The organism is Streptomyces justiciae, assembly GCF_015163075.1.
In the GTDB taxonomy this organism is placed as follows: domain Bacteria; phylum Actinomycetota; class Actinomycetes; order Streptomycetales; family Streptomycetaceae; genus Streptomyces; species Streptomyces justiciae.
In genome coordinates this window covers 54,642-110,279 of the sequence record NZ_JADDXU010000014.1, presented here as the reverse complement: position 1 = coordinate 110,279, position 55,638 = coordinate 54,642, and the positions used below count along the sequence as shown (strand labels likewise).

The window sequence follows — 55,638 nt, the reverse complement described above, 5'->3', positions numbered from 1 at the left end:
TCGACTCCACCGTCATCGGCCGGCTGATGGGCCACGACGCCTTCGCCTACCGCAGTCTCGGCAGCGCCGCACTGGTGATCATCGGTGCACTGCATGCCCGTGCGGCGCAGACGGCCGCCGAGCTTGTCGGCTCGTCCTCCGTCTCCCGCGCCACCCTCTACCGCACCTTGCGGCGCCTGGCCGACCACGGCCTCGTCCACCACAGCGGTGAGACCTGGACCCTGGCACCTCATGCTCTGGAGGGCTTCGGCGACCGCCCTCCGGAGGCTGCGGCCGAAGAGATCGCCGAGCTGGCCCGCGGCTGGGATGCAGTCGCGACGCGGCACGGGACCGCGGGCGTCGCATCCCGGCGCAAGGCGGTACACGCCGCCGAGCGCGCGGCGTACCAACGGGCGCTGGAGCGGCTGTCGGAACACCGCAGCAAGGCCGTGGTGATCGTCCGCGACGGGCGCCAGGTCGTGGTTCCCACGCCACGCCCCGACGAGGCTCCCACCGCGTGGCACGCCCCGGACGGCTGCGTCCTCGATCCGGTCACCGGCCGCGCCGCTCCCGACTGGCGGATCGCCACCGATGGACGACTGATCCTCATCACCCCCGCCGACCAGCGCAGTTACGACGAGCTGGCCGCCGCCCATGCCGAAGCCCGCAGCGAATGGGAGTCCGCAGCGTGAACCCACCCCCTCCACCCACGGCCGATCACGACGATGAGGTCACCGCGCAAGCACTGCGGGAGCAGTACGAGTCCGGTTCCACCGTGGACCAACTTGCGGCGAGCAGTGGCCTGTCGTACGGCACGGTCCTCAACCGGCTGCGCAAAGCGGGGACCGTGATGCGCACGTCGTGGCAGACGCGCGGGATGCGCGAGGAGCAAGCCCGCCGCAATCTCGCGGCCCGTCTGCGTCGCCTCTACGACGAACAGGGCGCCACGCTCGCGGAGTTGGCCGTAGCCGGGTCCGTGACACGACGTGTGGCTCGGCGCCTGCTGATCGAGGCCGGGGGCACGCCGCGGACCACACAGCAGACGCTGCGTATCCGCTCCGCAGCCAGTAGAGCACGGCGCATGAAGCTCGCGTCGTCCCTGCGGGCGCGGTACGAGGCCGGAGCCACGGTGCCGGACCTGGCTGCGGAGTACAGCTACTCCGTCGGCACCGTCTACCGGCTCCTGCACCAAGCGGGCACCCGCATGCGCCCCAAGCACCACCACGGCCCGGCCCGCACCCCGAGGAAGCGGTCATGAACACCCCCGCACGGGTTCCCGGCCCGGTCTGGAAGATCACGGGACCGATGACGGGCCATCCCGAATACAGCGCTGCTCGGGGTCCTCCTTCGCCCGCGCTCAGCAGCCACCGAACGTCGGCCTTCTCGCCGACGCACGCACGTCAACGCGCCTTTCCCGATTCAGGAGATCAAGCACTCGTGAGTGAGAACACCCGTACCAAGACCCTGGCCGCTGCCGCGGCCAGCGCCTGGGACGCCTTCGTCATCGTGGTCGGCATGCTCAAGGGCGGCACCGGCAAGACCACCTCCGCCTGGTTCATCGCCCTCTACTACGCCGTCGTCCTCAACATGCCCACCCTTTTGCTAGACGCGGACGCCACCAGCCAGTCCGCCTACGACTGGTTCAAGGTCGCCCAGGCCGCCGGCTTCGAGATCCCGGCCAACCTGGTCGTCGAGCGATACCCCTTCGACGACATCGCCGAGTACATCCGCACCAAGCGTGCCGAGTTCGGCGCGATCGTGGTCGACGCCGGCGGCGGCAGCGCCCGCATCTTCCACGAGGCTGTTACCGAGGCGAACCTGCTGCTCGTGCCGGTCGCTCCTACCAAGATCGAGCGCCGCAAGCTCGTGGCCACCTTCGACGAGGCCGAGCGCGCCGCCGCCCGTAACGACCACGGCGTCACCGCCCACGTCGTGATGGTCAAGGCAGATGACCGCACCAGCCTGCCCAGCCGGGCGAAGCAGCAGCTGCTGGAGCCCGCCGAGGGCGAGGGCATCGGCCCGGACCGCGACGAGCCGTTCCCGCTCGCCGAGACCGCCATCCACTCATGGGTGCACTACATGGAGGCCTTCGGCGAGGTCCCGACCGAACTGAGCGAGTACGCCAACCTGATGAAGGAGCTGACCGAGGCATGAGCGAGAAGAACGACAGGCCAAAGCCGCCGACTCGCCGCACCGGCGGGCGTGCCCTGGGCGGGGCCAAGAAGACGACCCCGCCGCCCCCTCCCCCGGCCGCCGAGCTCACGCCCGAGCAGTTCGCCGCCGAACAGGCCACCGCGCAGGACGACGTGGTTGGTGCTGGTACACCGCGGGTTCAGCACGCTCTTGTGGCCGCTGCCTTCGAGGCACCGGCTCAGGATCTGACAGAAAACGTCGAGACCGCCGAGCCGGGGACGGAACGCGCCGACCGGCTGGCCCAGCGGCAGCCGCCACCAGTGGCCGCGGCTCCCCAGTCTGGAGCGCTTGGGAGCCAGCCCAACCAGACAGCCGAAACCGACGGTCAGGGCAGCCCGTCCCACGCCGCACCCGCAGCTTCTGGCACGGCACCGACTGCCGAGGTGGCCATCCGCCCGGCGGTCACTCCGGCGGCAGCCGGTACGGCGTTCCCGTTCAGACCCGACAGTCCTGCACCCCACCAGGCCCAGGACACTCGGGCGCAGGAGTCGCCCAGTGAGGGAGCACCAAACGCCTACGGTCCCGGTCGTCCCGAGAACATTCCCGAGGCCGCCGCTGTCCTCAATCAGCGCATCATCATGCGCGAGAGTCTCGACTCGTCGGTCCCCGCCGCGTTGAAGCTGAAGAAGCGGATCAAACGGTTCGCGCTGGACAACGAACTCGACCACCTGCCCATCGGCGACATCGTCTCCGTCGCGCTGGACGAGTGGCTCACCGCCCGCGGATTTTGAGCCGACCGCAGTTCGCGAGGCGGCCGCCCTCATGTCGGGGTGCGGCCGCCCCTGCCGACTATTCCAATAGCCCAATAGGCGGATACCTATCCGCCTAGCCAGACCGACCCGAAGAGCTCTCGTGCCTGATCGCTCCCCCTATGCCGCCCGACTACGTGAGATCGCCGACGCCCTGGACGCCGAGTTCCAGCCGTCCGACGACGTCCTCACGCCGCACGCCGACACCATGGCCGTGATCAGTAACCGGCAGACAAAACGCGGGCAGCTCAACTACGCCGTCCCCGAGGTCCTCCAGTTCCAGCGCCGCATCCGCCGCTGCAACGCCGACACCGACATCCCTCACGGCGACATCGTCGCGCTCGCCCTCGACAGCTGGCTGCGTGCCAAGGGCTATCCGCCCGATTCGAAGGACGGGCGACGAAAGGGGCTGGACGTCAGCGGAACCTGACGATCCGTTGCTCCAACTGCGTTCCCCATGAGGACCGTTGTGACTTTTGCGCGGTTTGGGGAATCTAGGGCCGTCGTCTGCGTTCCAGCAGGGAGACCACTCGCCCGCTCACCTGCTGACGGCTGTCTGGCGACGGCGCCGGGGTAGGCGATTCGCTGTCCGGCGTCCGGGCCGTCACGGTGCGGAACAGTTCCGTCGGCATGCGGCACTGCGTCACCAGTTGAGATTCGTCGATGCCTTCTTGCGTCAGCAACTCCACAGCTCTTGGCAAGAGGGACGGCTGCTCGATAGCGCTGATCAGGCCCGGTTCGTTCCGGCGCCAACCACGGGCTGAAATGGTCGTCATGGCGTTGCGGTAGGACGTGTCGCTGAGTCTGCCGAGCCATCGCGCACGGTACAGAAGTGCCTGGATGCTGACGCCCCACTGCTCTTTGAGCCGGGCCAGTGTCTGCCAGGCGGCGCCGCCCATGGTGGCGGGAAGCAGGTCTCGGATCTGGTCGGCCGGCATGAGCAACTCGGCGGCGAAGCGATGGGCTTGGGCCTCAACGATGCGGCCGCCGGGCTCTGCGTCGCTGTGCATCATCAGGTGTCCCAGTTCATGCGCGACGTCGAAGCGCTGCCGGTAGTAGTCCCGCTTGATTGGGTTGAGGACGATCACAGGACGCAGTTTGCTGTCGAACGAGTAGGCGTCGACCGACGCTGTCTGCGGGGGGCTGAAGACCACGAGCACGCCGTGGTTCTCCAGCATCCTGACAATGTGTCCGGCAGGGCCGTCCCCCATCGCCCAGTCCTGGCGGAGGAGTTGAGCGGCACGTTCCGGGCCGTCGCCGTCTGGGTCGTCCACTGGCACGGGATGGCTGGGAACGGCAGGATCCGGGAACTCGACGTGCCGTTCAAGGCTGTTCGTGATGTCCACGGCGAGCTGGCCGTAGGCGTAGGCCTGGTCTCGGGCCAGCTGGCTGGTGGAACGGAGCGAGCGGAAGTGCGGTGTCGTGCAGAGGGCAGCGACGTCCTCTGCACGGATCGCGAAGAACCCCGGGTCGACTGACAGACTCAGTGCCAGCTGCGCCACTGTGGCGGCTGTCGGCCGCTTGGCTCCGGACTCCCAGGCCGCCACCGCGGTTGGGCTCTTGTCGACCAGAGCGGCCAGGTCGCTTTTGCGCAGGCCCGCCAGGTGCCTCGCCATTTTGAGGCGGGCACTGTCGAAGAGCGCGGCGACTTCCGCCGCTCGGTCGAGCGTAGACGTACGAGAACTCACCCTTCATCACTAGCACGGTTGCCTGGGCGTTCTTCCATGGGCCGGCGCAGGCGAACGGGTGCGTCCGGCACGGTGCTCGGCCCGGTCGGCAGCGGCGTGTCATCCGTGCGGCGTCCGCCGTCGGACGGCGGTGTGCTGAGGATGTCGTGCCGCCAGTGCCATGCCTGTCCCCCGCCGGTATTGAGGCGGGGGCGCCCCAGAACCAGTTCAGTCCGTCCGCTGAGGGGGTCGAGAGTGTGGGCCACGACGTACGTTTCGAGGTCCAGTTCCGCCTCTGCCGCCAGCATCTCCAGACCGCCGAACTCCTCTGCCTCCAAGCCTTCGAACAGTGAGGGCTGCGCTGGCTCGGAGGTGCGCTGCCTGGCTACCTGCTGCTTGGTCGGGCTCTTGCGGGGCCACGGCAGCCGGTCAAGTTCTCCGAAGTCACATGAGGCGAGCAGGAATCGACGCTCACCGTGCGCCCAACCGGGGCTGCCGTTGAGGTCGGCTCGTCGCACCAGCCCCGCATCCAGCTGCGGCATGGTGTCGATGTCCCGTTCGGACAGCTGGTCGTACAGCAGGTCGAGGTCGGCGTCGTCGTTGCCGGAACGCACCGCGTAACGCTCACAAGCGAACACACGGTCGAGGCGATCACGGAACAACGTGTACCTGAGGCTGCCGAGCAAGGCCGCGTCGTGACCGTCGGCCTCGGAGTACGTCTCCAGAGCCCGAGCGGTAGCCGCCAGATACGCCCAGCGCAAGCCAGCCAGGAGACCGGCGTCGCCGAACTCCGCGATGACATCCTGGTGTTCGCTCACGATGAGGAAGTTACACCATAGCCAGTATTTTGCGTGCCAGAGTGAACCACTCCGGCGTGTCGAGGGTCGCGAAGCGCACCGACCTATCCATCCAGCCGGTAATTCATCGACTCCTGGGCCAAGTGACGCTGAGGCCCGAAGCTGCCGGTGCGACGGCCCCGGGCATGACAGAAACCCATCTGTCCGTCTCGCCGAGTCGGGACTGTGACGGCACGCAGTTCTTCCGGTACTCCCTCAAGTACGACGGGCACCCGTCCGAACGATTCCCCGAAGAGCAGTCCGCCCCCGGTGCGCGCGGCGACCCCCACAGACCCCTCCCCCCGGCCGCAACCTTCGCCAGCAGCCCTGTCGCCAGGCCTCCCCCCGGCTCGATACGGCAGGGCACCGACCAACAGCGGCGCGTGCCCCATCGGGTGCCCCATCAACTCCGTCCACCCGAGCGCAACCACACGCCCCCACCGGGTCCACACGGTGACGCGAAGCCAGCCGGCTAGCCGCAATCAATAACAAATCGATAACTAGAGAGAGAACACAAATGCACCTTTCATCCAAATTAGTCCATAAATTGTCGACCGAAATGGTCCTCCCGTGAGCTTCCTGCTGCGTTAACCAGGGTCGAATACCAACCTGGTTTAGTTACCCTCTGCACTGGGAGGTGAGGGCATGCCCGATACAGAGCTGGTAGTTGGCGAGGAACTGACGCGGCGCGAACTGCACCGGCGTTTCGGCGGGACCCCGCAGGGAGGCATCGCTCCCTCCTCTGCGTCGCGGATGGTCATGCTTTTCACCATGGACAGCTCCCCCGCCTCGGACTACACGGGGTGGGGCGACGACGGGACCTTCCACTTCATGGGGCAGGGCGCCCGCGGCAACCAGACGATGACCCAGGGGAACCGCTCCCTCCTACGCCACCAAGAAGACAACCGCACGCTGCACGTGTTCCACCGGCTCCCGAATCGGTCTACTGGTGGGGTTCCGCTGTATCGCCACTTGGGACGCTTCCGTCTGGACGACGAGACGCCGTACTACTCCGCAGATGCCCCGGACGAGGACGGCACCAACCGCAACGTGATCATCTTTCGGCTTCGGCCCATCGGCGCGATCGCCGGTGGAGGCCCACAGCTCCCCAGGACGCCAGCGACAACGGTGCGCATCGTCGAATTGCAGCCGACTTACCAATCCAGGCACACCTCGGAGATACGTCCGTCGCGTGCGCACACCGAAGCACAGCTGGTGGAAAGCTACGCCGCGCATCTGCGGGCATCGGGGCGCAGCCTGACCCAAGCTCAGCTGACACTGGCCGGCGAGACCACGCCCTACCGGGTGGATCTGCTCGACTCCACGGAGAACCGGTTGATCGAGGCGAAGGGGAGCGCAACCCGGACTGCTGTCCGTGAGGCGATCGGGAAGCTGCTGGACTTCCGGCGGTTCTTCAACCCCACGCCTACCCTCGCGGTACTCCTGCCCTCGCAGCCGCGAGAGGACCTGCTCGATCTCTGCGCGTCCCTGTGCATCGAGGTCGTATGGCCACGCGGAGACGGAGGTTTCGTATCGACCCATGACTGACGGTCGGGATGGCACCGCACAGGCATGCGACGCCATCCCGACCGCCCTCCCGGTCTCACAGGGTTCCTAGGCGCTGTGAGTAACCGCACCCATGTCCAGCATTGAACAGGAGCTTCTCCAGTATGTCCGATAGCGGCACCGCTACCGAAGGCAACCACGGAACCGATCCGGCGATCCTCTACATGTACAGCAGCGCGCTGCTGGCCGGAGTCCTACTGATCATCATGGGGCACACCACCCCGCTGGAGGCCTCGGGGTACGTCTCCCCCTTCCTCGTCCTTTTCGAGCAGAGGCGATAGCCATACGCGACGGCCGCTCTCCGCAGAGCGGCCGTCGCACCTGTGCCGGGATCGGCTCGCGAGGAAGTCGGCTTAAGCAGCTGACGAATACCTCAGCATCGGCGGTCAGTTCTCTCACTGTCTGGCCTACTCAGGTCATGAGCGTGACCGCCGACGGCCAGTATGTTCAGACAGGTTCCAGCAGATCGACTACAGAGAGTCTGGTTTCGCCGTTGACAAGCTGGAGTGCGACCTCGGCCCGGGCCGCAAGGTCTAGAGGGGGGAGGTCCTCGGCGTACGCGGCGTGCACGATGCGGTCCAGGCCCGCGCCTACGAGCGGCGCGGCTGTGCGAAGCGACGCCTCTAGCGCCACGCCCTGGGTGGCACCGCCGTGCAGGATGATGTTTCGGGTGCGGTACAAGCGCCGCAGCGCGATCCGAAAGGCTCCCGCGACGTCGTTCAGAACTGGTCGGGGGTCTTGGACCAGGTCGGCCATGCGCTGGGCGGCGGGATTGTCGGAGTATTTGGTGGACGTCCGGGTGAAGTCCAGTGCCCCGGCCCCTTTGGTGCGCAATGCCTCGGCTACCAGCCTGGCGCGTTCCTGATTCGTCGTGCAGGCCGCGATTGAACGGGTAAGGTCATCTACTTCCCGGGGCTTGTGTCGGTGTGCGAGGGCAGTGAGCTCGGCGCGGGGCCAAGAGCAGGCGATGATAGCCGCCATCCGGTCGGCTGCCACCGCTTTGCCCGAGCGCTCGTTCTCTTTGGGATCGTCCGGATGCGAAAGCAGCGATTCCACAGCGGCCCAGGCCCCGGCGACAGCCGGAGCCATCGGACCACGGTTGACCGCGGCCGCGAGCTCCAGCGCATCATCGATCCGGCTGCGCTGGCTTGCGATTCGGTAGAGGTGTCCCTCGTTGACCAAGGTCAGGACATCCGCGCCCCGAGCCGGGGGGTCGAGCGGGACAGGCTTTGCGTGGCCTGCGACCCAGATGTACGGGAGAGGCTCTACACCGCCCCGGTCCCTGCGCAGGAACTGAGCACGTGCGGTCATGCGCTCCACGAGCTGCCGTGCCTGCTCGGCGGCGCTGAAGGGGTCGCGGGCCTGGACCTGGTAGATAAACCCGCCTCCGGGGCGGACACCAGATGTGTCGTGGCCCTGCTCGCGCAACCAGCTCACGACCTTGCCTTTGTCCAGCCAGTTCTCAAGCGGCTCGGCCAGCTCCCGCCGGGGCACCTTCTCCAGCACCACCAGCACCTCGAACATGCTGGCCGGGGTCCTGGCGAGTTCTGCGGCGCTGTCTGCGATGTCTGCCGTGGTCGCGCGAGCCTGATAAAGATCGTTCGCCCATGCCTTCAGGTGGCTGGCGCTGTATCCCAGGTCCAGGAGGTGGGAGGCGACAGTGCGGGAGTAGCGCTCCGGCTTGACGCGCTCCTCGACAGGAACATTTACGGCGGCTGCCCAGCGTTCCAGGTAGCCGGCCCGCACGTGGCCGATGATCTCCTTGAGTCGGCGGCGGGTGGGGCTCGGATCAGGCAGCGGCTTTTTCAGCAGCTCGGTGAGCTCCTTGCGCAGCTCCTTGTCGCCAAGGCCTCGATCGGGACCGATCAAAGCGTTGAGCTCATTACGTTGCCAGTCACAGGCGGTCTGTGACAGCACCCCGTGGGCCTGCCAGTAGCCCGCCTCCCACAGCTCTTCCAGAGCCAGCACGGATCCTATGTCCCACAGCCGACGAGCCCATGGTGTGCCTTCGTCAGTGAAGTAGTCCGCCATCCGGGCTAACACGTGCCGGGCGTAGGGCTCCGAAGCAGGGGGCGATGCCATCGCAGCACCCTAGCCGATCACCACACTGCGCCCTGCTCATCTAGCAAAGTCCGTGCTACATTGGCAGCAGACTTAAAGGGGCACTCGCCGTTCTGCGGCCACTGCCCCTTTCTTCTTTTTCTTCCCAGACGTCTCCTCTGCACTCTCAGGGCATGTCCGGCTGGGACAGCTCTGGAACCGGCAGACACTACACAACACCATCCGAGGCTGGCTACGCGCGGTGACTGAGCACACCACAGTGGTCGTGGCATCCGTGCTTCGTGCTCATCCCGGCACCCATCAGTGACCATTGGAGCACCTCACGCACCAAGGCCCGGTCCGCCCGGCGCACTGTCTGGGAGGTGTCCGTTGGCGGACTGGATCTGCAGCCCGAGGGCATGCAGACGGTCGGCAAGTTCTGGCTGGTCATAGCGGGTGAAGATCTGGGCAAGGCTGTCGACGAGGTTCACGCGGGCGGGCATGTCGAGGTCCTGCACGAAGGTCTGGAGCAGGTGGGCGACTTGGACCCAAGCGGTGTGCGGGGCGTACGTGGTGATTTCTCGCGTCATCTGGCCCAGTGCTTCGATGGTGTCCTGGTCGGCGGCTTGTGGCTGTTGGATGAGCCAGTAGGCGAGTGCCAGTGTGGGCGTCGTGGACAGGGCCCGGTGTAATTCCTCTGCCTGGTACTGGCGTTGTCGGTTGGTCTGCTCGGTGAGGGCGTTGTCGTGCGTCCTGCGCTGGAGGCAGACGACCGCCTCGATGTCTGAACTCTCAGCTGTCAGCTGCACCCGGGCCCACAGGAGGCGGACGGGGGCATCGGCGAGGTCGTGTGAGGCGCCCAGTCGGCTGTTGATGTGGGCTTGAGCCGCTTGGTGTTCCGTCAGGGGGTACAGGCCCGACACGGCGCGGGCCGTTTCGAGAGCGTGGTGGGTGGCAGCTGCACGGGGGTCGTGGTGGTGCCGGGCGGCTGGTGTTTCCTCCCATCGTCCGGTCAGGTGTGCATGGAAGTGGTAGCCGGGGGCGTTGCTGGGGAGCCGGTACGGGTTGTCGTTGTCGGTGAGCTGGCCGGCCCGCGGGGCGGGCCAGCCGGTTCGGTCACGGTTGCGGCGCATGAGGGTCAGGGGGTGCGGCAGGGTCTTCGGCCCTCATGCGGGTCGATAGCTCGTCGCGCAGGCGGGCGGCGTCACTGGGCTGCGGTGAGGGCGGTGCAGGGGTCCAGCTGAAGAGCAGGTTCTGCATGGCGATCATGCGTCGCGCGCTGTAGTGCGGGTCGGTGGGACGGTGTACCGCGCTCAGGAAGATGTGCTGAATGGTCGAACTGAGGTCGGGGGTATCGAGAGCCGTCTGCATCCAGTAGCCGAACGCTTGGGCCACGATCGGAGACCAGTCGGCTATAGGCAAAGCGTTGCGCCACATGTCGCTGAGCCACACGGTCGTGATCTGCTGGTCCCTCAGGAGAGCGGGTCCGTCAGGTGTACGACGGGCGGCGAGATAGGCGAACGTGCTTTGTGCCGCTGCCTGCTGGGGTTCCCGGTGGTCCCCGGCCCACAGGGTGAGCTGCTTGTGGATGGCGGGGCGCTGGTCGTCCTGGTCCCACAGGCTGTTGAGGGCTTTGCTGATAGCGGCGGTGACCTCGTCGCTGTGCACGGCGTTCTGGCCGACGGGGGCGGCCAGCTCAGCGATTCTGCTCAGCATGCTGGTCGGATAGATGGTGGCCAGCCGCTGGAAGGCCCGGATGAGGACGACTTTGAAGTCCGCGCTGAGGGTGTCCGTGTCCCTGACCCATCTGCGGTAGGCGCTGCGGGCCAGAACACCGGCGTGGTCGTCGATTGCGGCAAGCACCAGCAGGTCGCATGCGGCGTCGGCGTGGGACGAGGACCATTGCTCGGCCAGAAAGCGCAGGAGGTTCGTCCTGCGGTGGCGTGCGGTGTAGTGCACGGTCCAGTGGCTGACACGCTGGGCCAGTGGTGCGGTCAGGTCCGCTTCACCGAGCGTGGTGACTTGAGCGGCGGTCCAGCGGGTGAACTCCTCCAGAAGGTGGGGCCGGTCGTCGAGAAAGTAGTCGACGACCGCTTCGGCGTAGTTGTGGTACCGGAAGCGGATGGTGCCGTCGGGCTGCAGTTCGGCGTTGGCCGTGTGGGTCAGCGCCACGACCCCCAGTCCCTGCTGTCCGTTGCGGGGCTCGGGCTTCTCGTTGAGCGCCGTGGCCAGGCTGGCGGATGCCCGGTAGATCTTGTCGGAGCTCGCGCCCTCCAGTACGGCTGCAGCCAGGAGGTAGTTGCGGTAGGCGCTGTCGCTGTGGGTGTTGTGCCAGTTGAGAAGTTCGGTGCGCCAGTCTTCGGCGGCCTTGACTACTTCCTGGACCAAGCCCTTGAAGTAATCGGTGTCAGGTGCCGCGTCGGATCCGAGGCCGCCTTTGCGGCGTTCGATGTCCTCGGTGGTGATGATGGCGTTCGCCCAAGCCGCCATCTTCGCCGGCAGAAGGGGGGTGATGCTCCTGCTGATGGGATCGGACGACAGCCAGTTGTCGATGTTGATCGTGAACGGCGCCTGTAGCAGTTGCTTGCGCAGGATGTGCTCGCGCGGCGGCCCTTCCAGGGGCCTGGCGATTTCGGTTGCTCCCTGACCGCATCGGGCCCAGGCCGTGGTGCTCATGAGGACGACGAGACAGGATCCCTCTGGTAGCCGGTCCGTGTCCTCGACCAGTTCGCGGCCGAAGCCGGCTGGAGGCTGTTCCGCACGCAGGTCCAGGATCCATCCGGTATGAGACTCTTGCAGTCCTGCCATGTCGAACGGCGCATTTGGTTCCCTGCGTACCTGGCGGATGGTGTCGCCAGTGCGACGGCGCAGCCCGTCCAGGGCAGTGCTGAAGCGGCCGCTGCCATCTGCTCCTGTCAGGACGACGACCGGCCATTGGTCCAGGATCTTGCTGATGGCCTGGTCGTCGTCTTCGTCGCGGACGTAGGTCGTCAACTGCGTGGCGACTTCGGTCGGGGGCAGTGCGATGCCCCGCAGTCGGCGGAATCCCTGCTCGATGAGGGTGCCGATGACAGTGCCGCGGTTCGTGCCGATGCGCTGGCTGACCTGCCCGCTCCAGTTGGACTCGGTGAGCTCATCATGGAGATGACTGTCCCCGGAGCTGCCGTCGTCGTCTGGAGTTCCTTGCTCTACAGGAGCGTCGGACTTGTCCGAGGCATCTGGCACCGCGGGCTCAACGGGGAGATCGGGCCCAAGCGGGGCTTCATGCCCGCCAGGGTCGTGCGGGTTGGACAACTCCGTCAGTGTGTCAGGAGCCGGCCCCGCGAGGCCCGCGAGAGGGTGCTGTGCGGGGGGTGGGGCAGCGGTCGGGGGCGCTTCCGGTGTCTGCGGCATTGGGGCGCTGGAGGTCACGGGCAATCCTTTTCGAGACTGTCGGGACAGTGAGGTTCAGCGCTCGGGCCGGCGGGGTGGGCTGCCGATGCTCCGGGCGCGCATGCCGGTGACCGTGGCGCCTTCGGCAACAGTGGTGATGTCCTGGTCTGTCTCCGCGTAGCCGCTGATGGCGTCATCGGCATGCATGCCAGTGACATGGCCCTGCACGGTGTGGATCTTCTGCCGCGAGAAGGGGCCGGAGGGTTGCCGGTCTTCCTCTCCCTGGAACGTCAGCCGTTGTCCGTAGAGGTCCTCCAGCCTGCCGCGCAGCCGCCCGAGCAGCCGCAGCAACTCGGCATTGCCCACCTCGACGGGTGTCGCACCTCGGCGGTACACGCCAAGAGCGTCGCGCAGCAGCTCCAGCTCTCCCTGGTGCACCGCAAGTTGCTCCTCATCGACGGTCAGCGGCAGGGCTAACTCGCCCCGCAGCGGCACGGGTGATGCCAACTCGGACTCAGGTGCGCCCCTCCGGTCCAGCAGGTTCTCAAGCCGCTGGTAGAGGAATGTGAACGTGGCAGGCAGCCCTGCACCGAGCAGTGCGGACAGAGCGCTGAAGTCAGACATGAACTCCCCCTGGCTCGCGTCGATTCGTGTCAGAAATTCTCACTCGTTCACCGACCACGAAATCACCCCTTTGGAAACATGACCGAAAGGCGCCCCACCCCTTCCGTCACACGTGTTTCCTGCACATCAGGAGTCACTTTCCTCACGCACCTATGGTTTCATGTCTCGTATTCGCGGCCTGGCTCTGCGCCCGGATTCTCGGATACAGAGCCCGCCTCCCGTTCGGCTGCCTGGTCACGCGGTGCCATGTGCCCGTGTAGCCGGTAGACCAGCTCATCAGGGTGTCTGGCCAGGCGTTCTCGGCGCCACGCCGCATCGAAGGAGAGCTGGCCACGGCTCCGGGCCACGGCCCAGGCGGCGCGGCTGCTGGTGACAGGAGACAGCAGTAATCGCACGAGAGTCAGACGCATACCGTTCAGCGTGGCTGCTCGAATTCCGGCCGACCGACGCTTTTTCCGCACTCTTGGACTCCATGACGCGCCCGTATCAGAAACAGGACAACACCATATTGGCGAGCAATGTTCTTCCCTGTCAGGGGCTACACCCTCCGCTCCTTACGGTCAGAGTTGTATTCCTCCTCCCATCGCACGGAGAGCGAATACCTGAACGGGTATTCCGATCGGACGCAAGGGCGGCTTCCGGCCTGTGCTGCGGTACCCCGCCCAGGGCACGGGTCAGTTGTCGGTAGGTCGCAGGGCAGTCATGCGATGTCCGGCCGTCTGCGCCGCTCGTCGGAGAACAGCCAGGAGTCGCTCAGTGGGCGACGACGTCGACATCGTGGACAGTCCAGCCGCGAGCCGTCATCGCCTCGACGTACGGTTCGGCTCTCGTGCGGTGCGCGGCGAAGGCAAGCAGATGGGTGGGGCGGGTGGCGCCCACAAAGACGAGCTGCGCCGCACGCTGCACCGTGACCAGGGCCTGCGAGGCATCCTGTTGCTGGCTCAGGAGTGCGAGGACCTCGTGTACGTCGTACTTCTTTCCGCTGCGTTCCAGGCATTCGAGGATGAGCGTCGCCGTGTGGGTCTCGCCCTTGGCGCTTTGGATCGATCCCGCAAGTGACGTCACTACTCCGTGGTCCGCGTCCGCCGGCGCCTCGGGCACGGGGGCTGGCTGGTCAGCGCAGGGGACGTGGGCGAGGGGGTCTGTCAGGTGCGCGACCCCTTTGAGGGGGCTCTGGGTCAGGTCGGGCAGCAGTCGCTGCAGCCGGGCGGTGATCACTGCCCACTCGGCGTGGCTGTCGAGGGGGCTCGTCAGCATGTCGTGCAGGAGCAGGCGTGTCCTGCCTCCGGCGGTGGCCGGGTCTCGGTCCAGGCGTCTCAACGGGGGCAGGCTGCCTGAGGTGGCGAGTCGGGCCACGGCACGGATTGCGTTCCACAGGAGTGTGACGGCTGTGTGGTTGTTGCCGGCCTGCCGGTGTGCCTGGGCGGTGCGTGCCGATGTGATGAGACTGCCGATTACCTGGCTGGGCACGGTGGTGAAGTCGGGCACGTAGCAGGAGACGGACTGGGGAAAGGCCTTCGCGCCGCCGGGGGTGAGGCGGGATCCCAGGACGCGGGGCGGGCTGTCGAGCAGGAGCGGGCGGGGGATGGTGGCTGCTGCCATGCGTTCGAAGGCCGGCACGACCTCGCTGACGGTGTTGTCGTCGAAGAGCAGGAGGGCGATGGTCCCGTCGTGGCCGGCGCCGTCGATGCGCTGGCGGCGGTGGATGGTGAGGTCGCTGGCGAGTGCGGCGACCTTGCTGCCGAACCGGCGGCTGACGGGGAGTTGGGCGGCGTGGGGCAGTGGGAACGACGACGGCTGGGCCACGCTGGGTCCGTCGGTGAAGATGCGCTGGTTGACGTCGCCTACTCGCTGGACGACTGTGCTCTGGAAGCCGAAGACCTTGTCGAGCAGGCGCTGCTGAAGGTCACTGGTGTCCTGCATTTCGTCCAGGAGGACGAAGGGGAAGCGGTGGGCGGCTGCTTCGGCGAGCTGCGGGTGGTGGGTGAGGTGGTGCTCCGCGAGGGCGAACATGTCGTGGTAGCGGAAGATGCCCTGCTCGGTGAGCTTCTCCTTCAGTGCCACGAACTGCCGGCCGCTGGGGGTGTCGGGCTTGAACGGCTGGGTGCCGTCCGGTCCGGTCGTGGTGAGTTTTCCGGCGTCGCACACGTAGCGGGCTTCCGACACGAGTGCGGGACCGTTGCGGCGCTTTCCGAGGAAGGTGTTCAGCGTGCGGAAGGCGGGGTGGCGTTCCAGCAGGCGCAGGGCCGCGGCCGCATAGGTGTCGTCGTCGACGGCCTGGACTTCGATGCCGCGGGCTCGGAGGGCGGGCAGGGCGAAGAAGGTGTTGGTGAAGGCCTGGATCGTGCCGATGAAGTGCGGGTACTGCAGCAGTCGGCGTCCGGCCGGTGTGATGGCGAGGCGGCTGCTGATCTCGTCTTTGGCCGTGTTGGTGTGGGACAGGACGCAGATGCCGCGGGTTGGTGAGTTCCAGCCCTGGCCCAGCAGGGCGAGTTTGAGTCCGACCAGGCTGGTCTTGCCAGATCCGGGGGCTGCTTGCAGGTCCAGGCGCTCAGCGCTTTGGATGAAGTCCCACTGTTCCTGGTGCGGCAGTTCGAGGCCGAGCTGCTGGGCGAGGGCTTCGACTTTGTCCTTGATGAAGACGTCGGGTGCGTAGAGGGGCGTCATCGCTCAGACCTCGCTGCACAGGTAGGTGAAGGCGGCCACGAGGTAGGGCGGCAGATCAGCTTCGGTCACGGAGGTGGTCTGCAGGAGCCGGGCCGCGTGATGGGCGGCGATCGGCTTGCTGCCCCGGCCCTTGCGCAGCGGCTCATAAATGTCCAAGGCCGCCTTTTCCAGGGAAACGTTGCTCTCTCGCCACTTCGTGACCTCGTCCCGCGCGGCACGGTCCAGGTCGGCGAGCTTGTCCGCGGTGGGCCAGGTGGTCTTGGAGGCGACGGCAGCGCGGACGGCCTGGTGCATCAGGGTCGCCATGGTCCAGGAGGCGGCGGCCAGGTCGTACTCCAGCGTCCAGTGGTCGGAGACGAAGGTGCGTACGTGGCCGCTGTCCTCCTCTTTCAACCCTGCGACGTGCTTGTCGATCTCTTGCTGGGTCATCTCCGCCGAGCACTTCAGCTTCTTGCGCATCTCATCGGAGGTGCCGGCGGGAACCAGGTCCCGGTCCCGGATACAGGCCACCGCGACCGGGATCTGCGCGCCGTCGCGCTGGAAGATGCGGCTGTATCGGAAGAGACCGACACCGCCGACGTCGACGACGCTCACGCCGCATTCGCTGAACGACCGGCCGACCGCCTGAGCGAGAGCGGGCAGCAGGATGGCTTCGGCATCGCCCTCGACGATGGCCACGCTGCGGGCGAAGAACAGGTTGGCCTTGGTCACGTCGAGGAAGCGCGTGAGAAAGGCGTAGTCGCCCTCGTCGAGGCGGGTCAGGCCCGGCGCCAGACGGTACGTGGACCCGCGGGCGACGAGGGTTAGGTGCTCGACCGGGATGGCCGAGGCCAGGTTGGGACTGTGGGTGGTGAGGATGACCTGGACCGGGGGCGCCCCCGCCGTCTTGGCAGTCTCGGCGCGGTCCCGCAGAAGGTCCATGATGCGGGTCTGGAGCTGCGGATGGAGGTGGGCTTCGGGTTCCTCGATCAGCAGCAGCGGGGCGAAGGCACTCTTGCCGAGCAGCAGCAGCTCGGCTGCCATGAACAGGGCGTTGTTGTAGCCCAGGCCATGTCGGGTCCACTCCCCCGCACCGGCGAACAGGGTCAACTCCAGGCGTTCCAGCGCGCGGGCGAGGGTGGCATCGCCGGCGACGCCGATCTCGCCGCGCAGGACGTCGGAGCCGATGGAGAATTTCTCCAGGTAGCCGGTGTTGATGTCGTTGCGGGCGGCCTTCACCGCCTCGTTGTCGCTGATGTGCCGTTCTGCCCGCCGCAGGATGCCGACCAGGGTACTGGCGGTGCCCTTCACTTCGTCGAAATCGTCCTCACCCTGTTCTCGCATGGCCGGATAGCCGGCGAGGATCTGTGAGAGCCGGGATCCCCGGCCGGAGCGCAGCTCGGCCTCAGCGTCTCGCAAGGGGCGCAGGTAGGTAGCCTTCAGCAGCTCGCGCGCTGCACCGTCCAGAGCCGGCCCCTGCCCCTCGCGGCCGGTACGCGTGGTCACCGCAACACGGTGGGGTCGCAGCGGATCCATGAGCTCCGCCTTGACGGTGACATAGAGCGCGACATTCCCGTCATCGTCTGTGGTGAGAAGTTCCAGGAAGACCCCTTGTTCTTCCGTCGTCAGATCCTTGAAACCACAGGTGATCTTGAAGGCGTCCGCGCGGCCCTCCACTCCGACATGGAAATCGTCGCGCGTGATCCGGTAGTAGTCAGCCGCTGTAGTCAGCAGGCACAAACGGATCGCGTCAATGATGGCCGTCTTGCCGCTGTCATTCTCGCCGACGAGGACGTTCGTGGCGGGACCGAACTCCAGGCTCAGACTGGCGTCCGTGTCGCCGTTCTTCTGCGGCGTCGAACCGAAGACCCGGAAGTTCTCTGCGTACAGGCACGCAAGGTACAACGACGTCCCCCGAGCAATGAGGCCCGTGCCCTGACTGGCCCAGGCGGCTACAACCGCCTCAAGTGCCCCACCCGTGCGCGGTTCTGACGCATCATACGACTAAACATGACACGCGTGTCTTGTTAGGAGAATCAGCCCCCAAAGCCAGAAATGGACACGTCAGATCCCGCAAAACCCAACGACGAGGCAGAACCGTCATCGCCGCGCGACAGCAGGAGAGGGTGGACCCTCATGGCCGTCATACCTGCCAGCGGGCACCTGCTGCGCACACCGTCTGCGCGGACCCGCGAAGGCAACACGACGATCAACCGCGCCTACGTCCTCACGACATCCCGTGGACGATCACGAGCGCTCGCCAGCCGGTCCGGACTACTGAGGTCCGGGCTCTCCGACACCCTCCCCGGCGATGTGGTTAACACGCTCTCCCGGCTCCACATCGAGCCCAGCGGCAATGTCCAGAAGCGTCAGCACGCTGGGGCTGCGCTGCCCATGCTCGATATAGATGAGTCCGCGGAAACTCAACCCGCTACGCTCCGCGAGCTGTTCCAAACTGTATCCCCGGCCTTCTCTGAGGCGTCGAATCTGCATACCGAGGGACAGGAGTCGGGGATCTGGTGACGGTTCGCGTGGTGGCACACAGCGACACCACCCGTGCGACTTCTCCCGGACCATGAACAGCTGTGCATAATCAAGCTTCGGGCTGGAAATCCTGCACGTAAGCACATACGCGCGGCCGCACAGTTACGGCACCACTCACTCATACACCTCGCTCCGGCGCGAACGGCCAGACCATGTGTGACAGCAAGACCGCTGGCTCACTAGCAATGAACGAGAACATATGGCCAGACCCGTGCTGCCATTCGACCGATGGCACAAGTCGTATCCAAAACCCCACCGAGGCGATGAACCCTGTAGATGCGGGACCAGGAACCGTCCCCTTTACCCGTCAGCGGACCACGGGCGGGGGCTCCGCTGGCAGGCCCGCTACGTCGATCACCTCAGGAAAGAGCACAGAGAGTCGTTCGACACCTGGCAGGAAACCCTCGACCGGCTCGGTGAACTGACGGCCCAAGACGCGACCGTAACGAGTGAGAGCCAGCCGCTACGCGGTGCACGGGTCGCATTCTTCGGCGCGCAGATGATCGAGCGCAAAAGGAAGAAGCAAAAGAGACTCAACACGATCAACACCTACGAGAGTCACCTCCGCAACCACATTCTCCCGTTCGCGGGAAATCGCCTGCCCGCATCGCTGCGGCGCCGTGACTCGATGGCCTTCGTCGATCACTTGCTGGAAAAGCCCAGCCTCAGATCGGCCCGCACAATTGTCCAGATCTTCAAGACGTGGCGCATCCTCATCCATTACATGATGGACGAAGATATTCCACTGCCCGCAAACATCGTGTCCCGCATCGAGCTTCCCGAAATCAACGACAACAGAGTCTCTTTGACTCCGGAGCAGGTGGCCGCAGCGGCCGTTGCGATGCGGGTGATCGAGCCGCGCTACGAAGTCCTGGTCTGGCTCGGCGCATGCGCAGGACTACGCGCCGGGGAAGCCCTGGGCCTGACACGGGCGTGCGTGGGCTGGCAGGAGGACCTCCTCTACGTCCAAGAGCAGCGTCAGCGCGGCAAGGCGGCACCGCTCAAAACGAAGGCCAGCTACGCGACCCTGCCTGTGGACCATTTTCTGGTCGAGCGGCTGGCGACTCATGTGGCTAACTTCAGCGACCCGGAACCGATCACCCAGGACGCTGCGCGCAAGCGTCGAGCTCGGAAGCACGTCGAGCCACCCGCCGAAGGGCTCATCGTGACAAACCGATACGGGAGGCCTGTTCAGAGCAGTGACTTCAACGGGAAGTGGCGACAGGTCGTCGCCCGGGCCGGTCTCCCTGAAGGCTCCCGCTTCCACGATCTCAAGAGCTTCTACACCTCCACACTCGGCGGCCCGGGTCAGCATGATCCGAAGACAGTCCAATCCCTCTCGCGTCACGCCCGGTTCACCGAAACCTGGGACACCTATGCCCGCCCGCCGAAGATTGCGGAAGGTCTGACGGTGACCGCCTTCGGCCAGGCATTCCACCCGATCTTGCAGCGGCCCAACGAATGTTGAGTGCGGCGCGATCATCTCGTTCGACGCGCGCCAGTGACCGAACACTGCGCTCTTGGTCACGGCCGAGCGGGCACACGGCTGGGGAGGGGATATGGCACTTGAGCCGCTCGGTGAACATCACGTCGATACGGATCTGCCCATCCTTGCGGCCGATGTGCGCCGTGAGCCGCCTGGGGGAGCTGTCGTGTCCAACCGTGTTCAGCCGGTGCAGCCCAGCGATCCACGTCGGGTGGGTCCCTACCGTGTCGTGGGGCGGCTTGGATCCGGCGGCATGGGCACGGTGTACGCCGCTGTCACGGCCGCAGGCGAGCGCGTCGCCGTCAAGGTCGTGCATCCGGCACAGGCCGCAGACGATGAGTTCCGTGCTCGCTTCCGGCGGGAAGTGCAACTCTCCCAGCGCGTCACCGGGCCATGCCTGGTTCCGGTCCGCGACGCCGACACCCAAACCGCGACGCCGTGGCTCGTCACGCCCTACATACCCGGCCTCACCCTCGACGGGCACGTGACGGCTAACGGCCCCTTGGCCGGTGGGCGTCTGTATGCGCTGGCTGCTGGCACCGCAGCCGCACTCGCTGCCGTGCACGCCCAGGGCGTCGTCCACCGGGACGTGAAGCCGCAGAACGTCATCCTGGCTCCGTCCGGCCCGCAGGTCCTGGACTTCGGCATTGCCCATGCCCTGGATGGCACTTCGGTCACCCGTACCGGGGTAATGACCGGCACGCCCGGCTGGATCAGTCCCGAGCACTACCGCACCGGCGCCGTCGGCGCTCCGGGCGATGTGTTCGCCTGGGGAGCCCCCTCCTCGCCTACGCGGCCACCGGCCGACTCCCTTTCGGCGGCGGCGCCGCCGATGCAGTGGCCTTCCGCGTCATGCAGGCCGAACCAGACCTGGACGGCGTGCCGGCCAGCCTGCGGCGCCTCGTGGAGCAGGCGTTGTCGAAGGAGCCGTCCGAGCGGCCGAGCGCCGCTGAACTTGCGGATGAGTGCACCGAGTTGCTCGCAGCTCAGGCAACCGCCGTCCTCACGTTCGGCGACCAGCAGCCCACCCTCATATCCGACCTCGTCAGCGCGCACTGGGAACTGACACCTGAAACCGAACCCGCCTGGCCCACCCCACCCAGACGCAACAGCCGTACACGTTTGTATCTGGCGGTCGCCGTAGCCGCTGCTGTTCTCGGCAGTCTCGGTGGTGTCCTCGCGGCCGCCTCCCAATCATCGAACAGCGCCCGCGGCCAAGCTTCCGCACCGAGCAACCACACGAGCGCCGCCGCTGCCACCGCCGCGGCGCAGCAGTCCACCCCTCGGACAACCAGCGCAGCTGCGGCCTCTCCCTCTGCGTCAGCGCCGTCGCAAACGTTCCAGCAACCTGCTGGCATCCCCTCCCCTGCCTACACACGCAGCGACAACGCCCAGCCCAACGTGGACGAATGGGCCGCAGCCCGGCTGCCGGCCACTGCGGCCGAGAAGACTGCCGCGCAGCACCTGATCACGGACGCGACGCCAGTCCTTCAGGGACCGCAGTACATAGATGACACCGTGACCGTGACCTTCAACCCCGCAGCCCAGACCATGTTCGTCACCTTCGGCCCCGGCATCTACCCGGAAGGACAGGACTACCGTGACGACACCGGATTCACTGACACCGTCCGCGGCCTGATGTTCGGCAGCTGCTCCGAAGCCCAGCAGAACTTCGGCAACGACACCGCCTGGCCCTACGGCCGCGCCGTCCTTGTCTACCGAGAGTCCATGGCCAGCCCCACCATCGTGGACTACCGCGACGTCACCCACATCGACAGCTGCCGCGTATAGCCCTCAACTCCCTTACGTACTCGTTCCGTTCGGCGACCTTGCCTCTCACCCGGCGCAAGAGGGTCAGGGGGTGCGGCGGGGTCTTCGACCCTCATGCGGGTCGATAGCTCGACGCGCAGGCGGGCGGCGTCGTTGGGCTGCGGCGAGGGCGGTGCAGGGGGCCAGCTGAAGAGCAGGTTCTGCATGGCGATCATGCGTCGCGCGCTGTAGTGCGGGTCGGGTGGGATGGTGTACCGCGCTCATTCGGGTGAATAGCGATGTCACCTTCGGTCGGCGCTACGCAGGATGTCGAGGAGGTCCGAAGGGCCGGGGATGCTATGGCGGAAGAACAAGGCGACAGCGCCAGTGACAACCAGACCTAGAAAGGGCCCTGAGACGCCTTCGGGGAAGCCGAGCATGTGGGCTCCCCACATCGCCAGAACGACGACGCCGCCCGCTCCCACAATGCGCGGCGTACCGTGCTCGGTCACCGGGTCGATACCGGTCAGCTCGTCCGCGTCGAGAAGTTCGCCGACCCGGCCCTCGACGTAGCGTTCAGTGATCGTGACCAGCATGCTGGCGAGCTTCTGAAGCGCCGGGCCGGGATCGATGTCCTGTTGGGCCTCAGCAGCTCGAAGAGCGCCAATCACCTTGGCCGCGTGGAGCTTGAGCTCACGTCGGCGGTGTCTGCGCGGCTTGCCGTGGCGAGTACGCCAGGCCCTTCGGATGACCCGCTCGCAGGCACGGACGGACACCTGCGGCATGTCCAGCGGCGAGGTCTCGGCGGTACGCAGGTACGCACGTCCACAGCGCGTAGCGGTGCTCAACAGGACAGCAACCGGCCCGTATCGTGTCTCGATCGTCTGCTTCGGAACTGAGGCAGCAGGACGTGTCGCGTCCGGCCCGCCCCATCCGCTGAATGCCGTCAAACCAGGCGAGACCAACCAGACGGCCGTGATGATTGCCAGAACGGTGACAACCGGGGCGAGGCCTGTGATCACGGAGCCCGGATGTTCGTAGATATCTGTCCAGACTGAAGGGAGGTCGGTCAGCTTCTGCCCTGTCCAACTGGCTGCGTCCCACACTCCCTTGGCGAGGTGCGTGAACGGATCGAGCGGATCACCGTCGTTCTTGGACTCGGTTCCGCTCGGCAAACCAGCGGCGCCACGGACAAGCAGCACGACGAGAAGGAGCAGCAAGAGTCGGACTGGTGTGAGGGCGAGGAAGGCGTCCCACCATCGCACGAGGCACAGCGGTATGTTCGCTGTCGGTTCGGGACGCTCCGGCAGGACGCGTGGCAGCACTCGGCGTGCTTCGTTGAACAGACGCTCGGCGAGGCTCTGAGCGTACTGGTGACGGCGCATCCGGATACGGCGGCGTAACGGATCTAGGACGGCGGCTGTCGCTGCGAAAATGATCAGCACCACCGGGACGGTCACAAGGGTGACGAGGAAGGACACCGGGGCAGTCTTCCGTCGACTGCCCACGCGTGTCGACAAAACGGAGCTGATTCTCCCGCCGATTACACCCGCGTGCGGGCAGCGGCATACTGCCGGGATAGTCGCGCAGTTCTCGACGAACTCACCAGAGGGCGCGTCACCGGCTCCCTCCGCGAATGACGCTATGCCGTGGGGTCGAGCCGTAGTTCGGAACGGTTATCTCAGAGTGAGCTGCTTCCAGCCTCCGCGCCCGGCGCCTTCGCCAGAGCCGGCATGTGCTGCTGGAGCCGGAGGAACGCGGCAGCCTGCGGAGAGTCGGGGGCGAGGGTGCAGGTGACGATCGTCAGGCCGGGGTCGGCGGGGATCTCCAAGGCGCCGCAGCCTTCTAGCATGGCGCGCCAGCCACCCGCAGGTGATCCTCCCTTTTGCCCTGGCAGGCAGGCTCAGGCGTCACGATGCGTGTCGTGCAACTAGAACAAGCTGTAGCGGCGACGAGCGCACTAACCACCCTCATCACGGTGCCGGCCACTCTCCTCGCTGCGCACTGGGCGAGACGCAGTGCAGACAAGGCCGCTAGCGCCACGGTGGCGGCAGGCGCTGATCAGTCTCAAGCCACTGTGGCGGCCGCCCAACTCCAGGAGCGTGCGGCACGCGAGGAGTCACTGGAGAGTGCGCGTCGCTCGGCCTACAGCGCATTTCTCAGCGCAGTAGACGTCTTCGTTCGGACCGTCACAGCGCTCCCAGATATTCCTATCGCTTCCCGGCGGGAGCTGTTGGATCAGAAAGCGACTGCTGTGGTCCAGGCACGGGCTAACGTTGCAGTTCTGGGGCCCCTGCCGATTCTCCGCCAGCTGGAGAAGGTGGCCAAGCAGTGCACCGAATTGGAGAAACTGGCACTTCGCAGAGCTGTGCTGAGGTCGGCGCTCAATGCTCTGGAGGACGCCTGGTGCCCTCGCAACGCAGAGTGGTGCCAGGACCCACACCACAACTCCGCGCACGCCGCTTGGAACCTGTTATGCGAGTGGGGCCGTCTGGAGGATGAGGAACGGTGGGAAAAGCTTGACTTCTTGGAGTTCCTCTTGCGGGACAGCCACGCGATGGACACGGAACAGATTAAGCACGTACTTGAGGTGGCTAACAGTGTTGTGTTCTGGGACGAGATGATTGGCGGCCTTGTTCGAGACCCACTCCTGGAGCGTTTTCAGGCAGTACGAGACGCCTTTATCGACGTCGCGTATGGCTCCCTGGACCTTGTCGCCTAAATCCCGAGGCTGCTCGCAGCAGACAACAACGTTCAAGGGAGACCTGTCGGCCACGCGGACTCACCAATGACGAGATCGGCGCGTTGCTGAACCGTGCAGCCTGCTCCACCGGGTGGTCCAAGGTGTTCACCGCCATGACCGAGATCCGCAACATCCGGGAGTCGCGCCGACCTGCGCGGTGAGGTCAGCTCCTGTCGCGCACCAGAGCACGCAGGTCGAACACAGTGTCCGTGAACGGCTCGGTCTCCGCACGGAGCGCAGACTTCGCCACCTTCCCGCTGGCCGTGTACGGAAAAGCGCGGTTGGACAGCACTACGGCGAACGATGTCCCTGGTCCTGGGACCCTTCCACCGGGCCCAACAGAACTACCTGCCGCTGGCCCGCATGGTCGAGAACACCCCCGCGACCTGCGCGACCTCGTGCATCGTCACATGCTCCGCACCCCGCTCGGCCACCAGCCAGGCGGCCGCCTCCAACAACCGGGCCCGATTGCGGACGGCGTCAGCCCGCTCTCCCGCGAGATCGCCCGAAGGTTCGGTCATCCATCACTCCGCGACACGACATCGACGTACACGCGACCACCCTCGATCCGCACCGGATACACCAGCACGGGCCGCGAGGCCGGTGGGTCGAGCGGCTTGCCGGTGCGCAGGTCGAAGCGGGAGCCGTGCAGCCAGCACTCGACCGTGCACCCCTCCACCTCGCCCTCGGAGAGCGAGACGGCACTGTGCGAGCACACGTCGTAAATCGCAAAGAGCTCCTCCCGAGTCAGGACCAGCGAGACGGGCACGCCTTCAGCCTCGAACCGCCGCGGAACGCCCTCCTCCAGCGCGTCGAACCGGCAGAGGTACGTGTAACCGTCGATCGACATCGAACTCCTCGGGCACTCCAGGCAGCGGTCATCCGCTCCACTGGGGTGCGTCGGGCAAGTCAGCAGCGTCACGCGCGTGACTTTGCAGACCGCTCACGCTAGCGACGTGGCCAGGCTCAGAAACCCGCCCGCAGCCCGAAACTGGCCTCGGCATGGGCCTAGGGCGCGCCTCAGGGACAGGTCGGCGTGCCACCTCCGCGTGACGGGCACAGACGTCGTCCGCGCGCAGAGCAGCGTCGGCCGTGTGGTGCCGCCGCACGATCCGGAAACCAACGAGCAGACCCTCGGCTGCGAACCCGCAGGGCAGACACCTCGTACATGAACTTCCGATTCACCCGCCGCCTGATTGTCCGCTCCAGATCGGAGTTAGACCGCCTTCAACGCCCGGAATGCCCAACTCTTCCGCATGAGCGGTGGGACAGGGGCGACAATACGCGGACTCGGTTTCGGCCCAGATTCGCCCCGGACAATTTATTGAGTGAGGAAACATGGCCTCTGACCTGCGAAAATAGAGAGCGGCAGACGAGTCGGGCTGTACGCCGGGTTCTGTGCCGAGGGTCCTCGCGGACGTCTCGGCGACGGCCATCCATCTAGGACCGGCGTTGCCGCCGGCCTCGTGCGGTCTACCCGGGAACTCGGGCGGGCAGCCCTCGGACGTTCCCGCAGGAGCACCAAGGCGCTCCCTTTTGACCTTGCTCCAGGTGGGGTTTACCTAGCTGCCCAGGTCACCCTGAGCACTGGTGGTCTCTTACACCACCGTTTCACCCTTACCGAGGACCGAGATCCCCGGCGGTCTGTTTTCTGTGGCACTGTCCCGCGGGTCACCCCGGGTGGCCGTTAGCCACCACCCTGCCCTGTGGAGCCCGGACGTTCCTCGGGAAGCCCCCCGTCAAGGGGACTCCACGCGGCCGTCCGCCCGGCTCGTCTGCCGTGTCGACCATGTTACCGGGCGGCCAGGGCGCCGGACTCCAGACGCCGTCGCCAGCACCGAGCCCGCCAGGATCAGGACGAAGGCCACCCCCACCCCCGCCGTCAGCTCCTCCCCCAGGAACAGCGCGCCCGCCGCCACCGCCACCGCCGGGTTCACGTACGTGATCACCGTCGACCGCGTCGGGCCCACCTCCTTGATCAGCTCCAGGAAGGCCACGAACGCGACCGCCGTGCAGATCACCCCCAGGCCCGCCAGCGCCAGCAGAACCGAGGTGGAGGGCATGGACGACGGCCACGTCACCCCCGCCGCCGGTGCGTACACCACCGCCGCCAGGGCCAGGCACGACGCCGTGAGCTGGAGTGACGGGACGTCCTTCAAATGCCGCGCCGCTATCAACGGCGCCGTCGCGTACCCCACCACCGTCACCAGCACCTCCGCCATCGACCGCGCGTCCCCGCCCGTCAGATGCGGCACCGTCAGGACCCCAACCCCCGCCAGGCCCAGCCCCAGCCCCGTCACCCTGCGCGCCCCCAACCGCTCCGTGTCCCCGAAGAAGCGGGCCAGCGCCACGCCCACGATCGGCACCCCGGCTATCAGCAGCCCCGCCGTCGAACTCGACAGATGCCTCTCCGCGTCCGTCAGCGTGAACCACGGGCCGATGATCTCTATGCACGCGAAGGCCAGCAGCGGTTTCCAATGGGACCTGACCGTCGTCAGCAGTCCCCGCACCGCGAACGGCAGCAACAACGCCGCCCCCACCGCACACCGCGTGAACACCACGAACGACGGGGACAGCGGAGCCTCCACCGCCACCTTGATCATCAGGTAGGGGATGCCCCACACCACTCCCATCAGGGAGAACAGGAACCAGCCGCGTGCAGTCATACCGCCATGCTCGTGGCGGCGTCAGCGCCCGTCTTGAACGCTGTTGCGGTACGCCGCCGGCGTCACCCCCAGCACCCGCCGGAACCACCGCGTCAGATGCGCCTGGTCCGCGAAGCCCACCGCGGCCGCCGCCTCCGCCGGGCGCAGGCCCGATTCCAGAAGACTGCGCGCCCGGTGGACTCGGTACTGGGCCAGCCAGGCGTACGGGGGCAGGCCCATCGTCGTGCGGAAGGCGCGTAGGAGCTGGTAGCGGGACAGGCCCAGGTCCTCGGCCAGTGCCGCCAGGGACGGAGGGGCCACCAACTCGTCCGCCAAGCGGTCCCGTACGAGCAGCGCGATACCGTCGCCGCCCGGCACCACGTCGCACGTCGCCCGTGCCGTCGAGTGGCGCCTGGCCAGTGCCGTCAGGAGCCACGGCAGCCGCGACTCCGCCTCCAGCGGGTCGGGGCAGGCGCTCAGCTCCGTGTGGGTCAGGCGTAGGGCTGTGGCCAGTTCCGGGTCGTCTATCAGGGGCTCGCGGAAGTGCGGGAAGCCGAGGGTGCCGTCGGCCAGCAGGGGCGTCCCCGCGTACAGGGCCCGGTACGCGTAACCGTCCGTCGCGTTTCCCGGGCCTCCGGTGTGCACCTCCCCCGGTGCCAGTACGACGATGCTGCCCGGGCCTGTACGGATGTGCCCGCCCCGGTAGTCGATGATCTCCGAGCCGCCCACGCAGACGCCGACCGTGAACTCGTCATGGGCGTGGGGGGCGTAGACGTGCTTGTCGAAGCGGGCCGTGAGGAGGTCCAGGCGGGGGCCGCAGCGGCCCAGCCTCGCCCGAGTCCACAGTGCCTGTTCCACGCCACGCCCCCTGTCCGTCGTTCTCAGGGTGCAACGCCCGCCGCGCGCAATTCCATCTCCGCTTGACCCTCACGCGACGTCAACGTCTCTACTGATCCCATGCGGATCGGAGAACTCGCCGCCGCCGTCGGCGTCACCACGCGGACCGTGCGGCACTACCACCATCTCGGGCTGTTGCCCGAGCCCGAGCGGCTCAGCAACGGCTACCGGGACTACAGCCTGCGCCATGCCGTCGTCCTCTCCCGCATCCGGCGGTTGACCGAGTTGGGGCTCGGGCTCGCCGAGGTGCGGGACGTGCTTGCCGAGGACGCCGGGAAGGATCTCGTCGAGGTGCTCACCGAGCTCGATCAGGATCTCGCCCGGCAGGAGGCCGCCCTTCGCGAGCGGCGTGTGCGGTTGCGTGCCCTGCTCGACGACGACGAACACGCCCTCCCGCCCGAAGGGCCCGTCTCTCCTCAACTCGCCGCCCTCTTCCGCGACATGGCGCCCCTCGCCGACTCCCCCATGGCCGTCAAGGACCGTGAGGTGCTCGCGCTCATCGAGACCGCCGCCGATCCCGAGCGGCGAAAGGAGCTCCTCGCTGCCATCACGTCCGCCTTCGTCTCCGCGGACGCCCTCGCCGGCGCCCAGCACGCCTACGCCCTCCTCGACTCCCTCGTCGACGCCGCACCCGACGACCCGCACGTCCCCGAAGCCGCCCGTACCCTCGCCGCCCTCATCCCTCCCACCCTGCTCCCCGCGACCGACATCGACCCCGAGCACAGCTTCCTCCGCGCCTTCTACGCCGACTTCGCCCCGGCCCAGGCGGAGGCCATCCGGCAGGCCATCGGGATCGTCCGGGAGCGGCGGCCATGAGAATCGTCCGCGCCCTCGCCCGACACGAGACACGGCTCCTCGTCAGCCTCCTCCTCTGGGCCGCCCGACGCACGCACGGGACCGGCTCCGGACGCGTCCCCTTCCCCTACACCCGCGGCGAAGGGCCCCTGATGTTCGGGCTCGCCTTCGTCTGCGTCATCGAGTCGCTGACCATGTCCGTGCTGCTGCGGGACTGGCCGGCCGTGCACCGGATCGTCCTCGGTCTGGATCTCTACACCGTCGTCCTCGTCATCGGAATGCACGCCGCCAACGTCGTACGACCGCACATCCTCGACACAGACACAGACACAGACACAGTCACCGGCACCCTTCGGATTCGCCGGGGCGCGCACGTCGATCTGCACGTACCTCTTCAGCAAATCGCCGCCGTACGACGTGAGTTGCGGACCACGCACCTACGTGCCCCCGGTGAACTCGACCTTCCCCTCGGCGCCCGCACCACCCTCACCCTCGAACTCGCCCACCCCATAACCCACTTCACTCTGCTCAGCCGCCAACGGCACATCCACACCGTCCGGTTCCACGCCGACGACCCCGCCTCCCTCGCCGACGCGATCACGCGGGCGCGAACCGCACCTTCGCCGCTCCCGGATCGGCCTGCAGCAGCCTGACGCGCAGACGCTCACCCAGGGGGAGATCGTCTCCGTCGATGCGCCCGATCACCGCCGGGGACTCCAACTGCACCACCCCCACCGACGGTCGGCGTTCCTCCACCTCCACCACGCACCCGTCAAAGACCTCCCCCACCCGGTCCTTCAGCAGCGCCGCCTCCACGATGTCGACGCACTCCCGTTCGACCGTGCCCGCCCGCCGGCCGCCCTCGGCCATCTCCTGCGGGAGCGACTCCAGCGCTGACAGCACCCAGTCCGGCGGCGCCTCCCCCGCCACCGCCGCCAGGCAGAGTTCCGACGCGTACCGGTCGGCGAGGCGGCGCAGGGGTGCGGTGCAGTGGGCGTACGGGGCCGCCACCGCCGAGTGGGTGGCAAGAGTCGGCAGGTTCCCGTCCCGGAACACCGTGTAACCCGCGCCCCGCAGCAGCGTCGTGCACTCCTGCAAGAACGCCGCGTGGTGCGGGTCGTGCGGGTCCAACGACCGTACGAGCGCCGCGTACGACACATGGTGCGGCCAGTCGATGTGCAGGGCGTGGGCCGTGCGGCGCAGGCGGCCGACCGCGCCGTCGGGGGCGGCGGGGAGCGTGCGGAGTACGCCCGTGCCGTACGCGAGCATCAGGTCGGCGGCCGCCATGCCCGTCAGGAGGGAGATCTGGGCGTTCCAGCCGTCCGCGGGGAGCGGGGCGCGGTACGTCAGCTCGTAGCCCCCGTCCCGCTCCACGATCTCCTGCTCGGGGACGTTCAGGGAGATGCCGCCCCTGGCCACCTCCAGCTCCTCCCGCAGCCTGCCGATCACCTTCAGCAGGGCCAGTGGCTCCTCGGCGGTGCCCCCGTCGATCTCCTTCTGCACGCCCTCGTAGTCGAGCTTCGCCCGGCTGCGGACGAGTGCGCGGCGGACGTCGACCGCCAGCGTCCGGCCCTCCGCGTCCAGGTCGATCGTCCACAGGGCCGCCGGGCGGGTCTGGTCCGGCAGCAGGCTGGCCGCGCCCTCGCTCAGCACGGGCGGGTGCAGCGGGACCTTCTCATCCGGGAAGTAGAGGGTCATCACCCGGCGGTGGGTCTCCTCGTCCAGGGCAGATCCGGGTACGACGAAGGCGGCGACGTCGGCGATGGCGTACCGGACGCGGTAGCCGGTGCCCTGGCGGGAGAGGTGCATCGCCTGGTCGAGGTCGACGGACGTCGGCGGGTCAACCGTGAAGAAGGGGATGTCGGTGGCGTCGTACGTCGGGAGCGTCGGCGGGCGTTCCGCCTCCGCCAGCGCCTTCGGCGGGTAGGCGTCCGGGACGCCGAGTTCGGTGCGCAGTGCGGTGAGGGCGGCCCGGAGAGGGGCTTCGGGGGCGCCGGTCACGCTGATGTGGCGGCGGGGCATACCAGCGAGCGTAGAGCGGGGGGCGCGGGGTGGCACGCCGTACGCTATGGCGAAGCCAGACGTGAAGGAGATCCAACCCGTGCTTGTCCTGCTGCCGCCGTCCGAAGGCAAGGCCTCCTCCGGTCGTGGCGCCCCGCTGAAGCTGGAGTCGTTGTCGCTGCCGGGGCTGACCGAGGCGCGGTCCGCCGTGCTCGGTGAGCTCGTCGAGCTGTGCGCCGGGGACGAGGAGAAGGCGCGGGAGGTGCTCGGGCTCAGCGAGGGGCTGCGGGGTGAGATCGGGAAGAACGCGGAGCTGCTGGGGGCCGGGGCGCGGCCTGCCGGGGAGATCTACACCGGTGTGCTGTACGACTCGCTCGGCCTCGCCTCCCTCGACGCCGCCGCGAAGAGGCGGGCCGGGCGGCAGCTGCTCGTGTTCTCCGGGTTGTGGGGGGCCGTCGGGGTCGGCGACAAGATCCCCTCGTACCGGTGTTCCATGGGCGTGAAGCTGCCGGGGCTCGGGGCGCTCGGGGCGCACTGGCGGGGCCCCATGGCGGACGTCATGCCGGAGGCCGCGGGGACCGGGCTCGTGCTTGATCTGCGGTCCTCCGCTTACGCCGCCGCGTGGAAGCCCAAGGGGGAAGTGGCCGGACGGACCGCGAGCGTGCGGGTGCTGCACGCGCCCACCCGGAAGGTGGTCAGCCACTTCAACAAGGCGACCAAGGGGCGGATCGTACGGAGTCTGCTGTCGGCGGGCATCGCGCCGGCGGGGCCCGCCGAGCTGGTGGAGGCGCTGCGGGACCTCGGGTACGTCGTCGAGGTGGAGCCGCCCAAGGGGGCCGGGAAGGCGTGGACGCTGGACGTGCTGGTGGACGAGATCCACTGACACGTACACCTTGAACGCGAGGGCATTGCAGCATATGCAATGCCCTTTGCGCATGCTGCACCTCGACGGCATGCTGCCCTCATGACCTCCCCGAACCCGACCGTGTCCGTGCTGGACCTCGCCCCCGTCGTGCCCGTCGTCGTCATCGAGGACGCCGCCGACGCCGTACCGCTCGCACGGGCGCTCGTCGCCGGGGGGCTGCCGGCGATCGAGGTGACGTTGCGGACTCCGGCCGCGCTGGATGCCGTACGGGCCATCGCGGCGGAGGTGCCGGAGGCCGTGGTCGGGACGGGGACCGTCGTGACGCCGGAGCAGGTGACGGCGTCGGTGGCGGCCGGGGCGCGGTTTCTGGTGAGCCCGGGGTGGACGGACGTACTCCTCGAAGCCATGCGGGCGTCCGGGGTGCCGTTCCTGCCGGGAGTGTCCACAGCGTCCGAAGTCGTCGCGCTGCTTGAGCGCGGGGTGCGGGAGATGAAGTTCTTCCCGGCGCAGGCGGCGGGCGGGACGGCGTATCTGAGGTCGCTCGCCGGGCCGTTGCCGCAGGCGCGGTTCTGTCCGACGGGAGGGATCGGGCCGGCGAACGCTCCCGACTACCTCTCCCTCCCCAACGTCGGCTGCGTGGGCGGGACTTGGATGCTCCCCGCGGACGCGCTGGCCGCCCGGGACTGGGCGCGGGTCGAAGAACTCGCCCGCGCCGCAGCAGGGATCAGGGACGCAGGTGGGACGTGTCGTTGAACAGGCGGACGCTGGCGTTGCCGTCGGCGTAGTACGCCACCGCGGACAGCGAGGCGGCGCTCAGTTCCATGCGGAACAGGGACTCCGGCGGGGCGCCGAGGGCGAGACGGACGAACGTCTTGATCGGCGTGACGTGCGTGACGAGCAGGACGGTTCGGCCCGCGTACGTCGCGATCAGCTTGTCGCGGGTGGCGGCGATACGGGTGGCCGTCGCCGCGAAGCTCTCGCCGCCGCCGGTGGGTTCGGCGTCGGGGTCGGAGAGCCAGCGGTTCAGGTCGTCGGGGTAACGCTCCCGCACCTCACCGAAGGTCAGCCCCTCCCACGCCCCGAAGTCGGTCTCCCGCAGGCCTTCCTCTACGGTCACGTCCAGCCCGAGGCGCTCGGCCACGGCGGCCGCGGTCTGCCGGGTACGGGTGAGAGGCGACGCCAGGATCTCCTGTACGGTGCCACGCCTGGCCAGCGCCTCCCCGACCAGCCGAGCCTGCTCCAGCCCCACCTCGGACAGCGACGGGTCGGTCCCCCCACTCCCCGAGAACCGCTTCTGCGGAGTCAACGGCGTCTCCCCGTGCCGCAACAGCACGAAGGTCGCCGGCGCTCCCATGTCAGCCGGCGCCCAACCAGAACGAGCGACACTCTGCGCCGCCCGCACATCAGCGTCAGCTTTAGCGGCTCCGCCGCCCAGAGACTCCGCCGCTCCGCGGCGGGCATACCGACCGGAGGAAGAGGAGACGGCGGAAGAAGCGGAAGCGGCGGAATCGAAAGGAGCGGAAGAAGCCGGAGCCGCGGAGGAAGTCGGAGCCGCGGAGGAAGTCGGAGCCGCGGAGGAAGTCGGAGCCGCGGAGGAAGTCGGAGCCGCGGAGGAAGTCGGAGCCGCGGAGGAAGTCGGAGCCGCGGAAACGGAAGGAGCGGAAGAAGCCGGAGCCGCGGAGGAAGCCGGAACCGCGGAAGCGGAAGAAGCAGGAGCCGCCGCCACAGGAGCCGTCGCAGAGGCCGCCGCAGAGGCCGCCGTCGCAGAAGCCGCCGCCAGCGCCGCCCGCGCTCGCGCCGCGCCCGCGGCCGCGTCTCCGGGCGGGCCGGAGGGCTCAGGCACGGCGGACCCGACAGCCTTGGCCTCCAGCTCCGCCACCGACTCCGAAGCCGACCACTGCTCTCCCCGCGCCCCCGCGTCCATCGCCTCGTTCGCCAAGCGGTCCGCGTGCTTGTTGCGTTCGCGGGGGATCCACTCGTAGGTGACCCGGTCCGGCGGGAACACCCGGGCCGCCTCCATCGCCAGCGGCTTCATGCCCGGGTGCTTGATCTTCCAGCGGCCTGACATCTGCTCGACGACGAGCTTGGAGTCCATGCGGACGTGGACGGAGGCGGACGGGTCCAGGTCGTGGGCCGCGCGCAGGCCCGCCACCAGGCCCCGGTACTCCGCCACGTTGTTCGTGGCCACGCCGATGTACTCGGCCCGTTCCGCCAGCGTCTCGCCCGTCGCCGGGTCGATGACGACCGAGCCGTACCCGGCCGGGCCGGGGTTGCCCCGCGACCCCCCGTCCGCCTCGACGATGAACTCCCGCACGCGCAAAGCTCCTTACAGGGCCCTCGGGCCCCTACAGACCCGACTCGGCCGTGCGCACCAGGATGCGGCGGCAGTTCTCGCAGCGGACGACCGTGTCCGGCGCCGCCGCGCGGATCTCGTTGATGTCCGTGATCGCCAGTTCCTGGCGGCAGCCCTGGCAGGTGCGCTGGTACAGCTTCGCCGCACCGATGCCGCCCTGCTGTTCGCGCAGCTTGTCGTAGAGCTTGAGCAGGTCCGCGGGGATCGTGCCCGCGATGACCTCGCGCTCCTTGGTGACCGTGGCGACCTCGCCGTCGATGCCCTCGTACGCCGCCTCCCGGCGGGCCGTAGCGTCGTCGATCTTGCCCTGCACCGCGCCGACCCGCTCGGTCAGCTCGGCGACCCGCTCCTGCGCGGACTCACGGCGCTCCATGACCTCCAGGACGATGTCCTCCAGGTCGCCCTGGCGCTTGGCGAGGGAGGCGATCTCGCGCTGGAGGTTCTCCAGGTCCTTCGGGGACGTCACCGCGCCGGAGTCCAGGCGCTGCTGGTCGCGGGTGGCGCGCTGGCGGACCTGGTCGACGTCCTGCTCGGCCTTGGTCTGCTCGCGGGCGGTGTCGCTCTCCTCGGTCTGCGCGGCGACGAGAAGGTCGCGCAGCTGGGTCGCGTCCTTGGTCAGCGACTCGATCTCGGCGTGCTCGGGCAGCGACCTCCGCTTGTGGGCGAGCTGCTGGAGGCGGACGTCGAGGGCCTGGACGTCGAGAAGACGGATCTGGTCGGCGGGCGCGGCGTTCAGTTGGGGGCTCCAGTGGTGTGCGTCGTGGTGGACGCCGCGTGGGCGGTCCAGGGGTCGGTGACCGTGCGGGAGACGTGGACCCTGAGGTCCCATCCCTCCCGGTCGGAGATCTCGTCGAGCTGGGCGGCGCCCAGCTCGCACCAGGGCCACTCGGTGGCCCAGTGCGCCGCGTCGAGCAGCGCGAGAGGACTGTGGGCCCGCGCCTCGGAGGCGGGGTGGTGGCGCAGGTCGGCGGTGAGGAAGGCGTCCACCCCGGCGGCGCGTACGACGTCGAAGAGGCTGTCGCCGGAGCCGCCGCTGACGGCGACCATGCGGACGACGGCCTCGGGGTCGCCGGCGACACGGATGCCCTGCGCGGTGGCGGGGAGCCGTTCGGCGGCCTTCGCGGCCAGCTCGCGGACGGTCAGCGGGTGGTCGAGTTCGCAGATCCGGCCCAGGCCTCGACGGCCCGACGCGTCGGCCGGGTCCGGCACGAGGGGTCGTACAACGCGAAGGTCCAGCGCGCCGGCGAGGGCGTCGGAGACACCGGGGTCCGCGGTGTCCGCGTTGGTGTGGGCCACGTGCAGCGCGATGTCGTTCTTGATGAGGGTGTGGACGACCCGGCCCTTGAAGTGGGTCGCCGCGACCGTCGTCGTACCGCGCAGGTAGAGCGGGTGGTGGGTGACCAGCAGGTCGGCGCCCAGCTTCACGGCCTCGTCGACGATCTCCTGGACCGGGTCGACGGCGAACAGGACCCGCCGGACCTCCTGGTCGGGGTCGCCCACGACGGTGCCGACCGCGTCCCAGGACTCGGCCCGCTCGGCGGGCCACAGGGTCTCCAGCGCGGCGATGACTTCAGACAGACGGGGCACGCACAAAAGGCTACCTGGCTGTTCTGCGCCCTTGTACCGGTGTCGCTCCCCTTGACCCCGCCCAGCACATCCACCTCCGTTTCCTCAGGCGAATCGTTCCTGGGCCACCCCTTTGTGTGAAGCGGTCATCGCCTGGTCCCACGTCCGTGCGTACGAAAACTAGCTTCGTGGCCGGAGGTGACCGAACGATGACGGCCTGTGCGATCGAGCCCACGGCGGCGGACGAGGACGGTACGCCGCAGGCTGGCTGCGTGATCACCGCGGACGGCGCCTACGCCGCCCGCCTCACCCGCGACGGCGACTCCTGGTTCCCGGAGCGCTGGACGATGGACGGCCCGGAGCCGTACGCGGTGCCGCTGCCCGGCAACCAGCCGGAGGAGCCCGGCACCGAGGTGCAGCCGATGGCCGACGGACGGGTCCTGATCCGGCGGTTCGCGGACGGACGGCACAACTTCTCGCTGCTCTACCCGACCGGCCCCGGCACCGGTGAGCTGCTGCTCGGCGCGGTCGAGTGCCCGGACGAGGGGACCCGGCTGTGGCTGCTGCCGCCGGCGCCGGGCGGGGAGAAGGCGTACGCCCTCGCCGTGGGCCGGCGGACGACGGCGGTGTGGCTCGTGGCGGGCGGCGCCTTCGGCCCGGAGCACCTCGCGGAGATCCCGGGGCGCTGCTCGGGCGGGGTGTGGCTGGACCGGGCCGGGCGGATGCTGGCCCTCGACCGGGAGGTCGGCGGCTGCACCAAGGCGATCGTGGTGGACCTGGCGCGGGGCGGGGAGGTGTCGCCGCTGCTCCAGATCGCGGCCGGCAGCGACGACCGGCTGCTGCTGGCCGACCCGGACAGCGGGCTGCTGCTGATCGCCTCCGACGCGCCGTCGCCGGGGCAGGAACGGTTGGGCTGGGGGGTCATGGGCAGCACGCTGCCGGTGCGCTTCCCGGAGAGCCTCCGGCTGCCGGAGTGCACGGTGACGCCGTTCGCCATCCAGCCGGGGCAGGTGCTGATGCCGGAGAGCTGCGCGGTGGCGCTGCGCATCGACGGGCCGCTGGGCAGCTGGGTCGGGATGTGGCGGCCGGACGGACGGCAGGTGCACCATCTCGCGGCGCCCGTGGGGTGGTTGGCGGGCAGCGGGCTGTGGACCCGGGACGGCGTGCTGCGACTGCCGTACGCCACGGACGAAGTGCCGTGCGGGGTGGCGGAGTTGACGGCACCGGAGCGGGAGGCACGAAGAGCCACTGCGAACGGGGGAACCGCGGGGGACACGGGCCCGGGGGATCCGGACAGGGGCGGGACGGCCGCCGGGGAGACGCCGGATGCGGCGTCGGACTCGGGTACCGGCGGGCCGTCGGAGCCGGATTCCCCGGAGCCCGTGGCGGCCGCCGAACCGGAGCCGGAGGAACCGGTGGCGCCGCGTCCGGTGCCGCTCGGGAAAGCGCCTCTGGGACGTCTTGTAACGAAGTAGTGCCGGTTGGCGTGGCCGCCTGGATTCGGCCCGTGGGGTGCCGGTTAAACTCGCCCGGCTGTTAGAAAGATCATGTTGACGGGGTGAGTTCTTCCGATGAGCGACGCACGCACGATCCAGCCGCCGCACACCGATTCCCAGGAGGCCTCCGGCCACGGCAGGCACCGCGGTCAGGTCTCGGCACAGGACGGCGAGTCGGCCCCTCGTGGCCGGCACCGCAAGCCGGCCGAGGAGACCGAGTCGGCGGCCTGAGGTCGCAGGACGTACGGCCCCGTTCACCGTGGTGGTGAGCGGGGCCTTCGCCTTTTCAGTCCCGTTTTTTCAGTCCCGTTTCAGTCCGAGCACTTCGGCTGCTCCGAACGTCTCCCCCTCCGGCCGTTCCGCGAAGTGCGGAGTGAGGGCCGCGTCGAGTTCGTCGTACGTGAACGTCTCCTGCTTGCTGTCGAACTTGGCCTGCACCCGCGGCCGTTCGACCACGGCGACCATCCCGCCGTGGACGACGAGCAGCTGTCCGTTGACGCGGGCGGCGGCCGGTGCGGCCAAGTAGCCGACGAGCGGGGCGACATGCTCGGGGGCGAGCGGGTCGAGGCGGTCCTCGGGGAGTTCGAAGCCCGCGAAGACGTCCTCGGTCATCCGGGTGCGGGCGCGCGGGCAGATGGCGTTGGCGGTGACGCCGTACTTGGCGAGGGCGAGGGCCGTGGAGGTGGTGAGCCCGACGATCCCGCCTTTCGCGGCCGCGTAGTTGGGCTGTCCGGCCGAACCGGCGAGGAACGCCTCCGAGGAGGTGTTCACGATCCGCCCGTACACCCGCCCGCCGGCCTCCTTGGCCCGGGCGCGCCAGTGGGCGGCCGCGAAGTGGGTCGTGTTGAAGTGCCCCTTGAGATGCACGCGGATGACCGCGTCCCACTCCCCCTCGGTCATCGAGAAGACCATGCGGTCTCGCAGGATGCCGGCGTTGTTGACGAGGATGTCGACCTTGCCGAACTCGGAGATCGCCAACTCGACGAGTTCTCCGGCCTGTTGGAAGTCGGCGACGTCTCCGGTGTGGGCGACCGCCTTGCCGCCCGCCGCGCGGATCTCGGCGGCGACCTCCTCGGCGGGGCCTGCGGAGGCCGCGCCGGAGCCGTCGCGTCCGGGCTGCCCGAAGTCGTTGACGACGACGGTGGCGCCGAGCCGGGCGAGTTCGAGCGCCTCGGCCCGGCCGAGCCCCCGGCCCGCGCCGGTGACGATCGCGGAGAGCCCCTCAAGTGGCAGTGACATGGCCCGGGTTCCTCAGATCTCGATGCACGTACGGAGCGCGGTGCCCGTGCGCATCTGGTCGAGGGCCTCGTTGATCTCGGCGAGCGGCACCCGGTGGGTGATGAGCCCTTCCAGGTCGATGCGGCCGGCCCGCCAGAGAGCGATGGTCTTCTCGTAGGAGGTGAGGACGTCACCGCCGCCGTACATGGACGGCAGGATGCGCTTCTCGTCGAAGAACAGCTCGAACATGTTGAGTTGGAGGAAGTCGTCCATGGCGCCCGCGCCGACGACGACGAGGGTGCCGCCGCGCCGGGTGTTCTCGTAGGCCGTGCGGGCGGTGGCGGACTTGCCGACGACCTCGAAGACGTAGTCGAACCCCTCGCCGCCGGTTACCTGTTGCTTGGCGTCGGGCAGCTCGTCGGGTGAAACGGCCTTCGTGGCACCGAACTTGAGGGCGGACTCGCGCCGGGAGGCGACCGGGTCGACGGCGACGATCTCGGCGGCGCCCTTGAGCCGGGCGCCCTGGATCGCGGATATCCCGACGCCGCCGCACCCGATGACGGCGACGGACGAACCGGCCGCCACATCAGCGGTGTTGAGGGCGGCGCCGAGTCCCGTGGTCACTCCGCAGCCGATGAGCGCGGCGATGTCGAAGGGCACGTCGTCGGGGATCGGGACGGCGCATCCGGCGTCGACGACGACCTCCTCGGTGAAGGTGCCGGTGCCGGCGAAGCCGAACAGGTCACCGCCGGGGCGCTTGAAGTTGGGGGTGCCGGCGTTCATGAACCCGGCCAGGCACAGCTCGGTCTGGCCGCGCTTGCAGGCGGGACAGACACCGCAGGCGGGCAGCCAGCAGACGACGACCCGGTCCCCGGCCTTCAAGTTGCCGACGCCTTCGCCGACTTCGAGGATCTCCCCGGCGCCCTCGTGCCCCGGCACGAAGGGCGCGGGCTGCGGCAGGACGCCGCTCATCGCGGACAGGTCCGAGTGGCACAGCCCGGTGGCCCGCACCCTGATCCTCACCTTGCCCGGGCCGAAGCCCACCGCCTCGACGTCGTCGAGGACCTCCAGCTTGTCCTGGCCGATCTCGTGCAGTACGGCTGCGCGCATGGTGCGGCTCCCCTCAGATCATGCGGAGTTCAGGAGTGTGCGACGACGGTGTCGGCGAGGACGGGCGCGTCGTCCCGTTCGACGGCGCTGACGGCCACGCGGGTCCGGGCGGGCGTGTGCCACATGCGGATGCGCAGGGTCTCGCCCGGGTAGACGACACCGGCGAACCGGGTGTCGTACGACCGCACGCGCGTCACGTCACCGCCGAGCAGCGTGTCGACGACGGCCTTGAGCGTGATCCCGTAGGTGCACAGGCCGTGCAGGATCGGCCGCTCGAACCCGGCGACCTTGGCGAACTCGGGGTCGGCGTGGAGCGGGTTCCAGTCGCCGGAGAGGCGGTAGAGCAGCGCCTGGTCCGGGCGGACGGCCCGCTCGACGACACGATCGGGCTCACCGGCGGGCGGTTCGAGCCGTCCGGAGGGCCCGCGGTCGCCACCCCACCCGCCCTCCCCCCGAACGAAGATCTGGGCGTCGTTGGTCCACAACGGGCCCTCGGCGTCGGTGACTTCGGTGCGCATGACGAGGACGGCGGCCTTGCCCTTGTCGTAGATCGCGGCGATCCGGCCGGTGGCGGTCGCGGTGCCGTCGACGGGGAGGGGGCGGTGGACGGTCAGCGACTGACCGCCGTGCAGCACGCGGGCCAGGTCGACCTCGATGCCGGGCAGGGACAGGCCGCTGATCACGCCGGGCGCGCCGGCGCCGGCGACGGTGGCGAAGCTCGGCAGGACGTGGAGCCGGGACTCCAGGGTGTAGCGCAGCTCGTCGGGGTCGGTGGCGGGACTGGCCTTGTCGGGGTTCGCGCCCGCGCCGATGCCGAGGTGGTAGAGCTGCACGTCCTTGGAGTTCCAGGAGATCTCGCCGGAACGGGGTTCGGCGGCAAGGGCCTTGGCGGCGTCGATGGGCAATGCGGCTCCCTCGGGTTCGGAGTCGGGCTCAGAGACCTCGGTGCGGCCGTCCGCACCGTCGGCCGCACCGAGGTCGTCACGGGCCGATCTAGAACGCGTTCCAGTCCGGCGCCCCCTGTATAGCCCAGCGCACGGGAGTTGTGAAGACTCCTGACGGGGTGTCAGTTCGGAAGCTCGGATGGGGGCGGGGTTCACGACCGTATGACATTTGTCCTGCGGGATTCCGTACGACTGGCTCTGCCGTGGGGGTGGGCGGGGTTCGTAGCGTGGGAGCCATGACACAGGGGACGCAGGGGAAGCAACGGACAGGGAACAGGCGGCACTGGTGGGGGTCGGCGTCCTGCCGTCTCGAGACGCACCGGGCCCGCAAGTCGTCGGAGCTGCCGGGCCCGCCGCCGACCGGCTTCTCGCTCCTCCCCTGGCTGCTGCTGGGGATGGGCGCGTTCTCCAACCTCTTCCAGGCGGGCACGCGGCAGCCGGTGCTCGGCGGCATCGGCCTGTTCGTCTTCAACTCCCTCTACATCTACGTCGTCTTCCGCGCCTTCACGAAGGAGACCCGGCAGGCCCGCTCCACCCGGGTGGCCCTGGTCCTCATGGGCGCGGTCACCTGCGCCCTGGCCCTCGGCTACGGCGGCAGCTGGCTCTACTTCTTCCCCCTCCTCGGCCTGGCCACCGGGGCGGTCACCCGCGGGCCGTGGCTCGGCAGGACCGGCCTGGCCCTGACCGCGCTGGCGGCGGCCGTCTCCTCGTACCGGGACGGCTGGGACGCGGTGAACATCGCCTACGCCACGTTCCTGTCGACGATGGTGACGGCGGCGATCCTGTCGCTGTCCGAGGCGGTACGGGAACTGCGCGCCGCGCGTGAGGAGTTGGCCCGGCGCGCGGTCGAGGAGGAACGCCTGCGGTTCTCCCGCGACCTGCACGACCTGCTCGGCCACACCATGTCCGTGATCGTGGTCAAGTCGGAGGCGGCCCGCCGCCTGGCCCCGCGCGACCTCGACGCCGCCCTCGCCCAGATCACCGACATCGAGTCCGTCGGCCGCCAGGCCCTCACGGAGATCCGCGAGGCGGTGACGGGATACCGCGAGGGCAGCCTGAGCACGGAACTCGACCGCGCGAGGTCGGTCCTGGAGGCGGCGGGCGTCGCCCCGGTCGTCCACCACTCCGGTCCACCGCTCGCGGCCCAGACCGAGGCGCTGCTGGGGTGGGTGGTCCGGGAGGCGGTCACCAATGTGGTGCGGCACGGGCGGGGGGTGGCTCGGTGCGAGATCTCGGTGGAGGGGGAGGTCGGGAGGGTTCGGGTGCGGGTGGCGGATGACGGGGGTGGGTGTGGCGGTACGGCCACCGCGGGGAGCGGTGCTGGAGCCGGCGCCGGGGAGACGGGCGGAGGCGGCGGTACAGCCACCGCGGGCAGCGGCACTGGAGCCGGCGCCGGAGAGATGGGCGGGGGCGGCGGTACAGCCACCGCGGGCAGCGGCACTGGAGCCGGCGCCGGAGAGATGGGCGGGGGCGGCGGTACAGCCACCGCGGGCAGCGGCACTGGAGCCGGCGCCGGGGAGACGGGCGGGGGCGGCAACACCGGAACCGGCACCGGTTTGCGGGGGCTTCGGGAGCGGCTCGCGGTGGCGGGGGGTCGGTTGGAGGCTGGGCCGGGGGCTCGGGGCGGGTTCGTGGTCACGGCGGAGCTGCCGGTGGGGGTGGGGGACGGGGAACGGTCGGTTGCGCCGGTGTCGGCGTCAGCGTTCGTGGAAACGGTGAGCTCTGGTGGGGCGGGGAGTGGGGTCGGCGCGGGGGCGCGTACCGGTTGAGGGGCGGACGGACGTGTGACAAGGAGGGCGGCGCGGGCTGGTCGCGTCGCCCTCCGGGCGTGGCATGGCCGGAGGGCGGCGCGGGCCGGTGGCGTCGCCCTCCGGGGGTGGCATGGCCGCTGGGTCACGGGGTGCCCGGAGACGCAGGGTTGATGGCGTCGACCGTCAGACGTGGCACGGCCGCTGGGCCACGGGTGCCCCGGAGACCGCGGGCTGATGGCGTCGACCGCCAGACGTGGCACGGCCACTGGGTCACGAGGTGCTCGGAGACGCAGGGCTGATGGCGTCTCCCTCCGAGCGTGGCACGGCCGACGGGTCACGAGGTGCCCGGAGACGCAGGGCTGATGGCGTCGCCCTCCGGGCGTGGCACGGCCACTGGATCACGACGTGCCCGGAGACGCAGGGCTGACGGCGTCGCCCTCCAGCCGTGGCACGGCCGCTGGATCACCAGATGCCCGGAGGCTCGGTCCGGAGGTTGCCCTCGGAGACGAGCATGACGGACACGCAGTCGCCCCCACTCGCCCGTGCCTCTGCCCCGCACCGCGCGCCTTCGCACCGCCCTCACTTCAAGCGCCGCAGGCCCCCGACGCCTACCCTTGGGCCGTGAACGAGATGCCGCGGGACTATCGGCCTGCCAAGTCCATCCGGGTTCTCCTCGCCGAGGATCAGGGCATGATGCGGGGCGCGCTCGCGTTGTTGCTCGGGATGGAGGCGGACATCGAGGTGGTCGCGCAGGTGGCGGCCGGTGACCTCATCGTGGACGCCGCGCTGACGCACCGTCCGGACGTCGCGCTCCTCGACATCGAACTGCCGGGCAAGAGCGGCCTCGACGCCGCCGCCGAGCTCCGCGACCAGGCCCCCGACTGCCGGGTGCTGATCCTGACCACCTTCGGCCGCCCCGGCTATCTGCGCCGGGCCATGGAAGCCGGGGCCGCCGGTTTCCTGGTGAAGGACGGTCCCGTGGAGGAACTGGCCTCGTCGATCCGCCGGGTGCTGACCGGCGAGACGGTCATCGACCCCGCCCTCGCCGCGGCCGCCCTCAGCGCCGGTCCCAACCCCCTGACGGCCCGTGAGTGCGAGGTCCTGAGCACATCGGCGGACGGCGCGACGGTCGCCGACATCGCCGACGCCCTGCACCTGTCGGAGTCCACGGTCCGCAACTACCTCTCCTCCGCCATCGGCAAGACAGGCACCCGCAACCGGACGGAGGCACTGCGGGAGGCCCGCCAGCAGGGGTGGTTGTAGCGCCGGCGCAGCGCGACCGTCCCGGCCCAGGTCGACTAGCGCCTCACCGAAACCGGCAGCAGCCTCACCCACCTGGTCAGGGCCCTCACCGACTGGTCCCTGACCCACCGCCCCGTCATCGCCGAGGCCCGCGACGCCTACGACCGGGACCACCCGGACCACGACATCCACTGAACGCCGTCCGCGCATGCCCTGCGGGGATTCGGCGCGGGCCGGGGCGGACGCCTTGCATGCCCCACCCTCGCACCCCACCCCCGACCGGCCTCCCCTACTGCCTCACCGCCGTCACGTCCGCCGACCCGTACTCCGTCCCCTTCGGTGCCAGGCACACGAACCAGTCCACCGGGGAGCCCTCGGCCGTGCGGATCGCCGGCTGGTCGGTGCTGGTCTCCGCGTTGTTCCGCGGGCGATCGACCTTTGTCGCCGTGCCGTCCTTCCAGGTGCAGGTGACCTGGTCGGCGTTCTTGCCGACCATGCCGATCACCAGGCGTTCCACATGCTCGTTGCTCGTCCTGAAGGGAATCGCGGCGGATTCGACGTCCGTGCCCCTCATGGGGATGTCGGTCTCCTCGAACGCGTCCTCGTAGACGCCCCTGCGGTGGTCGCGGTCGGCGCTGTCGCCGTCGCTGAGGAACGTCACGTACGAGCTCTTGCCGATCAGCTCGGTGGCCTTGGTCACCCCCGTCGGGACGTCGCCGTACTCGCCCATCGCCTCCAGCTGGCCCGCGGCCTGGGACTCGGTCCGCGGTGCCGCCCAGACGTCGATGAGGACCCGCCACTCCTTGCCGTCCTCGACGCCGGTCGCGAGCGTCGTGCGCTGAGGGGTGTAGAGGTCCGCCCCAGTCGCCGTCGGGGCCTGGGTCGCCGGTGGTGCCACCGTGCCGCTCCCGCCCGGCAGCCCCGCCACCGCGAGCGTCGCCGAGGACCCGGCGATCACGAGTGCCGTGGCCGCGGCCACCGCCCAGCGGCGGGCCTTGCGGCGGCGGCCGCCGCGGATCACCGCGTCGTAGGGGGCTATGCCGATCTCGACCTCGTCCGTGGCGTCGGCCAGCAGGAGGGTGATGTCGCTGTTCGTCATGTCGTGGTTCGTCTCCCGGTCCGCGCTCATCACTTCCGCCCTCCCTGCGTCACCATGTCGGCCAGCCCCGGTATGGCGCGGAGTTTCGCGATCCCCTTGGCCGCGTTGCTCTTCACCGAGCCGACGGAACAGCCCATCGCCTCGGCGGTCTGGGTCTCGGTCAGGTCCTCCCAGTAGCGCAGGACCACCGCCTCGCGCTGCCGTGGTGGCAGCTGGGCCAGCGCCTTGAGCAGGGCGCTGCGGTCCTCGGCCTGCGCGATGCGGTCACCGGTGTCGGCGATCTCGCGGACCAACCCCGAGTCGTCCTTGGGAGCCAGGAACTCCCTGAGTTTTCTGCGGTGTTTCCTCGCGTGCGCGTTGATCATCACGCGCCGTACGTACGCCTCCGGGTCGTCGGCCGAGCCGACTCTGCGCCAGGCCACGTAGACCTGTTCCAGGGTCGACTGGACCAGGTCCTCCGCGGCGTGCTGCTCCCCCGTGAGGAGAAATGCCGTCCGCAGCAGCCGCGGCCAGCGGCCGATGACAAAGCTCTGGAACTCAGCGTCCCGAGCCTCCTTGCGATCCCCCATGGGCACCTCCTAGATGTTCAAAGGAGTCCATGAGCCGCCCGGACCGTTGCCTCACTCCGAGGACTTTTCCACCGCGCCCCGGGGAACACCGCCCAAGGAGCCCACGGAGCCCGCGGAGCCCTCGGAGCCCGCGGAACCCGCAGAGCCCGCGGGAACCCCCCGCGGCAGCCACACCAGCATCAGCAGCACACCGCCGATCAGCACCCCGGTCCCCGTACGGAACACCAGCGCGTACCCCTCCGTCAGCGCCTCCGCCGTCCCCCGGTCCCCCGTCCGCTGCGCCGCGACCGTCGACATCACCGCGAGCCCCAGCGAGCCGCCCATCGTGCGCGAGGTGTTGACCAGCCCCGACACCAGCCCGGCCTCCCCCGGCGCCGCCCCCGACGTGGCCAGCGCGGCCAGTGGTGTCGTCGCCAGGCCCGCGCCCAGCATCATCAGGATGCCGGGGCACATGATCGTCACCACGTACCCGGCGTCGACCGTCATCGTCGACTGCCAGGCGAACCCGGCCACCGCCACGCACGTCCCCACGACCGCCGCCCTGCGCGCCCCCACGGCCCGCATCAGCCGCGGTGCCGCCTTCGAGCCGAGGATCACGGCCAGCGAGCTGGGCACGAGGGCGAGCCCGGCCTCCAGCGGCGAGTAGCCGAGCACGTTCTGGGCGTACAGCGTCATGAAGAACCACATGCAGAACATGGCCGAGCCGGACAGGAACATCGCCACGTTCGCCGAGGCCACCGACCGGACCCGGAGCAGTCCGAGCGGCATCAGCGGGGCGGCCGTACGCGCCTCGACGGCGAGGAAGAGCCCGATCAGCGCGAGCCCGACGACCAGCGGAACCACCGCGTCCGCCGACGTCCACCCCGCGGCCTCCGTCCGGGAGATGCCGTACGCCAGTGTCGCCAGGCCTGCGGTCACCAGCACCGCGCCGGGCAGGTCGAGCCGCCGCCCGTCCCCGGCCCGGCTCTCGTTCAGCCACCACAGGGCGCCGAGGAGCACGACGGCCCCGACCGGCACGTTGATCAGCAGGGTCCAGCGCCACGACCACACGTCGACCAGCGCGCCGCCGACCAGCCCGCCCGCCGCGCCGCCGCCTCCGCCCACCGCGGTCCAGGTGGCTATGGCACGCGCGCGTGCGGGCCCCTCCGGGACGGCGGACGTGACGATCGTCAGCGTCGAGGGCGCGAGCACCGCGGCGCCGAGCCCCTGCACGGCCCGCGCGAGCAGCAGCTGCCAGCCGTCCTGGGCCAGTCCGCCGGCGAGCGAGGCCAGCGTGAACAGGCCGAGCCCGACCAGGAACATCCGCTTGCGCCCGTACAGGTCCCCGGCCCGCCCGCCGAGCAGCATGAACCCGGCGAAGGCGATCGCGTACGCGTTCACCACCCATTGCAGCCCGGACGCGCTCATGCCCAGATCGGCCCGCATCGAGGGCAGCGCCACGTTCACCACGGACACGTCCAGCACGACGAGGAACTGTCCGGCACACGCGAGCGCCACCACGACCCAGGCGGGCGGGGCGGTACGGCGAGGGGGCGCGGCGGCGGTCGGGACTTCGGCGGCTCGGGACATGGGCGTAATACTCTCAACCGCCGTGCGCCCCTGGCATCGGGATTTCGGTCTAGGTCCACAGACCCGCCCAGCCCCGCCTCAGGCGCCTAGCGTCAAGAGAAGATAAAGAAATCGTTAGCTGGCCAAAGCATCGGAATAGTTGCCCGGGCACACCGAGTTGCTTGCACACATGAGACCTACGCCGACCGACCAGCCCGCCCGCACCGCAAGCGGCGCCGTCGTCCCGGTGCTCGCCTTCGCGGGCATCGTCGTCGCGGTGATGCAGACCCTGCTCGTCCCCGTCATCAAGGACCTGCCGCAGCTGCTGGACACCGCCCCCAGCAACGCCACCTGGGTCCTGACCTCGACCCTTCTCTCCGGCGCCGTCGCCACCCCGATCATGGGCCGCCTCGGCGACCTGTACGGCAAGCGCCGCATGCTGATCGCCAGCCTCTCGGTCATGGTGGTCGGCGCCCTCGTCAGCGCGCTCACCAGCGACCTGCTCCTGATGATCGTCGGCCGCACCCTCCAGGGCTTCGCCATGGGCGCGATCCCCCTCGGCATCGGCCTGATGCGCGACATGCTGCCCCGCGAGAAGCTCGGCTCGGCGATGGCCCTGATGAGCTCCTCCATCGGCGTCGGCGGCGGCCTCGCCCTCCCCCTCGCGGCCCTGATCGCCCAGCACGCCGACTGGCACGCCCTCTTCTACGGCGCCGCGGGCCTCGGCGCGCTCTCCATCGCGCTCACCCTGCTCGTCGTACCGGAATCGAAGATGCGCGCGGAAGGCACCTTCGACCTCCTCGGCGCCCTCGGTCTCTCCACCGGCCTGGTCCTCTTCCTCCTGCCCATCACCAAGGGCAGCGACTGGGGCTGGACCTCCGGCACCACGCTCGGCCTGTTCGCCGCGTCCGCCGTCGTCCTCGTCCTGTGGGGCGTCTACGAGCTCCGCGCCGCGGCCCCCCTCGTCGACCTGCGCACCACGGCCCGCCCCGCGGTCCTCTTCACCAACCTGGCCTCGATCATGGTCGGTGTCTCGTTCTACGTCGTCTCGCTCGTCCTTCCCCAGCTGCTCCAGCTCCCGAAGGCCACCGGCTACGGCCTCGGCCAGTCCATGGTCGTCGCCGGTCTGCTGGTCGCCCCGCTGGGCCTGACGATGATGTTCACGGCGCCCGTCTACGCCCGTCTGTCCGCCAAGTACGGCCCCAAGACCACCCTCATCCTCGGCATGCTGATCATCGCGATCGGCTACGGCGCCGGCCTCGGCCTGATGAGCGCGGCCTGGCAGAGCCTGGTCATCGCGGTCGTCCTCGGCGCGGGCATCGGCCTCGCGTACTCCTCGCTGCCCGCGCTCATCGTCGGCGCGGTGCCGGCGTCCGAGACGGGCGCGGCGAACGGCCTCAACACGCTGATGCGGTCCATCGGTACGTCGGTGTCCAGCGCCGTCATCGGCATGGTCCTCGCCAACACCGCGAACACCGTGAACGGCGTCGAGATCCCGACCATGCACGGCTTCCGTGTCTCCTTCCTCATCGCGACCGGCGCGGTGGCGATCGGCCTGCTGATGGCCCTGTTCCTGCCGAAGCCCGACCGGGCGCCGCAGCTGCACGCGAGCAGCGAGGAGGACGCGAATCTGGAGCGTGCGGAGGCTGTTCTGCGGGGCTTTCGGGGGCGGGTCCTCGGCGCCGACGGTTCCCCTGTCGCCCGCGCGAAGGTCACGCTGATCGACCGCCGTGGGCGGCAGGCGGGGGCGACGCTGTCCGAGGAGGACGGGAGCTATGCGCTGGCCGTTCCGGCGGAGGGGGCGTATGTGCTTGCCGCACGGGCCTCTGGGCATGGGCCGCTTGCCTCGTCCGCGAGCCATGCCGGTGACGACCGTGCTGTGGACCTGGATCTTTCGTTGCCCGGTGAGACGGTGACCGCGTAGGGGTTCGTTGTCGGGTGCGGGTGCGTTGTGGCTGGTCGCGCAGTTCCCCGCGCCCCTAAAAGCAAAAACACCCCCGTCACCGGGCGTGATGGGGGTGTGGTGCACCATGGGCGCCCATAGCCCCGTACGACCGAAAGGGAACCCGATGACCGCCGCGGTCCCCAAGCCCGAGATCCTCGCCGCGTTCGAGGGTGCCAAGGGATTCATGCCCACGCACGAAGGGCTTGCCCTGTACGCGGCGGCCGTTGAAGCTGGGGCGCTCGGGCTGCCCCTCCTCGAAGTCGGTACGTACTGCGGGCGTTCCGCGATTCTCCTCGCGGACGCTGCCCGCGCGGCCGGGGTGACGGCGCTCACCGTCGACCATCACCGGGGCAGCGAGGAGCAGCAGCCGGGATGGGAGTACCACGACCCGGAGACGGTCGACCCGGAACTCGGGCTGATGGACACGCTGCCGACGTTCCGCCGCACCTTGCACCGGGCCGGTCTCGAAGACCACATCGTGGCGCTCGTCGGCCGGTCCCCGCAGGTCGCGAACATCTGGAACTCCCCGCTCGGCCTCGTCTTCATCGACGGCGGGCACACGGACGAGCACGCGAGCGCCGACTACGAGGGCTGGGCGCCCCATGTCGCGGAGGGTGGGCTGCTCCTCATCCACGACGTGCACCCGGACCCGAAGGACGAGTTCACGGGGCAGGCGCCGTACCGGATCTATCTGCGGGCGCTGGAGTCGGGAGCGTTCGAGGAGATCTCCGTCACGGGGACGCTGCGGGTGCTGCGACGCCTCAGGGCTTCACGTTGAGGTCGAAGTCGACCGGGGTCTGGATGACGTTGCCCGTGCCTACGCCCGGCTCGTTGTAGACGTAGTCGACGGCACAGGCGTCTTCCGGTGGGGTGCAGGGGAACGGGGAGGCCTGGGCCGCGGGCGCGCCCAGTACGACCGCCGCGGCGACGGTGACGCTGACGGTGGCGAGGGCGCCGACTATGGCGCGCATAGGTGATCTCATGGGCGATTCTCGGCATATCCCTCGACCGTGAGCGACGCCGGTGTGCCGTTCGGATGAAACGACCCGCTCGGCCGCAGCCACCCCGCGTCGCCGCTGACCTCTCGCTAGGGTGGCTGTCGTGTCGTACGTAGGCCCGGACTTCGATCCTCCCCAGCCCCGCCGCCCCAGGCGCCGCCCCCTCACGGTCGCGGTGGCCGCCCTCGTGCCGGGCGCGTTGCTCGGATGGCTGGTGTACGAGGCGGTGGGCGGATCGGGCGGGGACGCGAGCGAGGCCGTGGGCACGCCGAGTTCCTCGTCGAGCGCACCGGCGGCCTCCACGTCCGCCCCCAAGTCGACGGACGACGAGAAGCCGAGCCCGACGCCCTCGACGTCCGCCCCCGCGGCCTCCGGCCCCCTCAAGGGCAAGGTCGTCGTCATCGACCCCGGGCACAACCCGAGCAACTTCCAGCACACGGCCGAGATCAACAAGAAGGTGAACATCGGCACGAACTGGAAGGAATGCGATACGACGGGCACGTCCACCAACTCCGGTTACACCGAGGCCAAGTTCACCCTCGACGTCGCCCACCGGCTGCGCACGCTCCTCGAAAAGCAGGGCGCCACGGTGAAGTTGACGCAGGACGGCGACCGTACGTACGGCCCGTGCGTCGACGAGCGGGCCCGCATCGGCAACAAGGCCCACGCCGACGCCGTCGTCTCCATCCACGCCGACGGGGCGGGCGCCGGTCAACGCGGCTTCCACGTCATCCTCCCCGGCAGCGTCCACGCGGGCGCCGCCGACACCCGCCCGATCGTCGCCTCCTCCGCCGACCTCGGCGAGCGCATCGCGGGCAAGTTCGTCCGCGTCACGGGCAGCGCCCCCTCCAACTACGTCGGCGACGGCACCGGCCTCGTCACGCGTAAGGACCTGGGCGGTCTCAATCTGTCAACGGTTCCCAAGGTGTTCATCGAGTGCGGCAACATGCGCGATACCAAGGACGCGGCGTTGCTGACCAGCGGTACGTGGCGGCAGAAGGCCGCGCAGGGGATCTCTGAAGGAATCGTGAGTTTCCTGCGCGGCTAGTGGTTCGCGGGTTGATCCCTGCGGACAGCCTCGTCGGACGGACGATAAGGTCGTCTTTACGATGAGGGGCCACCCCCGCGCTTCACACCGGGGCCTGACGGCGACATGGTGACAGCGACGCCTCCAGCGATGCCGATGATGAGACGACTGAACCGAAGGACCTTGAAGTGAATATCCGCTCCCTCACTCGAGGCGACGGCGTGGTGATCGGAGCAGCGGTGTTGCTGTTCATCGCGTCGTTCCTCGACATCTACTCCCTCGATGGCTACAGCGGCGCTCCGAGCGCGTGGGACACCCTCGACACCGGCATGGGTATCTACATGGGTGGAGTCATCGGTGCTGCCCTGATCGTCGTCAACCGCATCCTGCCGCAGCCGCGCAAGGTCGCCGGTCTGGATCTCGGTGTGGTCGGCGCGGCGTTCACGGTGCTCGTCGTTTGGATCATGTTCTGGGCGCTGGTGGACGTCCCGGACGGCGTCGAGGCGGGTGCCGGTCTCATCCTCGGTTTCATCGCATCGCTGGTCCTCGCCGCCGGTGCGATCGCCACCCCGCTGCTCCCGGCCCTGAAGGGCGCCCTCCTCCCCGCCCCCGGCCCCGCCGCCCCCCAGCCCTACGGCGCCCAGCCCCCCGGCGGTTACGGCTACCCCGGTGCCGGCGCTCCGCAGCCCGGTCAGCCCTACGGTGGTCAGCCGCAGCCGACCGCCCCGTTCAACGCCGGTCAGCCCCAGCCGGGCCAGCCGCAGCCGGGGCAGCCCGCGCCGGCCGCGTCGGACTTCTCGCCGTTCTGGTTCGCCGTGCCCGTCGCGCGCCCCCTCTTCGCCGAGGACGGCTCGCAGACGCCGATCGCCGAACTGGCGCCGGGCACCTGGTACCTGGCCGTCGAGCAGCGTGGCCCGGCCCTCGTCGCGCAGACGCAGGACGGCCGTCGCGGCGTCCTTCAGGACACCTCGGGCATCCAGCGCGGCTGAGCCCGGAGCGACAACCAACGCACGGCCCCTCTCCCTTCCGGGTGAGGGGCCGTTGTCGTACAGTCGCCTCCCCGACCGGAGTCTGACGTACCGTCAGGAGGCAGGCATGCGGCTCGGTCTCGCGCTCGGCTACTGGGGGCGTGGCCCCAACCCCGCTCATGTGCGGCTCGCGCAGGAAGCCGAGTGGCTCGGTTACGACTCCGTGTGGACCGCCGAGTCCTGGGGGTCGGACGTCTTCACGCCACTGACCTGGATCGCCGCCCAGACCTCAAAGATCAAGCTGGGCACGGCGGTTGCCCAGATGGCGGCTCGCTCCCCCACCACGACGGCGATGCACGCGCTCACCCTGGACCACCTCTCGGGCGGCCGCATGATGCTCGGCCTGGGCCTCTCCGGTCCACAGGTGGTGGAGGGCTGGTACGGCCGCCCGTTCCCGAAGTCGCCACTGACCGCGACACGGGAGTACGTCGATGTCGTTCGCCAAGTCCTCAGGCGTGAGGCCCCCGTTGAACTGGCCGGTCGTTTCCACTCCCACCCCTACACCGGCCCCGACGCCACCGGCCTCGGCAAACCCCTCAAGCCCATCACCCACCCCCTCCGCCCCGACCTCCCGATCCTCCTCGGTGCCGAGGGCCCCAAGAACATCGCCCAGACCACCCGTATCGCCGACGGCTGGCTCCCCCTGTACTGGTCCCCCACCCGGCCCGAGGTGTACGAAGCCTCCCTCGCCGACGCCCCCGAGGGCTTCCTCGTCGCGCCCATGGCTCAAGTCCGCGTCTGTGACGACGTACGCGAGGGGCTGCTCCCCGTGAAGACCATGCTCGGCTTCTACATCGGCGGCATGGGGCACGCCCGTCGCAACTTCCACGCCGACCTCATGGCCCGCATGGGGTACGAGGAGGAGGCACGCCGGATTCAGCGGCTGTTCCTCGAAGGCCGCAGGGAGGAGGCGGTGTTGGCGGTCCCCGACGCCTTCGCCGACGAGATCTCTCTCGTCGGGCCGCGTGAACGCATCGCCGAGCGGCTGGAGTTGTGGCGGAAGGGGCCGGTCACCGATCTGCTCGCGCTGGCGCCGGACCGGGACACGCTGCGGTTGCTGGCGGAGCTCAACTCCTAGGAAGAGGTGAGCTGCGCGGTCGACGGCACCTTCTCCGTCACCTCCGCGCCCGCGCTCTTCCCGGCGTCCTTCACCTGGTTGATGACGTCGTCGAAGGTGCCGGCGACACTCGTGTCGCCCTTGCGGAGCTTCGACGGCAGGTCCTTCAACGCGTCGATGCCTGCCGTCAGCGGGGCCACCGCCTTGGCCAGGGTCGGGTCGCCCTCTGCGTTGCGGGAGGCGGCCTTGAGGCGGTTGTAGGCGAACGTGCCTGCCAGGCCCGCCTTCACCAGCGCCACCCTGCGGCCGTCCGCGCCGCTCTTGAACTTCCCCGCCCGCCAGGGCTTCACGATCCACTGGTACGTCGCCCCGGCCGCGAGCCCCGCGTTCGCCACGAACCGGGTCTTGGCGAACTTCTGCCGTTCGGCGGAGGTCGTGGGGGACGCCGCCGCCTCGCTGTCGTCGTCGCCACCGCAGGCCGTGGCCCCGGCGAGCAGGGCGCAGCAGAGGGTCAGTGCCGGCAGCAGGCGGCGAATCGGTGCGGGCACAGCGGCCTCCGGGAGGGTTCGTACACGTCTCCCGGCAGCTTCACCCCGCCTCGCGTCCGCCGCCACCTGGGCGAACCCGTTCGGGTTTCATACCGGGTTGAGCGGCAACCCGACAGGTATGTCCCCTCGATATCGCAGCAGTGCCAATTCGGCCGGCACGGTCATAGCGATCGTCGCCGACATCATGGCCCTCATCCTGGGTCTCTGGATCCTGATGTACCTGCTGGACGCCAACCGGGCCAACGACTTCGTGCAGTTCATCCACGACGCGGCCCTGTGGCTGGCGGGCTGGAGCCATGACCTGTTCACCTTCGACGAGGCGTGGGCGCGGGTCGTCGCCGGGTACGGGCTGGCGGCCGTGGTCTACCTGTTCGTCGGGCACGCCATCGCCAACCGGGTGCACCGCCACTGAGGCGCGTTCTCAGTCGCAGCAGTCCGGATCGAGGCCCCTCGGCAACTGCTCGCCGCCGAACACCTGGCACGTGGCCTCGTCGCCGCCCAGCGCGGCGACCGCGAGCAGCAGCGATCCGGCCGTCCATGTCGTGAGTTCCCGCGGCCAGATCGCGTCGTCGTCGAAGACGTAGCCCGTCCAGTACAGGCCGGACTCCTCGTCCCGCAGGTGCTGGATGGACTGGAGGATCTCCAGCGCGCGGTCGGACTCGCCCATCGCCCAGAGGGCCAGGGCGAGTTCGGCCGACTCGCCGCCCGTCACCCACGGGTTGGGGACGACGCAGCGCACACCGAGGCCGGGGACGACGAAGCGCTCCCAGTCCTTCTCCATACGGGACTTGGCCTCCGCGCCGGTCAACGCGCCGCCCAGGACGGGGTAGTACCAGTCCATCGAGTAGCGGTCCTTGTCCAGGAACCGCTCCGGGTGGCGGCGGATCGCGTGACGCAGGGCCCCTACCGCCAACTCCCAGTCCGGCTGCGGCTCTTCACGCTGTTCGGCGATGGCCAGGGCGCACCGCAGCGCGTGGTGGATCGACGAGGAGCCGGTCAGCAGCGCGTCGGTCGTGAAGCTGCCGTCCTCCTCGCCCTTCCAGCCGATCTGGCCGCCCGGCTGTTGCAGCCGCAGGACGTACTCCATCGCCGCGTAGACCGACGGCCACATGCGGTCCAGGAAGGTGTCGTCGCCCGTCGAGAGGTAGTGGTGCCACACCCCTACGGCTATGTAGGCGACGAAGTTGGTCTCGCGGCCCCGGTCGGTGACCTCCGCGAAGTCCCCGTCCTGGTACGCCGCGTACCAGGAGCCGTCCGTGTTCTGGTGCCGGGCCAGCCAGTCGTAGGCCCGCTCCGCCGCCTCGTGCTCGCCGGCCGCGTCGAGGGCCATCGCGGCCTCGGTGTGGTCCCAGGGGTCGAGGTGGTGGCCGCGGAACCACGGGATCGCGCCGTCCTCGCGCTGTACGGCGCGGATGCCAGCGACGGTCGCGGCGGCCTGTTCGGCGGTCAGCACCCCGGGCAGGACGAGGTGTTCTGTCCGGGGAGTGGTCACTTGGCGTCCACCCGCGGCAGGTGCGGCTTGGTCGCGTACGCCACGAAGCTCTTGCCGATCAGCGGGTTGAGGGCCTGCTCGGCGACCCGGGTCGCGAGCGGCTTCTTCATGATGTCCCAGACCAGGAGCTTGTGGTACGCCTTCACCGGCAGCGCCTTGTCGTTGTCGACGCCGAACGCGCACTTCAGCCACCAGTACGGCGAGTGCAGCGCGTGCGCGTGGTGGGTGCCGTACGGCTTCAGGCCGGCCTCGCGGATCTTCGCCAGCAGTTCGTCCGCCTTGTAGATGCGGATGTGGCCGCCCTCGACCTCGTGGTAGGCGTCGGACAGCGCCCAGCAGACCTTCTCGGGGCCGTAGCGCGGGACGGTGATGGCGATCCGGCCGCCGGGCTTGAGCACCCGGACCATCTCGGCGAGCACGCCCTTGTCGTCGGGGATGTGCTCCATGACCTCGGAGATGATCACGACGTCGAAGGACTCGTCGGGGAAGGGCAGCGCGAGGGCGTCGCCCTCCATGGCGGTGGCGGTGGCGCCCTCGGGGGCCTCGCCCGCCTCCTTCATCGCCGCGAACCACTTCGCGACCTCGCGGATTTCGTCGGCGTTCTGATCCAAGGCCACGACCTGGGCACCCCGTCGGTAGCACTCGAACGCGTGCCGGCCGGCTCCGCAGCCGAGGTCCAGGACGCGGTCGCCCGGGGCGAGCGGGAACCGGGAGAAGTCGACGGTCAGCACGTGGCCCTGCTTTCGGATGAGATGCCTGTCATAGTCACTGAGGCCGCGGAGCGGCCGGGAATCGTGCCCGCGGAGCGGGCCATCGCGTCTCGGTACCTGGCGACCGTTCCCTCTGCGGCTCGGGCCCAGGTGAAGCGGGCCAGTACTCGCTCACGGCCCGCCCGGCCGAGGCGGGCTCTCAACTCCGGGTCACCGAGGAGTCGGCCCAGACCGGCGGCCAGCGCCCCCGCGTCGCCGGGCGGTACCGCAAGGCACGTCTCCCCGTCGGGACCGGCGACCTCGGGGATCGCTCCGCCGGTCGTGGCCAGCAGCGGCGTCCCCGTGGCCATCGCCTCCGCCGCCGGGAGGGAGAAGCCCTCGTACAGGGACGGGACGCAGGCGATCTCGGCCGAGCGGACCAGGTCGACGAGTTCGGCGTCGGAGATGCCCTTGACGAAGTCGACGGCGCCTTCGAGGCCGTACCGCTCGATGGCCTGGGCGACGGGCCCGTCCTCGGCGCGCTTGCCGACGACGACGAGG

At 69.2% G+C, this 55,638-nt stretch carries 54 protein-coding genes, 1 other RNA gene and 2 pseudogenes (2 of these 57 running past the window's edge); 26 read left to right on the top strand and 31 right to left on the bottom strand.

Annotation, left to right across the window (positions count from 1 at the left end):
- The 6 genes from IQ210_RS47475 to IQ210_RS32855 all read left to right on the top strand — a co-directional run.
- Positions 1–27, top strand: partial view of a hypothetical protein gene (locus IQ210_RS47475; RefSeq protein ID WP_228048797.1) — the 3' portion only. 870 nt of this gene lie to the left of the window's left edge; the window shows 27 of its 897 coding nt (coding positions 871–897); its start codon lies off the left edge, out of view; the stop codon is at positions 25–27.
- A complete protein-coding gene (locus IQ210_RS47470) occupies positions 27–671 on the top strand; it encodes a helix-turn-helix domain-containing protein (RefSeq protein WP_228048792.1) in 645 nt (214 codons plus the stop codon). Before IQ210_RS47475 ends, IQ210_RS47470 begins: the two co-directional genes overlap by 1 nt.
- On the top strand, positions 668–1,237 hold the full coding sequence (locus tag IQ210_RS32870) for a helix-turn-helix domain-containing protein (RefSeq protein WP_322657214.1): 570 nt from the start codon (positions 668–670) through the stop codon (positions 1,235–1,237). Before IQ210_RS47470 ends, IQ210_RS32870 begins: the two co-directional genes overlap by 4 nt.
- A gap of 179 nt (positions 1,238–1,416) precedes the next feature.
- Positions 1,417–2,133, top strand: a complete 717-nt coding sequence (locus IQ210_RS32865; RefSeq protein ID WP_194082823.1) for a ParA family protein — start codon at positions 1,417–1,419, stop codon at positions 2,131–2,133.
- Positions 2,130–2,903, top strand: coding sequence for a hypothetical protein (locus IQ210_RS32860; protein ID WP_194082822.1), 774 nt, complete (start codon positions 2,130–2,132; stop codon positions 2,901–2,903). Before IQ210_RS32865 ends, IQ210_RS32860 begins: the two co-directional genes overlap by 4 nt.
- Before the next feature lie 121 nt (positions 2,904–3,024).
- On the top strand, positions 3,025–3,351 hold the full coding sequence (locus IQ210_RS32855) for a hypothetical protein (protein ID WP_194082821.1): 327 nt from the start codon (positions 3,025–3,027) through the stop codon (positions 3,349–3,351).
- A 64-nt stretch (positions 3,352–3,415) separates the two neighbouring features.
- Here the strand turns inward: IQ210_RS32855 and IQ210_RS32850 are convergent, their stop codons facing one another.
- Complete coding sequence (locus IQ210_RS32850) at positions 3,416–4,609, bottom strand: helix-turn-helix domain-containing protein (protein ID WP_256785621.1); 1,194 nt, start codon at positions 4,607–4,609, stop codon at positions 3,416–3,418.
- The gene (locus IQ210_RS32845) at positions 4,606–5,406 is read right to left on the bottom strand and encodes a hypothetical protein (RefSeq protein WP_194082820.1); all 801 of its coding nucleotides are present in this window, start codon (positions 5,404–5,406) and stop codon (positions 4,606–4,608) included. Before IQ210_RS32845 ends, IQ210_RS32850 begins: the two co-directional genes overlap by 4 nt.
- A gap of 663 nt (positions 5,407–6,069) precedes the next feature.
- Here IQ210_RS32845 and IQ210_RS32840 point away from each other — a divergent pair.
- Together IQ210_RS32840 and IQ210_RS32835 are read left to right on the top strand one after the other, a co-directional pair.
- Positions 6,070–6,972, top strand: coding sequence for a restriction endonuclease (locus IQ210_RS32840; RefSeq protein WP_194082819.1), 903 nt, complete (start codon positions 6,070–6,072; stop codon positions 6,970–6,972).
- A 122-nt stretch (positions 6,973–7,094) separates the two neighbouring features.
- Entirely contained in the window at positions 7,095–7,271 is a 177-nt protein-coding gene (locus IQ210_RS32835; RefSeq protein ID WP_194082975.1) for a hypothetical protein, read from the top strand.
- Positions 7,272–7,437: 166 nt separating this feature from the next.
- On the opposite strand, the gene IQ210_RS32830 is transcribed toward IQ210_RS32835, so the two are convergent.
- The 7 genes from IQ210_RS32830 to IQ210_RS32800 all read right to left on the bottom strand — a co-directional run bounded on the left by IQ210_RS32830 (position 7,438) and on the right by IQ210_RS32800 (position 18,165).
- Positions 7,438–8,958, bottom strand: a complete 1,521-nt coding sequence (locus IQ210_RS32830) for an integrase (protein ID WP_194082818.1) — start codon at positions 8,956–8,958, stop codon at positions 7,438–7,440.
- Positions 8,959–9,371: 413 nt separating this feature from the next.
- The gene (locus IQ210_RS32825) at positions 9,372–10,163 is read right to left on the bottom strand and encodes a hypothetical protein (RefSeq protein ID WP_194082817.1); all 792 of its coding nucleotides are present in this window, start codon (positions 10,161–10,163) and stop codon (positions 9,372–9,374) included.
- The gene (locus IQ210_RS32820) at positions 10,147–12,324 is read right to left on the bottom strand and encodes a hypothetical protein (protein ID WP_194082816.1); all 2,178 of its coding nucleotides are present in this window, start codon (positions 12,322–12,324) and stop codon (positions 10,147–10,149) included. Before IQ210_RS32820 ends, IQ210_RS32825 begins: the two co-directional genes overlap by 17 nt.
- A 153-nt stretch (positions 12,325–12,477) precedes the next feature.
- Positions 12,478–13,026, bottom strand: a complete 549-nt coding sequence (locus IQ210_RS32815) for a hypothetical protein (protein WP_194082815.1) — start codon at positions 13,024–13,026, stop codon at positions 12,478–12,480.
- A 753-nt stretch (positions 13,027–13,779) separates the two neighbouring features.
- On the bottom strand, positions 13,780–15,693 hold the full coding sequence (locus IQ210_RS32810; RefSeq protein WP_194082814.1) for a UvrD-helicase domain-containing protein: 1,914 nt from the start codon (positions 15,691–15,693) through the stop codon (positions 13,780–13,782).
- A gap of 3 nt (positions 15,694–15,696) precedes the next feature.
- A complete protein-coding gene (locus IQ210_RS32805; protein ID WP_194082813.1) occupies positions 15,697–17,577 on the bottom strand; it encodes an ATP-dependent nuclease in 1,881 nt (626 codons plus the stop codon).
- A gap of 369 nt (positions 17,578–17,946) precedes the next feature.
- Positions 17,947–18,165 (bottom strand): helix-turn-helix domain-containing protein, encoded by a 219-nt coding sequence (locus IQ210_RS32800; protein WP_228048790.1) that lies wholly within the window; start codon positions 18,163–18,165, stop codon positions 17,947–17,949.
- A 250-nt stretch (positions 18,166–18,415) separates the two neighbouring features.
- Between IQ210_RS32800 and IQ210_RS32795 the strand changes: the two genes are divergently transcribed.
- The 3 genes and pseudogenes from IQ210_RS32795 (at position 18,416) to IQ210_RS47460 (ending at position 21,493) form a co-directional block, all read left to right on the top strand.
- Positions 18,416–19,684, top strand: coding sequence for a tyrosine-type recombinase/integrase (locus IQ210_RS32795; protein ID WP_194082812.1), 1,269 nt, complete (start codon positions 18,416–18,418; stop codon positions 19,682–19,684).
- A 91-nt stretch (positions 19,685–19,775) separates the two neighbouring features.
- A pseudogene (locus tag IQ210_RS47465) lies at positions 19,776–20,417 on the top strand (serine/threonine-protein kinase); the annotation flags it as partial.
- 137 nt (positions 20,418–20,554) lie between these two features.
- Positions 20,555–21,493 carry a serine/threonine-protein kinase gene (locus IQ210_RS47460; RefSeq protein ID WP_228048895.1) on the top strand — a complete coding sequence of 313 codons (939 nt, stop codon included), beginning with the start codon at positions 20,555–20,557 and terminating at the stop codon, positions 21,491–21,493.
- Between the two features lie 260 nt (positions 21,494–21,753).
- Here IQ210_RS47460 and IQ210_RS32785 read toward each other — a convergent pair whose 3' ends face one another.
- Together IQ210_RS32785 and IQ210_RS32780 are read right to left on the bottom strand one after the other, a co-directional pair.
- Positions 21,754–22,932, bottom strand: a complete 1,179-nt coding sequence (locus tag IQ210_RS32785; RefSeq protein ID WP_194082811.1) for a hypothetical protein — start codon at positions 22,930–22,932, stop codon at positions 21,754–21,756.
- A 200-nt stretch (positions 22,933–23,132) separates the two neighbouring features.
- On the bottom strand, positions 23,133–23,282 hold the full coding sequence (locus IQ210_RS32780) for a hypothetical protein (RefSeq protein WP_194082810.1): 150 nt from the start codon (positions 23,280–23,282) through the stop codon (positions 23,133–23,135).
- 93 nt (positions 23,283–23,375) lie between these two features.
- On the opposite strand from IQ210_RS32780, the gene IQ210_RS32775 reads away from it, so the two are divergent.
- Positions 23,376–24,173, top strand: coding sequence for a hypothetical protein (locus IQ210_RS32775; RefSeq protein WP_194082809.1), 798 nt, complete (start codon positions 23,376–23,378; stop codon positions 24,171–24,173).
- 365 nt (positions 24,174–24,538) lie between these two features.
- Here the strand turns inward: IQ210_RS32775 and IQ210_RS32770 are convergent, their stop codons facing one another.
- From IQ210_RS32770 to IQ210_RS32745, 5 genes and pseudogenes are all read right to left on the bottom strand, one after another.
- Complete coding sequence (locus IQ210_RS32770) at positions 24,539–24,715, bottom strand: hypothetical protein (protein WP_265584724.1); 177 nt, start codon at positions 24,713–24,715, stop codon at positions 24,539–24,541.
- Positions 24,712–25,044, bottom strand: coding sequence for a non-heme iron oxygenase ferredoxin subunit (locus IQ210_RS32765; protein WP_194082808.1), 333 nt, complete (start codon positions 25,042–25,044; stop codon positions 24,712–24,714). Before IQ210_RS32765 ends, IQ210_RS32770 begins: the two co-directional genes overlap by 4 nt.
- Before the next feature lie 519 nt (positions 25,045–25,563).
- Positions 25,564–25,968, bottom strand: an RNA gene (gene rnpB, locus IQ210_RS32760) — RNase P RNA component class A.
- A 115-nt stretch (positions 25,969–26,083) separates the two neighbouring features.
- Positions 26,084–26,797, bottom strand: a pseudogene (locus IQ210_RS48530) (DMT family transporter); the annotation flags it as partial.
- An 84-nt stretch (positions 26,798–26,881) separates the two neighbouring features.
- The gene (locus IQ210_RS32745; RefSeq protein WP_194082807.1) at positions 26,882–27,697 is read right to left on the bottom strand and encodes an AraC family transcriptional regulator; all 816 of its coding nucleotides are present in this window, start codon (positions 27,695–27,697) and stop codon (positions 26,882–26,884) included.
- Positions 27,698–27,796: 99 nt separating this feature from the next.
- On the opposite strand from IQ210_RS32745, the gene IQ210_RS32740 reads away from it, so the two are divergent.
- Positions 27,797–28,552, top strand: a complete 756-nt coding sequence (locus IQ210_RS32740) for a MerR family transcriptional regulator (RefSeq protein WP_194082806.1) — start codon at positions 27,797–27,799, stop codon at positions 28,550–28,552.
- Positions 28,549–29,184: a hypothetical protein gene (locus IQ210_RS32735; RefSeq protein WP_194082805.1), complete on the top strand. Its 636-nt coding sequence runs from the start codon at positions 28,549–28,551 to the stop codon at positions 29,182–29,184. Before IQ210_RS32740 ends, IQ210_RS32735 begins: the two co-directional genes overlap by 4 nt.
- Here the strand turns inward: IQ210_RS32735 and IQ210_RS32730 are convergent.
- Entirely contained in the window at positions 29,129–30,553 is a 1,425-nt protein-coding gene (locus IQ210_RS32730) for an RNB domain-containing ribonuclease (RefSeq protein ID WP_194082804.1), read from the bottom strand. The two genes, IQ210_RS32735 and IQ210_RS32730, sit on opposite strands and share 56 nt — an antisense overlap.
- 79 nt (positions 30,554–30,632) lie before the next feature.
- Between IQ210_RS32730 and yaaA the strand changes: the two genes are divergently transcribed.
- Both yaaA and IQ210_RS32720 read left to right on the top strand, forming a co-directional pair.
- The gene (yaaA, locus tag IQ210_RS32725) at positions 30,633–31,415 is read left to right on the top strand and encodes a peroxide stress protein YaaA (RefSeq protein ID WP_194082966.1); all 783 of its coding nucleotides are present in this window, start codon (positions 30,633–30,635) and stop codon (positions 31,413–31,415) included.
- A gap of 81 nt (positions 31,416–31,496) precedes the next feature.
- Positions 31,497–32,150, top strand: a complete 654-nt coding sequence (locus tag IQ210_RS32720; protein WP_194082803.1) for a bifunctional 4-hydroxy-2-oxoglutarate aldolase/2-dehydro-3-deoxy-phosphogluconate aldolase — start codon at positions 31,497–31,499, stop codon at positions 32,148–32,150.
- On the opposite strand, the gene IQ210_RS32715 is transcribed toward IQ210_RS32720, so the two are convergent.
- Genes IQ210_RS32715 through IQ210_RS32705 form a run of 3 tightly spaced genes read right to left on the bottom strand, consistent with a single transcriptional unit; the run spans position 32,122 to position 35,337 of the window.
- Positions 32,122–33,711: a bifunctional RNase H/acid phosphatase gene (locus IQ210_RS32715; RefSeq protein ID WP_194082802.1), complete on the bottom strand. Its 1,590-nt coding sequence runs from the start codon at positions 33,709–33,711 to the stop codon at positions 32,122–32,124. The genes IQ210_RS32720 and IQ210_RS32715 overlap by 29 nt on opposite strands.
- A 31-nt stretch (positions 33,712–33,742) precedes the next feature.
- Positions 33,743–34,486, bottom strand: a complete 744-nt coding sequence (locus tag IQ210_RS32710) for a zinc ribbon domain-containing protein (RefSeq protein WP_194082965.1) — start codon at positions 34,484–34,486, stop codon at positions 33,743–33,745.
- On the bottom strand, positions 34,483–35,337 hold the full coding sequence (locus IQ210_RS32705) for a Nif3-like dinuclear metal center hexameric protein (protein WP_194082801.1): 855 nt from the start codon (positions 35,335–35,337) through the stop codon (positions 34,483–34,485). The genes IQ210_RS32710 and IQ210_RS32705 overlap by 4 nt, the downstream gene beginning before the upstream one ends.
- Before the next feature lie 188 nt (positions 35,338–35,525).
- Here IQ210_RS32705 and IQ210_RS32700 point away from each other — a divergent pair, with 188 nt between their 5' ends.
- A complete protein-coding gene (locus tag IQ210_RS32700) occupies positions 35,526–36,791 on the top strand; it encodes a hypothetical protein (protein ID WP_194082800.1) in 1,266 nt (421 codons plus the stop codon).
- 96 nt (positions 36,792–36,887) lie between these two features.
- Positions 36,888–37,043 carry a hypothetical protein gene (locus tag IQ210_RS32695; protein ID WP_194082799.1) on the top strand — a complete coding sequence of 52 codons (156 nt, stop codon included), beginning with the start codon at positions 36,888–36,890 and terminating at the stop codon, positions 37,041–37,043.
- A gap of 69 nt (positions 37,044–37,112) precedes the next feature.
- Here the strand turns inward: IQ210_RS32695 and IQ210_RS32690 are convergent, their stop codons facing one another.
- The 3 genes from IQ210_RS32690 to IQ210_RS32680 are packed head-to-tail and all read right to left on the bottom strand — an operon-like array spanning position 37,113 to position 40,045.
- Positions 37,113–38,051 (bottom strand): 3-oxoacyl-ACP reductase, encoded by a 939-nt coding sequence (locus IQ210_RS32690; RefSeq protein ID WP_194082798.1) that lies wholly within the window; start codon positions 38,049–38,051, stop codon positions 37,113–37,115.
- A gap of 12 nt (positions 38,052–38,063) precedes the next feature.
- Entirely contained in the window at positions 38,064–39,140 is a 1,077-nt protein-coding gene (locus IQ210_RS32685) for a Zn-dependent alcohol dehydrogenase (RefSeq protein ID WP_194082797.1), read from the bottom strand.
- Between the two features lie 29 nt (positions 39,141–39,169).
- Positions 39,170–40,045, bottom strand: coding sequence for a MaoC/PaaZ C-terminal domain-containing protein (locus IQ210_RS32680; RefSeq protein ID WP_194082796.1), 876 nt, complete (start codon positions 40,043–40,045; stop codon positions 39,170–39,172).
- Positions 40,046–40,320: 275 nt separating this feature from the next.
- On the opposite strand from IQ210_RS32680, the gene IQ210_RS32675 reads away from it, so the two are divergent.
- Positions 40,321–41,853, top strand: coding sequence for a histidine kinase (locus tag IQ210_RS32675; RefSeq protein WP_194082795.1), 1,533 nt, complete (start codon positions 40,321–40,323; stop codon positions 41,851–41,853).
- A 612-nt stretch (positions 41,854–42,465) separates the two neighbouring features.
- Positions 42,466–43,098, top strand: coding sequence for a response regulator transcription factor (locus tag IQ210_RS32670; protein WP_194082964.1), 633 nt, complete (start codon positions 42,466–42,468; stop codon positions 43,096–43,098).
- A 268-nt stretch (positions 43,099–43,366) separates the two neighbouring features.
- Here the strand turns inward: IQ210_RS32670 and IQ210_RS32665 are convergent, their stop codons facing one another.
- Genes IQ210_RS32665 through IQ210_RS32655 form a run of 3 tightly spaced genes read right to left on the bottom strand, consistent with a single transcriptional unit; the run spans position 43,367 to position 46,314 of the window.
- Positions 43,367–44,206, bottom strand: a complete 840-nt coding sequence (locus IQ210_RS32665) for a hypothetical protein (RefSeq protein WP_194082794.1) — start codon at positions 44,204–44,206, stop codon at positions 43,367–43,369.
- The gene (locus tag IQ210_RS32660) at positions 44,206–44,745 is read right to left on the bottom strand and encodes a SigE family RNA polymerase sigma factor (protein ID WP_194082793.1); all 540 of its coding nucleotides are present in this window, start codon (positions 44,743–44,745) and stop codon (positions 44,206–44,208) included. Before IQ210_RS32660 ends, IQ210_RS32665 begins: the two co-directional genes overlap by 1 nt.
- A 51-nt stretch (positions 44,746–44,796) precedes the next feature.
- On the bottom strand, positions 44,797–46,314 hold the full coding sequence (locus IQ210_RS32655; RefSeq protein WP_194082792.1) for an MFS transporter: 1,518 nt from the start codon (positions 46,312–46,314) through the stop codon (positions 44,797–44,799).
- A gap of 169 nt (positions 46,315–46,483) precedes the next feature.
- On the opposite strand from IQ210_RS32655, the gene IQ210_RS32650 reads away from it, so the two are divergent.
- Together IQ210_RS32650 and IQ210_RS32645 are read left to right on the top strand one after the other, a co-directional pair.
- A complete protein-coding gene (locus tag IQ210_RS32650; RefSeq protein ID WP_194082791.1) occupies positions 46,484–48,217 on the top strand; it encodes an MFS transporter in 1,734 nt (577 codons plus the stop codon).
- A 145-nt stretch (positions 48,218–48,362) separates the two neighbouring features.
- Positions 48,363–49,016: a class I SAM-dependent methyltransferase gene (locus tag IQ210_RS32645; protein WP_194082790.1), complete on the top strand. Its 654-nt coding sequence runs from the start codon at positions 48,363–48,365 to the stop codon at positions 49,014–49,016.
- On the opposite strand, the gene IQ210_RS32640 is transcribed toward IQ210_RS32645, so the two are convergent.
- Positions 49,000–49,209: a chaplin family protein gene (locus IQ210_RS32640; protein ID WP_194082789.1), complete on the bottom strand. Its 210-nt coding sequence runs from the start codon at positions 49,207–49,209 to the stop codon at positions 49,000–49,002. The genes IQ210_RS32645 and IQ210_RS32640 overlap by 17 nt on opposite strands.
- Before the next feature lie 130 nt (positions 49,210–49,339).
- Between IQ210_RS32640 and IQ210_RS32635 the strand changes: the two genes are divergently transcribed.
- The 3 genes from IQ210_RS32635 (at position 49,340) to IQ210_RS32625 (ending at position 52,369) form a co-directional block, all read left to right on the top strand.
- Positions 49,340–50,284, top strand: coding sequence for an N-acetylmuramoyl-L-alanine amidase (locus tag IQ210_RS32635; RefSeq protein ID WP_194082788.1), 945 nt, complete (start codon positions 49,340–49,342; stop codon positions 50,282–50,284).
- Positions 50,285–50,451: 167 nt separating this feature from the next.
- Entirely contained in the window at positions 50,452–51,252 is an 801-nt protein-coding gene (locus tag IQ210_RS32630) for a DUF5336 domain-containing protein (protein ID WP_194082787.1), read from the top strand.
- 106 nt (positions 51,253–51,358) lie between these two features.
- Positions 51,359–52,369 (top strand): LLM class F420-dependent oxidoreductase, encoded by a 1,011-nt coding sequence (locus IQ210_RS32625; protein ID WP_194082786.1) that lies wholly within the window; start codon positions 51,359–51,361, stop codon positions 52,367–52,369.
- Here IQ210_RS32625 and IQ210_RS32620 read toward each other — a convergent pair.
- Positions 52,366–52,896, bottom strand: a complete 531-nt coding sequence (locus IQ210_RS32620) for a hypothetical protein (protein WP_194082785.1) — start codon at positions 52,894–52,896, stop codon at positions 52,366–52,368. The two genes, IQ210_RS32625 and IQ210_RS32620, sit on opposite strands and share 4 nt — an antisense overlap.
- 118 nt (positions 52,897–53,014) lie before the next feature.
- Between IQ210_RS32620 and IQ210_RS32615 the strand changes: the two genes are divergently transcribed.
- Positions 53,015–53,308 (top strand): hypothetical protein, encoded by a 294-nt coding sequence (locus IQ210_RS32615; RefSeq protein WP_109499129.1) that lies wholly within the window; start codon positions 53,015–53,017, stop codon positions 53,306–53,308.
- Positions 53,309–53,317: 9 nt separating this feature from the next.
- On the opposite strand, the gene IQ210_RS32610 is transcribed toward IQ210_RS32615, so the two are convergent.
- The 3 genes in view from IQ210_RS32610 to IQ210_RS32600 are tightly spaced (each overlapping or abutting the next) and all read right to left on the bottom strand, a layout consistent with a single transcriptional unit that may run on beyond the window.
- The gene (locus IQ210_RS32610; RefSeq protein WP_194082784.1) at positions 53,318–54,388 is read right to left on the bottom strand and encodes a prenyltransferase/squalene oxidase repeat-containing protein; all 1,071 of its coding nucleotides are present in this window, start codon (positions 54,386–54,388) and stop codon (positions 53,318–53,320) included.
- Positions 54,385–55,119 (bottom strand): class I SAM-dependent methyltransferase, encoded by a 735-nt coding sequence (locus IQ210_RS32605; protein ID WP_194082783.1) that lies wholly within the window; start codon positions 55,117–55,119, stop codon positions 54,385–54,387. Before IQ210_RS32605 ends, IQ210_RS32610 begins: the two co-directional genes overlap by 4 nt.
- Positions 55,113–55,638, bottom strand: partial view of a glycosyltransferase family 4 protein gene (locus IQ210_RS32600; protein WP_194082782.1) — the 3' portion only. Its footprint extends 854 nt past the window's final position; only the last 526 of its 1,380 coding nucleotides appear in the window; the start codon falls outside the window, past its right edge — the gene reads right to left on this strand; it ends in the stop codon at positions 55,113–55,115. The genes IQ210_RS32605 and IQ210_RS32600 overlap by 7 nt, the downstream gene beginning before the upstream one ends.

Excerpts from the sequence above, each read along its gene's own strand:
- IQ210_RS32765 (WP_194082808.1), bottom strand. The coding sequence starts at position 25,044 with ATGTCGATCGACGGTTACACGTACCTCTGCCGGTTCGACGCGCTGGAG.
- IQ210_RS47460 (WP_228048895.1), top strand. The coding sequence starts at position 20,555 with ATGCAGGCCGAACCAGACCTGGACGGCGTGCCGGCCAGCCTGCGGCGC.
- IQ210_RS32740 (WP_194082806.1), top strand. The coding sequence starts at position 27,797 with ATGCGGATCGGAGAACTCGCCGCCGCCGTCGGCGTCACCACGCGGACC.
- IQ210_RS32810 (WP_194082814.1), bottom strand. The coding sequence starts at position 15,693 with ATGACGCCCCTCTACGCACCCGACGTCTTCATCAAGGACAAAGTCGAA.
- IQ210_RS32690 (WP_194082798.1), bottom strand. The coding sequence starts at position 38,051 with ATGTCACTGCCACTTGAGGGGCTCTCCGCGATCGTCACCGGCGCGGGC.
- IQ210_RS32650 (WP_194082791.1), top strand. The coding sequence starts at position 46,484 with ATGAGACCTACGCCGACCGACCAGCCCGCCCGCACCGCAAGCGGCGCC.
- IQ210_RS32645 (WP_194082790.1), top strand. The coding sequence starts at position 48,363 with ATGACCGCCGCGGTCCCCAAGCCCGAGATCCTCGCCGCGTTCGAGGGT.
- IQ210_RS32860 (WP_194082822.1), top strand. The coding sequence starts at position 2,130 with ATGAGCGAGAAGAACGACAGGCCAAAGCCGCCGACTCGCCGCACCGGC.
- IQ210_RS32800 (WP_228048790.1), bottom strand. The coding sequence starts at position 18,165 with ATGCAGATTCGACGCCTCAGAGAAGGCCGGGGATACAGTTTGGAACAG.
- IQ210_RS32825 (WP_194082817.1), bottom strand. The coding sequence starts at position 10,163 with ATGCGCCGCAACCGTGACCGAACCGGCTGGCCCGCCCCGCGGGCCGGC.
- IQ210_RS32720 (WP_194082803.1), top strand. The coding sequence starts at position 31,497 with ATGACCTCCCCGAACCCGACCGTGTCCGTGCTGGACCTCGCCCCCGTC.
- IQ210_RS32840 (WP_194082819.1), top strand. The coding sequence starts at position 6,070 with ATGCCCGATACAGAGCTGGTAGTTGGCGAGGAACTGACGCGGCGCGAA.
- IQ210_RS32625 (WP_194082786.1), top strand. The coding sequence starts at position 51,359 with ATGCGGCTCGGTCTCGCGCTCGGCTACTGGGGGCGTGGCCCCAACCCC.
- IQ210_RS32735 (WP_194082805.1), top strand. The coding sequence starts at position 28,549 with ATGAGAATCGTCCGCGCCCTCGCCCGACACGAGACACGGCTCCTCGTC.
- IQ210_RS32665 (WP_194082794.1), bottom strand. The coding sequence starts at position 44,206 with ATGAGCGCGGACCGGGAGACGAACCACGACATGACGAACAGCGACATC.
- IQ210_RS32700 (WP_194082800.1), top strand. The coding sequence starts at position 35,526 with ATGACGGCCTGTGCGATCGAGCCCACGGCGGCGGACGAGGACGGTACG.
- IQ210_RS32640 (WP_194082789.1), bottom strand. The coding sequence starts at position 49,209 with ATGCGCGCCATAGTCGGCGCCCTCGCCACCGTCAGCGTCACCGTCGCC.
- IQ210_RS32655 (WP_194082792.1), bottom strand. The coding sequence starts at position 46,314 with ATGTCCCGAGCCGCCGAAGTCCCGACCGCCGCCGCGCCCCCTCGCCGT.
- IQ210_RS32615 (WP_109499129.1), top strand. The coding sequence starts at position 53,015 with ATGTCCCCTCGATATCGCAGCAGTGCCAATTCGGCCGGCACGGTCATA.
- IQ210_RS32670 (WP_194082964.1), top strand. The coding sequence starts at position 42,466 with ATGCCGCGGGACTATCGGCCTGCCAAGTCCATCCGGGTTCTCCTCGCC.
- IQ210_RS32675 (WP_194082795.1), top strand. The coding sequence starts at position 40,321 with ATGACACAGGGGACGCAGGGGAAGCAACGGACAGGGAACAGGCGGCAC.
- IQ210_RS32660 (WP_194082793.1), bottom strand. The coding sequence starts at position 44,745 with ATGGGGGATCGCAAGGAGGCTCGGGACGCTGAGTTCCAGAGCTTTGTC.
- IQ210_RS32770 (WP_265584724.1), bottom strand. The coding sequence starts at position 24,715 with ATGACCGAACCTTCGGGCGATCTCGCGGGAGAGCGGGCTGACGCCGTC.
- IQ210_RS32835 (WP_194082975.1), top strand. The coding sequence starts at position 7,095 with ATGTCCGATAGCGGCACCGCTACCGAAGGCAACCACGGAACCGATCCG.
- IQ210_RS32815 (WP_194082815.1), bottom strand. The coding sequence starts at position 13,026 with ATGTCTGACTTCAGCGCTCTGTCCGCACTGCTCGGTGCAGGGCTGCCT.
- IQ210_RS32795 (WP_194082812.1), top strand. The coding sequence starts at position 18,416 with ATGGCCAGACCCGTGCTGCCATTCGACCGATGGCACAAGTCGTATCCA.
- IQ210_RS32730 (WP_194082804.1), bottom strand. The coding sequence starts at position 30,553 with ATGCCCCGCCGCCACATCAGCGTGACCGGCGCCCCCGAAGCCCCTCTC.
- IQ210_RS32685 (WP_194082797.1), bottom strand. The coding sequence starts at position 39,140 with ATGCGCGCAGCCGTACTGCACGAGATCGGCCAGGACAAGCTGGAGGTC.
- IQ210_RS32695 (WP_194082799.1), top strand. The coding sequence starts at position 36,888 with ATGAGCGACGCACGCACGATCCAGCCGCCGCACACCGATTCCCAGGAG.
- IQ210_RS47470 (WP_228048792.1), top strand. The coding sequence starts at position 27 with ATGGGCCACGACGCCTTCGCCTACCGCAGTCTCGGCAGCGCCGCACTG.